Origin of the sequence: Proteus terrae, assembly GCF_003144325.1 — a bacterium.
Lineage (GTDB): Bacteria > Pseudomonadota > Gammaproteobacteria > Enterobacterales > Enterobacteriaceae > Proteus > Proteus terrae.
On record NZ_PENS01000007.1, the window covers coordinates 230,687 to 280,817 of the forward strand.

At 39.7% G+C, this 50,131-nt stretch carries 42 protein-coding genes, 6 tRNA genes and 1 rRNA gene (1 of these 49 only partly in view); 10 read left to right on the forward strand and 39 right to left on the reverse strand.

Annotated elements, in window-relative coordinates:
• From DK857_RS08750 to lptM, 7 genes are all read right to left on the reverse strand, one after another.
• Positions 1 to 121, reverse strand: the beginning of a protein-coding gene (locus DK857_RS08750; RefSeq protein WP_109401992.1) for a hypothetical protein. Its footprint begins 290 nt before the window's first position; only the first 121 of its 411 coding nucleotides appear in the window; the start codon lies at positions 119 to 121; its stop codon lies beyond the left edge, outside the window.
• A 147-nt stretch (positions 122 to 268) separates the two neighbouring features.
• Positions 269 to 2,425, reverse strand: coding sequence for a DNA helicase II (gene uvrD, locus DK857_RS08755; RefSeq protein WP_109394742.1), 2,157 nt, complete (start codon positions 2,423 to 2,425; stop codon positions 269 to 271).
• A 144-nt stretch (positions 2,426 to 2,569) separates the two neighbouring features.
• Positions 2,570 to 3,286 (reverse strand): 5-amino-6-(5-phospho-D-ribitylamino)uracil phosphatase YigB, encoded by a 717-nt coding sequence (yigB, locus tag DK857_RS08760; RefSeq protein WP_109394744.1) that lies wholly within the window; start codon positions 3,284 to 3,286, stop codon positions 2,570 to 2,572.
• Positions 3,286 to 4,209 carry a tyrosine recombinase XerC gene (gene xerC / locus DK857_RS08765; RefSeq protein WP_109401993.1) on the reverse strand — a complete coding sequence of 308 codons (924 nt, stop codon included), beginning with the start codon at positions 4,207 to 4,209 and terminating at the stop codon, positions 3,286 to 3,288. The genes yigB and xerC overlap by 1 nt, the downstream gene beginning before the upstream one ends.
• Positions 4,206 to 4,916 carry a DUF484 domain-containing protein gene (locus tag DK857_RS08770; protein ID WP_075674324.1) on the reverse strand — a complete coding sequence of 237 codons (711 nt, stop codon included), beginning with the start codon at positions 4,914 to 4,916 and terminating at the stop codon, positions 4,206 to 4,208. Before DK857_RS08770 ends, xerC begins: the two co-directional genes overlap by 4 nt.
• Positions 4,917 to 4,941: 25 nt before the next feature.
• Positions 4,942 to 5,766 (reverse strand): diaminopimelate epimerase, encoded by an 825-nt coding sequence (dapF, locus tag DK857_RS08775; protein WP_109394748.1) that lies wholly within the window; start codon positions 5,764 to 5,766, stop codon positions 4,942 to 4,944.
• Between the two features lie 41 nt (positions 5,767 to 5,807).
• Positions 5,808 to 5,975 (reverse strand): LPS translocon maturation chaperone LptM, encoded by a 168-nt coding sequence (gene lptM, locus DK857_RS08780; RefSeq protein ID WP_071788576.1) that lies wholly within the window; start codon positions 5,973 to 5,975, stop codon positions 5,808 to 5,810.
• A 79-nt stretch (positions 5,976 to 6,054) separates the two neighbouring features.
• Between lptM and cyaY the strand changes: the two genes are divergently transcribed.
• Positions 6,055 to 6,372, forward strand: a complete 318-nt coding sequence (gene cyaY / locus DK857_RS08785; protein WP_088494024.1) for an iron donor protein CyaY — start codon at positions 6,055 to 6,057, stop codon at positions 6,370 to 6,372.
• Positions 6,373 to 6,453: 81 nt separating this feature from the next.
• On the opposite strand, the gene DK857_RS08790 is transcribed toward cyaY, so the two are convergent.
• Positions 6,454 to 9,048 (reverse strand): class I adenylate cyclase, encoded by a 2,595-nt coding sequence (locus tag DK857_RS08790; protein ID WP_109401994.1) that lies wholly within the window; start codon positions 9,046 to 9,048, stop codon positions 6,454 to 6,456.
• Between the two features lie 996 nt (positions 9,049 to 10,044).
• On the opposite strand from DK857_RS08790, the gene hemC reads away from it, so the two are divergent.
• Genes hemC through hemY form a run of 4 tightly spaced genes read left to right on the forward strand, consistent with a single transcriptional unit; the run spans position 10,045 to position 14,234 of the window.
• Positions 10,045 to 10,986, forward strand: coding sequence for a hydroxymethylbilane synthase (gene hemC, locus DK857_RS08795; RefSeq protein WP_109394752.1), 942 nt, complete (start codon positions 10,045 to 10,047; stop codon positions 10,984 to 10,986).
• Positions 10,983 to 11,720: a uroporphyrinogen-III synthase gene (hemD, locus tag DK857_RS08800; protein ID WP_109394753.1), complete on the forward strand. Its 738-nt coding sequence runs from the start codon at positions 10,983 to 10,985 to the stop codon at positions 11,718 to 11,720. The genes hemC and hemD overlap by 4 nt, the downstream gene beginning before the upstream one ends.
• Positions 11,721 to 11,740: 20 nt before the next feature.
• Positions 11,741 to 13,009 carry a uroporphyrinogen-III C-methyltransferase gene (gene hemX, locus DK857_RS08805; RefSeq protein WP_109401995.1) on the forward strand — a complete coding sequence of 423 codons (1,269 nt, stop codon included), beginning with the start codon at positions 11,741 to 11,743 and terminating at the stop codon, positions 13,007 to 13,009.
• A 4-nt stretch (positions 13,010 to 13,013) separates the two neighbouring features.
• Positions 13,014 to 14,234 carry a protoheme IX biogenesis protein HemY gene (gene hemY, locus DK857_RS08810; protein WP_075674236.1) on the forward strand — a complete coding sequence of 407 codons (1,221 nt, stop codon included), beginning with the start codon at positions 13,014 to 13,016 and terminating at the stop codon, positions 14,232 to 14,234.
• A gap of 81 nt (positions 14,235 to 14,315) precedes the next feature.
• Here the strand turns inward: hemY and DK857_RS08815 are convergent, their stop codons facing one another.
• The 19 genes from DK857_RS08815 to trxA form a co-directional block, all read right to left on the reverse strand.
• Positions 14,316 to 14,633 (reverse strand): hypothetical protein, encoded by a 318-nt coding sequence (locus tag DK857_RS08815; RefSeq protein WP_109394757.1) that lies wholly within the window; start codon positions 14,631 to 14,633, stop codon positions 14,316 to 14,318.
• Positions 14,634 to 15,609: 976 nt separating this feature from the next.
• A tRNA-Pro gene (locus DK857_RS08820) sits at positions 15,610 to 15,686 on the reverse strand.
• A 28-nt stretch (positions 15,687 to 15,714) separates the two neighbouring features.
• Positions 15,715 to 15,801 (reverse strand) — tRNA-Leu (locus DK857_RS08825).
• A 22-nt stretch (positions 15,802 to 15,823) separates the two neighbouring features.
• A tRNA-His gene (locus tag DK857_RS08830) sits at positions 15,824 to 15,899 on the reverse strand.
• Between the two features lie 64 nt (positions 15,900 to 15,963).
• Positions 15,964 to 16,040 (reverse strand) — tRNA-Arg (locus DK857_RS08835).
• Between the two features lie 226 nt (positions 16,041 to 16,266).
• On the reverse strand, positions 16,267 to 17,004 hold the full coding sequence (gene wecG / locus DK857_RS08840; RefSeq protein ID WP_109401996.1) for a lipopolysaccharide N-acetylmannosaminouronosyltransferase: 738 nt from the start codon (positions 17,002 to 17,004) through the stop codon (positions 16,267 to 16,269).
• On the reverse strand, positions 17,004 to 18,371 hold the full coding sequence (gene wzyE, locus DK857_RS08845) for an ECA oligosaccharide polymerase (protein ID WP_109395458.1): 1,368 nt from the start codon (positions 18,369 to 18,371) through the stop codon (positions 17,004 to 17,006). The genes wecG and wzyE overlap by 1 nt, the downstream gene beginning before the upstream one ends.
• Complete coding sequence (locus DK857_RS08850; protein WP_109401997.1) at positions 18,368 to 19,453, reverse strand: TDP-N-acetylfucosamine:lipid II N-acetylfucosaminyltransferase; 1,086 nt, start codon at positions 19,451 to 19,453, stop codon at positions 18,368 to 18,370. The genes wzyE and DK857_RS08850 overlap by 4 nt, the downstream gene beginning before the upstream one ends.
• A complete protein-coding gene (gene wzxE / locus DK857_RS08855; RefSeq protein WP_109401998.1) occupies positions 19,450 to 20,706 on the reverse strand; it encodes a lipid III flippase WzxE in 1,257 nt (418 codons plus the stop codon). Before wzxE ends, DK857_RS08850 begins: the two co-directional genes overlap by 4 nt.
• A gap of 2 nt (positions 20,707 to 20,708) precedes the next feature.
• Positions 20,709 to 21,839 carry a dTDP-4-amino-4,6-dideoxygalactose transaminase gene (gene rffA / locus DK857_RS08860; RefSeq protein ID WP_109401999.1) on the reverse strand — a complete coding sequence of 377 codons (1,131 nt, stop codon included), beginning with the start codon at positions 21,837 to 21,839 and terminating at the stop codon, positions 20,709 to 20,711.
• Position 21,840: 1 nt separating this feature from the next.
• Positions 21,841 to 22,554: a dTDP-4-amino-4,6-dideoxy-D-galactose acyltransferase gene (gene rffC / locus DK857_RS08865; RefSeq protein ID WP_109402000.1), complete on the reverse strand. Its 714-nt coding sequence runs from the start codon at positions 22,552 to 22,554 to the stop codon at positions 21,841 to 21,843.
• Positions 22,532 to 23,413 carry a glucose-1-phosphate thymidylyltransferase RfbA gene (rfbA, locus tag DK857_RS08870; protein WP_109395463.1) on the reverse strand — a complete coding sequence of 294 codons (882 nt, stop codon included), beginning with the start codon at positions 23,411 to 23,413 and terminating at the stop codon, positions 22,532 to 22,534. The genes rffC and rfbA overlap by 23 nt, the downstream gene beginning before the upstream one ends.
• A gap of 21 nt (positions 23,414 to 23,434) precedes the next feature.
• Positions 23,435 to 24,502 (reverse strand): dTDP-glucose 4,6-dehydratase, encoded by a 1,068-nt coding sequence (gene rffG, locus DK857_RS08875; RefSeq protein WP_098944023.1) that lies wholly within the window; start codon positions 24,500 to 24,502, stop codon positions 23,435 to 23,437.
• Entirely contained in the window at positions 24,499 to 25,761 is a 1,263-nt protein-coding gene (gene wecC, locus DK857_RS08880) for a UDP-N-acetyl-D-mannosamine dehydrogenase (protein ID WP_109402001.1), read from the reverse strand. The genes rffG and wecC overlap by 4 nt, the downstream gene beginning before the upstream one ends.
• Positions 25,758 to 26,888 (reverse strand): non-hydrolyzing UDP-N-acetylglucosamine 2-epimerase, encoded by a 1,131-nt coding sequence (gene wecB / locus DK857_RS08885; RefSeq protein WP_069369918.1) that lies wholly within the window; start codon positions 26,886 to 26,888, stop codon positions 25,758 to 25,760. Before wecB ends, wecC begins: the two co-directional genes overlap by 4 nt.
• A 126-nt stretch (positions 26,889 to 27,014) precedes the next feature.
• Positions 27,015 to 28,073: an ECA polysaccharide chain length modulation protein gene (gene wzzE / locus DK857_RS08890; protein WP_109395465.1), complete on the reverse strand. Its 1,059-nt coding sequence runs from the start codon at positions 28,071 to 28,073 to the stop codon at positions 27,015 to 27,017.
• A gap of 24 nt (positions 28,074 to 28,097) precedes the next feature.
• Positions 28,098 to 29,186, reverse strand: coding sequence for a UDP-N-acetylglucosamine--undecaprenyl-phosphate N-acetylglucosaminephosphotransferase (gene wecA / locus DK857_RS08895; protein ID WP_036939595.1), 1,089 nt, complete (start codon positions 29,184 to 29,186; stop codon positions 28,098 to 28,100).
• A 409-nt stretch (positions 29,187 to 29,595) separates the two neighbouring features.
• Positions 29,596 to 30,855, reverse strand: coding sequence for a transcription termination factor Rho (rho, locus tag DK857_RS08900; protein WP_023583649.1), 1,260 nt, complete (start codon positions 30,853 to 30,855; stop codon positions 29,596 to 29,598).
• 566 nt (positions 30,856 to 31,421) lie between these two features.
• Entirely contained in the window at positions 31,422 to 31,748 is a 327-nt protein-coding gene (trxA, locus tag DK857_RS08905; RefSeq protein ID WP_006535838.1) for a thioredoxin TrxA, read from the reverse strand.
• Between the two features lie 119 nt (positions 31,749 to 31,867).
• Between trxA and rhlB the strand changes: the two genes are divergently transcribed.
• Together rhlB and gppA are read left to right on the forward strand one after the other, a co-directional pair.
• Positions 31,868 to 33,172 (forward strand): ATP-dependent RNA helicase RhlB, encoded by a 1,305-nt coding sequence (gene rhlB, locus DK857_RS08910; RefSeq protein WP_109395466.1) that lies wholly within the window; start codon positions 31,868 to 31,870, stop codon positions 33,170 to 33,172.
• Between the two features lie 3 nt (positions 33,173 to 33,175).
• The gene (gene gppA, locus DK857_RS08915; RefSeq protein ID WP_109395467.1) at positions 33,176 to 34,684 is read left to right on the forward strand and encodes a guanosine-5'-triphosphate,3'-diphosphate diphosphatase; all 1,509 of its coding nucleotides are present in this window, start codon (positions 33,176 to 33,178) and stop codon (positions 34,682 to 34,684) included.
• A gap of 77 nt (positions 34,685 to 34,761) precedes the next feature.
• On the opposite strand, the gene rep is transcribed toward gppA, so the two are convergent.
• Entirely contained in the window at positions 34,762 to 36,786 is a 2,025-nt protein-coding gene (gene rep, locus DK857_RS08920) for a DNA helicase Rep (protein WP_109395468.1), read from the reverse strand.
• A 354-nt stretch (positions 36,787 to 37,140) separates the two neighbouring features.
• Entirely contained in the window at positions 37,141 to 38,616 is a 1,476-nt protein-coding gene (gene ilvC, locus DK857_RS08925) for a ketol-acid reductoisomerase (RefSeq protein WP_109402002.1), read from the reverse strand.
• Between the two features lie 170 nt (positions 38,617 to 38,786).
• Between ilvC and ilvY the strand changes: the two genes are divergently transcribed.
• Entirely contained in the window at positions 38,787 to 39,674 is an 888-nt protein-coding gene (ilvY, locus tag DK857_RS08930) for an HTH-type transcriptional activator IlvY (protein ID WP_109395470.1), read from the forward strand.
• On the opposite strand, the gene ilvA is transcribed toward ilvY, so the two are convergent.
• From ilvA to ilvL, 6 genes are all read right to left on the reverse strand, one after another.
• Positions 39,660 to 41,234 carry a threonine ammonia-lyase, biosynthetic gene (gene ilvA, locus DK857_RS08935; protein WP_109395471.1) on the reverse strand — a complete coding sequence of 525 codons (1,575 nt, stop codon included), beginning with the start codon at positions 41,232 to 41,234 and terminating at the stop codon, positions 39,660 to 39,662. The genes ilvY and ilvA overlap by 15 nt on opposite strands.
• Before the next feature lie 2 nt (positions 41,235 to 41,236).
• The gene (gene ilvD / locus DK857_RS08940) at positions 41,237 to 43,087 is read right to left on the reverse strand and encodes a dihydroxy-acid dehydratase (RefSeq protein WP_109395472.1); all 1,851 of its coding nucleotides are present in this window, start codon (positions 43,085 to 43,087) and stop codon (positions 41,237 to 41,239) included.
• Between the two features lie 72 nt (positions 43,088 to 43,159).
• The gene (ilvE, locus tag DK857_RS08945; RefSeq protein ID WP_023583659.1) at positions 43,160 to 44,086 is read right to left on the reverse strand and encodes a branched-chain-amino-acid transaminase; all 927 of its coding nucleotides are present in this window, start codon (positions 44,084 to 44,086) and stop codon (positions 43,160 to 43,162) included.
• A 10-nt stretch (positions 44,087 to 44,096) separates the two neighbouring features.
• Positions 44,097 to 44,372, reverse strand: a complete 276-nt coding sequence (gene ilvM / locus DK857_RS08950; RefSeq protein ID WP_023583660.1) for an acetolactate synthase 2 small subunit — start codon at positions 44,370 to 44,372, stop codon at positions 44,097 to 44,099.
• Entirely contained in the window at positions 44,369 to 46,018 is a 1,650-nt protein-coding gene (gene ilvG / locus DK857_RS08955; protein ID WP_109395473.1) for an acetolactate synthase 2 catalytic subunit, read from the reverse strand. The genes ilvM and ilvG overlap by 4 nt, the downstream gene beginning before the upstream one ends.
• A gap of 130 nt (positions 46,019 to 46,148) precedes the next feature.
• Positions 46,149 to 46,250 carry an ilv operon leader peptide gene (gene ilvL / locus DK857_RS08960; protein ID WP_071788577.1) on the reverse strand — a complete coding sequence of 34 codons (102 nt, stop codon included), beginning with the start codon at positions 46,248 to 46,250 and terminating at the stop codon, positions 46,149 to 46,151.
• A gap of 451 nt (positions 46,251 to 46,701) precedes the next feature.
• Here ilvL and DK857_RS08965 point away from each other — a divergent pair, with 451 nt between their 5' ends.
• Positions 46,702 to 48,234, forward strand: coding sequence for a YifB family Mg chelatase-like AAA ATPase (locus tag DK857_RS08965; protein WP_109395474.1), 1,533 nt, complete (start codon positions 46,702 to 46,704; stop codon positions 48,232 to 48,234).
• 46 nt (positions 48,235 to 48,280) lie between these two features.
• On the opposite strand, the gene DK857_RS08970 is transcribed toward DK857_RS08965, so the two are convergent.
• Complete coding sequence (locus DK857_RS08970; protein WP_072070866.1) at positions 48,281 to 48,619, reverse strand: DUF413 domain-containing protein; 339 nt, start codon at positions 48,617 to 48,619, stop codon at positions 48,281 to 48,283.
• 115 nt (positions 48,620 to 48,734) lie between these two features.
• Here DK857_RS08970 and hdfR point away from each other — a divergent pair, with 115 nt between their 5' ends.
• Complete coding sequence (hdfR, locus tag DK857_RS08975; protein WP_109402003.1) at positions 48,735 to 49,556, forward strand: HTH-type transcriptional regulator HdfR; 822 nt, start codon at positions 48,735 to 48,737, stop codon at positions 49,554 to 49,556.
• A 248-nt stretch (positions 49,557 to 49,804) separates the two neighbouring features.
• On the opposite strand, the gene DK857_RS08980 is transcribed toward hdfR, so the two are convergent.
• The 3 genes from DK857_RS08980 to rrf all read right to left on the reverse strand — a co-directional run bounded on the left by DK857_RS08980 (position 49,805) and on the right by rrf (position 50,130).
• Positions 49,805 to 49,880: transfer RNA gene (locus DK857_RS08980), tRNA-Trp, on the reverse strand.
• A 7-nt stretch (positions 49,881 to 49,887) separates the two neighbouring features.
• Positions 49,888 to 49,964, reverse strand: a tRNA-Asp gene (locus DK857_RS08985).
• Positions 49,965 to 50,014: 50 nt separating this feature from the next.
• Positions 50,015 to 50,130, reverse strand: a 5S ribosomal RNA gene (rrf, locus tag DK857_RS08990).
• Position 50,131 lies beyond the last annotated feature (1 nt).

The window sequence follows — 50,131 nt, forward strand, 5'->3', positions numbered from 1 at the left end:
CACAAAGGACTTCCTCAGTATTTTCGATCAACAATTCATTACTAGAAAAAGAGACAGGTAAAGTTCGCGAGCAAGGTGCGACAAAAGAGTAGGTATGAAAGAAGACACTAGAGAGCTTCATCAATTAATCCCATTAAGCAAGAATAGATAATGAGATTATTAAGTAACCAACTCGAACTTCCCTTAAAAAAACACCCCAACTTATCTACCAAATAAGTAAGGGTGTTTTTTTATATTGGGATAATGCTAACTCACTTCAAATCGAAGCTTATTCCAATCGAGCAAATGCGGCCACCAGCCATTTAATCCCTTCACCATTAAAAGCGATTTGTAATCGGCAATGTTCACCGCTACCTTCAATATTGATAATGGTGCCATCACCAAATTTAGGGTGCTTCACACGTTGTCCAAGTGAATAGCCACTGTCATTGCTGATAATTGGAGTGCCTAAACGGCTATGATTAACAGGACGTGAAACTGTCGCACGTAAACGGACTTCTTCGACACACTCTTTAGGTAACTCACCAATAAAACGAGAAGGCCGATGACTGACTTCTTTTCCATATAGACGGCGATTTTCAGCGTAAGTGAGTGTTAACTTTTTCATTGCTCGCGTGACACCGACATAAGCCAAGCGACGCTCTTCTTCCAAACGCCCCCCCTCATCTAGCGACATTTGACTTGGGAACATCCCTTCTTCGACACCCACAATAAAGACTTGTGAAAATTCGAGTCCTTTAGCAGAGTGAAGTGTCATTAACTGCACGGCATCTTGATATGCATCCGCTTGGCTTTCGCCCGATTCTAATGCGGCATGCGAAAGAAACGCTTGCAGGGGCATTAAATCTTCGTCTTCATCTTGATAGCTAAATTGGCGTGTCGCGGTGACTAACTCTTCTAAGTTTTCAATACGAGCTTGTGCTTTTTCACCTTTTTCTTGCTCATACATCGCTTTTAAACCTGAATCACGAATAATTCGGTCTGTTTGCACATGTAATGGCATATCTGCTGTTTCAGAGGCGAGTGTTTCAATCAGTTCTAAGAATCGTTGAATTGCAGCGGTTGCACGTCCTGCCAACATTTTATGTTCGATAACCTGTAATGCGCTTTCCCATAAGGTAATTTGGTTATCTCTCGCAACTTGGCGAACAATATCTAATGTTCTATCACCAATACCCCGTGTTGGTGTATTCACAACACGTTCAAAAGAAGCATCATCATGGCGATTAGCTGTTAATCGCATATAAGAGAGTGCATCTTTAATTTCTTGACGCTCGAAGAAACGCTGACCACCATAGATACGATATGGCATAGCGGCTTGTAATAACGCCTCTTCCATTATACGAGATTGAGCATTGCTACGATAAAGAATGGCACAGTCTGTTAACGCACCGCCTTCTTCTTGCCAGCGCTTAATTCGGCCGACAACATAACGCGCTTCATCTAAATCATTAAAAGCGCAATACAGCGAAATAGGCTCGCCTTCTGCACCTTCAGTCCACAAGTTTTTACCTAATCTGTCACTGTTATTGGCAATTAGCGCATTCGCGGCTTTTAAAATGTTGCTTGTAGAACGATAATTTTGCTCTAACCGGATAGTCTCTGCGCCAGGAAACTCATTTAAGAAGTTTTGAATATTTTCAACTTGCGCACCACGCCAGCCATAAATAGATTGATCGTCATCGCCAACAATCATCACTTTACCCGTTTGACCTGCAAGCATTCTTATCCATGCATATTGAATACGGTTAGTATCTTGGAATTCATCAACCAAGATATTGGTAAAGCGATTTTGGTAATGCTCTAAAATTTGAGGTTTATTAAGCCAAAGTTCATGAGCGCGTAATAAAAGCTCAGCAAAGTCCACCAGCCCTGCGCGATCACAAGCTTCTTGATATGCCTGATATACTTTCAACCACGTTGTTTCAACAGGATTACCATAAGTTTGAATATGTTGTGGTCGCAAACCTTCATCTTTTTTACCGTTGATATACCACATACCTTGACGTGCAGGCCATTGTTTATCATCAAGATTCATTGATTTAACAATACGGCGAATAAGGCGATATTGATCATCACTGTCAATAATTTGGAAGTCTTGTGGCAAATTTGCATCAAGATAGTGTGCGCGTAATAAGCGATGAGCAAGGCTATGGAAAGTGCCAATCCACATACCGCCTTGACTTGTACCAATTAAGTCTTCAATACGATGGCGCATCTCTGCGGCGGCTTTATTGGTAAACGTCACAGCCATAATCGAAAAAGGAGAAGCTTGTTCAACAGATAATAACCAAGCGATACGATGTACCAATACCCGTGTTTTACCACTACCTGCACCAGCTAACACCAACATATTAATACGAGATGCGGCTACTGCTTCGCGCTGTTTATCATTAAGGCCTTCTAGCAGATATGAGACGTCCATAATTACCAATCATTTAGTGAAGAAAATACTGTGGATATATACAGAAATAGAGAGTAAGCAACAAACTAACAGGAATTCACGCGCTATGCAAAATAAAGCCTTTTTTAGCCGCATGTATCTGTACCATTCTTACCGAATATCACATTAAACGAGTTCTATCAGTTTGCTTAAATCTGTAATTTCAATATGTGGCATTACTCTGGTCTCACCTTCTTCAAACAAACTACGGTTATCAAGGTTAATCCAGCACGCTTGTAATCCACTATTAACGGCGCCCTCGACATCTGTTATAAGGTGATCACCCACATGTAGGATTTTCTCATGTGGAATATTTAACAGTGAAGCGGCTTTATCAAACATATCAGGATAAGGCTTAGAGCGACCATCAGGGCCGGCTTTTAAAATATGTAAAAAATACTGCCCTAGACCACAACTTAATGGGTTTGCATTACCATTTGTAATCGCAATTAATGGGATTCTCTGCGCCAACTCTGTAAGAACTTGGTGGGTATTTTTAGGTACATTAATACGACTACGCCAATAAGCAAAGTGCGCCATAATTTCATCAGCACCTTGTTGTGCTTTGGCTTCACTGTAGTTGTAATCTAACAGCATATTTCTCGCTGCAAGCCAACGCCACTGCGTAATATCATGAAAAATATCAGGATTGTTTTCTATAAGTGGCTTTTTATAGGCATTCACATCTTTTTCTGTGAAATGATTAAAACGCAGATCATATTGACGAATAAAATCCATCGTCTCTTTTTCAGTTCTGTCCATTACTGGCACATTGTCATACAGTGTGTCGTCTAAATCAAAAGTCATCGCAGCAATTGGCGTCAGAGTTCTGTAAAAGCGCATTATGATTTTTCTCTCTTAGCTCTCGGGTGAGCAGCATCATAGACTTTAGCTAAATGCTGAAAATCTAAGTGGGTATAGACTTGCGTGGTCGATAAATTAGCGTGCCCTAATAACTCTTGTACAGCACGTAAATCACCACTCGATTCCAATAAATGCGTAGCAAACGAGTGACGTAATTTATGAGGATTTACATGACTACTTAGTCCTTGTTTAATACCCCAAAGTTCAAACCGTTTTTGTACACTGCGCACAGATAAACGCTTACCGCTTTGGGTTGAGATAAAGACAGCTTTATCCTCAGGAGTATAGAGCTCTCGCATCGGAAACCAATTCTGTAACCACTCTATCGCTTTTCTTCCTAACGGTACTTTTCGTTCTTTACTTCCTTTACCTAAAACACGAACTTCACCTTCATTCATGTCGATATCGCTCATGTTTAAGTTAGTCAATTCTGATAGACGCAATCCTGCACCATACATCACTTCCAGCATGGTTCTATCTCTAACAGAAAGGGGATCTTTTAAGTCGATATTCATCAATTGGCTAACTTCATCGACATCCATATTTTTAGGAAGATGACGACCAGATTTAGGTGTGCGAATACCTTTTGCTGGATTAACCTCTAACATTCCCTGTGCCACTTGCCAATCAAGAAAGCTACGTAACGCCGAAAAGCGCAAAGCAAGGCTAGTCGGTTGTAACCCACTACGATGACTTTTCGCTAGTAACATTCGTACATGTTGGCTTTCAAGTGATATCCATTGTGTGATTTTCATCGCCATCATCATTTGCGCTAATGCAGTTAGTTGACGATGATAATTTTCTACGGTGACAGGACTTAATCGGCGTTCAACTTGAATATAACGCAGGAATTGTTCGATAGAGACAGAGAGTGTTTCTGGAATGTCTATTGGCTGGTTCATTGCCTTGCAACCCAACGAAGTAACAATTCCGGTAAAATATGGGCGAGCTTATCAAGCATCACTGTTCCCATCCCTTCCTGAAAGTGTTGATTATCTCGGCTATTAAAAATAATCACCCCCAAATCACCATAATGCCCTAGCAATGAGAGCGCAACAGAACCTGAGCGTCGTACATTAGGCATCAATAACATGATCTCTTGCCCGTTTAATGTACCTAAATAGTGATTATCATCGCCCATACGCTGAATGCGAAAATGTTCAAATGCTTGGCGAGATAATGGTAGATCTTGTGCATCTAAAGGTGGCTGTAATTGCCAGCGATCGGTAAATAGGCGTAATTGAACTGAATAAAGCCCTAATCCCTTAGCCCAAAGGTTTAAACGTTCTAGCATTTCGTGAAGAGAAGCACTGTTAGATAGTTCAGAAATTAATAATAAGAGTTGGCTAAACAGTGCTTCATTTTCAGAGGCTTGCTCTATCAACAAACGCATATCTTCTTCAAGATAATGGATACGGTTACGCTGGCGCGACATTATCCATTCGACTAAAGAAACGGTTCCTCTGACGGGATGAGGAACTTGCATTTGCTCAATATAACTTGCATTACGGATAAAAAAGCCAGGATGCTCCCTGAGGTAACGGATCACTTGTTGATCATTAAGTTCGTTTGTTTCAGGACAACAAAACTGCTCATTTTTATCCGTCATACAGATAGCCTCTCAAAAAATAATATTATAGCTGAATGATCCCATCATAAATATGCGTCGCAGGCCCAGTCATATAAAGAGAGTGCCCCTCTCCTTTCCATTCAATAAGCAACGATCCACCCGGTAAAGTCACTTTCACTCGTTTATCTAATAACCCTTGTGAAATACCAATTGCGACTGCTGCACAAGCCCCACTACCACAGGCTTTCGTTTCGCCAGCACCACGTTCAAACACCCGTAAATGAAGGTTACTTCTGTCTACGATTTGCATAAAACCAATATTAGCACGTTCAGGGAAACGTTCGTGTTGCTCTAACACAGGCCCTAACAACTCAACTTCTGCTGTTTTAATGTCTTCAACCTGAATAACACAATGAGGATTTCCCATTGAAACCACACCGCACAATACAGTGCGTTCCATTGCCCTGATAATATAGGTCTTTTCTGCCTTTTGTGCACGGAAAGGGACTTTTTGAGGTTCGAACTCAGGTTCGCCCATATTGACGCACACATCGTCATTGTCCATAACATTCAAAGTCATTCTGCCAGACTGTGTACTGACTTTTATCTCTCTTTTGTTTGTAAGACCTTTTAATCTCACAAATCGAGCAAAGCAACGAGCACCATTACCACACTGTGCAACCTCGCTTCCATCTGCATTAAAAATACGATAATGGAAATCGAGTTCGGGATCATAAGGTGCTTCAACCACCAACAATTGATCAAACCCAACACCAGTATGGCGATTCGCTAATCGACATATTAATTCTGGTGAAAAATAAACATTTTGAGTCACAGCATCGACCACCATAAAGTCATTGCCAAGACCATGCATTTTTGAAAATTGCATCTTGCCCCTGCCTGAAACGAAGTTACCGTTTCTAAGATTGACTAATTGGTCTGAGTTGAGGCGCTCTCAACTTGCTGGGTTGGCTGGGATGACTGTGTCATTTTTGCCTGAGTATCTTCAGGAGGGAAATAAAGAGGGCCTTTCAAGCCACAACCAGAAAGAGAAATCAGTGTTATTATAGCAAGAGTGCAACGTAAATACGTTTTCATTCGAAATCTGCCTGTCATTTATTTGGTTAATATCCTCTATAATCGCAGTTAGATCTCGAAAAGCAAATAGGAAATGAAGATGAACGACAGTGAATTTCACCAATTAGCTGACGAACTCTTGTCAGAAATAGAACAAACTATTGATAATTATGAAGGTGACGCAGATATTGATTGTGAAATCAATGGCGGTGTAATGACATTAACCTTTGAAAATAATAGCAAAATTATTATTAATCGTCAGGAAGCGTTTCATCAAGTTTGGTTGGCGACACGCTCTGGTGGCTATCACTTTGATTGGAAAGATGAACAATGGATTTGTGATAGAAGTGGCGGTGAATTTTTAACCATGCTAGCACAAGCGATAACAGAACAAAGTGGGGAAGCGTTTTCTTTCTAAAAAACGCAGTTAGCCACAACAGTTAACTACAATAATGGGAGCTATCAAGGCTCCCATTTGTATTAACTGGCTTGTACTCAATTAAGAATGTTGCACCGCTTTATAATCTGTAAATCCGTGGGGAACAACATTCATCTCAGGTTGGGCTTCTTTGCTTCCCAGATCGGATAATTTACCAAAAGATCCACCAGCAAAAGGTAACACTTGTGTTAATCCTTCCACTTTCACAATTTGATAAAACTGTGGCAAGTTAAAATTAATAAAGCTTGAGCCATATGTGAATCGGTCATGAGATGAAGAGTAGAAACGGCTAACATCTTTTACTAACTCTTCTTTACTTCCCTCACAATGGGAATAAATTTCAACGCGATTTGCTTCATCTAAGATATAGATATTAAAGACATTATTATCTTCTGTGGTTTCAAAGAAAAATTGAATAATCCCTTCGCAAGCAAAACCATCAATCACCGCAGGTAAATAGCGAGCATCTTTATCTAATTTAACCGGCAATCCATGAAGTTTGTTATATGAAATTGCACCATAAAACTCGATCGCATTTTCTAATTTTTGTACCGACACATTGAGGCGTTCAAAGAACAATCCCCACGTTTGCCCAGCAATACGTAAAGCTTTAAAACGTCCTGGCTCCAAACGATTTGTTGATAACCGCAATTCAATACATTCCGAGACTAACTGCTGAACACGAGTACGAATTAAACCCCGCAAATGTTGGCTATAACAAAATACTTCAACAGAAGCAGGTGGAGCCGCATCTTGGTGCATTTTACCTAAAATCGTTTTTAGCGATTCCAACATAGATTGTGTACCACTGAAATGAAGGGTTCTGACCTCATTCCAAGAGTTACGATACAACAAATCAATACTACCAATAAGACACTGCTCTTTTTCACCGAAACTAAAGACATCGAGTTTTCTAAAATCAAAGTGAACCACTTGATCAGAAAAACTCTCTGTTGGGTCAGTTTCCAAATTAACAATAATCGCGAGGTGTCGAATTTCACAAGGGCTATACAGTGCTTTCGGTGTTGGTGCAGGTAAACGAATTGGGAAATGGCTCGACATATCCCTAACTAATTCATGCAGTTTTATTTCATCACAAGAGGATTCCCCTTGATGAATATAAACTCGAGACTCTTTAGTTAACAACCCATTAAAGTAAGACCATGCCACTAATTTATTTAAATAGCGGTTATATTCTAATGGTTGATGTCCAACGATATTTTCAAAATCAGGGGCACGATTATATAAATACCATCCGCTACGATTTGCTCGGCCTTGTGGTACATAAATAAAGGTTAAATGTGACTCTGACAAATCAGGTGATATCTGTGGATTAACCAGTGTAACTTTACCGGGTAATGCCTCAAATGCAGCGTAAAGTTTGCGAGTTAAGACACCAATATCTTGCGGGCTTGCACTAACACTTAAATTATTACGACGCGCAAAACGAATAAGATTTCGATAGCTTTGCATCATCGTATCTAATAATTCATTGTGTGCATCGCGCACTCGCTCGATTTTCCAACTATCACGCGTATCAAGTATGGTTAAGCGTTCATTATCCCATTGCCATTGAGTGACCAATTGCGATAAGACTTGTCGTCTCCAACCTTCTGACTCATTTTGTGTTTTTTCGTTAGATAATTTTTCACACACTTTCAGGTAGAAGCAGCGACGGATAAGATCAAGGCGAGTTAAATCATTGATAGAAACCAAATAGCGAGTGACACGCTCAAGCATCATACAATAAGCATCTAAACCGTAGTTGACGATTTCGCCACGATGTAGATGTTGTTTCATTTCTAATGCCAGCAATTTCCCATTAGGATAGTCCGCTGAATAGGCTTCTAATAAAATACTTTTTAGTACCGCTTTATAAGGTGAATCGACACTTTTATAGAGTTGCCATAAACTTGCGCCAAAATACTCTTCAGCAGAAAGTTCACCTAAACCCCCTAGATCTAGCCATTCATTTGGCGTTAATACACCTTGGGCATAAAGGGAGTTAACATATTCGTCATAATGATTCTCTTCTTCAATAGGCACCATCGCCCATAGCAAGCGCTTACCTGCTAGACGTACCGCTGTACGATAAAACTCATCAAGTAAAAGAATATGTTGGGTAGAGCCACAATCTTCTCCACCTAAGCTACCGCTTGCATGATGACGAAATCTATTTTCATCAATTAAAAAAAACGTAACATCAATACCAAGTTCGCCAGCCCATTGTTCAATCAATTGGCATTTGCGTTGTAAAAGTGCACGTTCACCTTGATCCAGCCATGATTGATGGCAGACCCAAATATCAATATCGGAGCAGTGACTTTGACCAATAGAAGAAGTACTCCCCATTGAATAGATGCCAGTAATTGGCAACTCTCCATTGGCGTATCCATCCATCGGATTATCACATAATGCGTTAACCAGCTTATTCGCCCATTGACGTTGCATGTCATCAGGTTCAAAGAAACATGTACCGTGAGGAACATTTCCTTGTATGTAGCCGGGCAACTCAGGATGGTGGTAATGTAATAAAACAGGAATTAAACCATAGACCTGTTTAAAAACATCACACATCGATGCAAATGCTCGTTCCAGTCTGAGTTGATTAATCGCATCCAGCCGTTGCTTCAGTGTTTCAATATAAAGATACAAGAGTTTCGCCTGAACAATACTAAGAAGATAGTAGAATCTGAATTTATAAGTGACCAAGGTTGAGTTAGGTATATTAATAGATAAAACTTTACTAACAAAATCTCGGAAACGTGATCAATTTAACACCTTGAGCGCAAGGTGTAAAGAGGAACTCAAAATATAGCACCAAGATCTAAAAGTGATATTTAAGCGCTTAATCGTGTAAAGCCATTGAGTAAACACCTTTATAATCATAAAGATAAGCTATTTCACTTATAAAAAAAATGATAAAAAAAATCTCTCAATCCTCCCTTTACCCCACAAAAACCCCTGTTTACTTGAGGATGAAACTAAAAATAAATTTTGACAAAACATAAAAAATAGATAAAAAACAAAAAATAGAAATAACTTATTGATAGTAATGGATTATTCTTATTTTTTGATTATTTTCTATATTTCCAATTAAAATAAGAATTCTATTTTTAATATTTAGATAATAATATTTAAAATAATATTTAATTTTTATTAATTATTTATTTAATTTAAGATTAAATTCTTTCCTTTATTTTAATTATTTCTCCTTCTTTTATTTAATAATAATTTTGTTAAAATTTATCGTATTTTTATATATTAAAAAATAATAAGGAAGATAAGCGAATTTAAAATAATGGTTGTTTTATCAATATGTTCAGATTAAATATGATATTTACATCATCTTCCATTTGCTGAATGTTAAATAAATTAGCTTGATGTTTCTTTTTTGTAAATAACCACACTTTTTATATAGCTATAAGAAGAATAAATTTCTAAAAATAACTAAACTCAATAGTGTTCATTAATAATTTACTTATTTTCTATTTCCTTTTTCTTTTTTTCTTTTTCGATGATGACCTCATTTCTTTCGTTATGATCATGACACAAAGCACCTTAACTGGAAAATTGGGGCTTAAAGTGTTAAAACAATGCCTTATTTCTAAACAAAAATATCGCTAATCGCTCGGAAGAGATAATACTATTATGTCAAAAAGTACCATCCGTATTGCTACCCGCCAAAGCCCTCTTGCTATGTGGCAGGCACTTTATGTGAAAGAACAACTACAACTTACTCATCCAGGTTTAGTCGTCGAATTAGTACCGATGGTCACTAAAGGTGACATCATTCTAGATACACCTTTAGCTAAAGTAGGTGGCAAAGGGCTATTCGTAAAAGAATTAGAACTTGCTCTACTTGAATCACGGGCAGATATTGCCGTTCACTCTATGAAAGATGTTCCAATTGATTTCCCAGAAGGTTTAGGATTAGTTACTATTTGTGAACGCGAAGATCCCCGTGATGCTTTTGTCTCTAATCATTATGATTCTTTAGAAGAACTGCCAGCAGGCAGCATTGTAGGTACATCCAGTTTACGCCGCCAATGCCAATTAAAAGCACAGCGCCCGGATCTAATTATTCGTGATTTGCGGGGCAATGTAGGTACTCGCTTAGGAAAATTAGATAATGGCGATTACGATGCCATTATTCTTGCTGTTGCTGGCTTAAAGCGCCTAGATCTTAACGAACGTATTCGCACACCATTATCCGCAGAGCAATCCTTACCCGCGGTTGGACAAGGAGCTGTTGGAATTGAGTGCCGCTTAAATGACAATGAAACTCGCCAGCTATTAAGTGCTCTCAATCACACACGCACCGCTGTTTGCGTTAAAGCGGAGCGTGCAATGAATACACGTCTTGAAGGCGGTTGCCAAGTTCCCATTGGAAGCTATGCCATTTGGCAAGATGATAAAATTTGGTTACGTGCTTTAGTCGGTTCTCCTGATGGCGAAACAATTTTACGTGGCGAGCGTTTAGTTACTCCAGAAGAGGCCGAAACGGCGGGTATCTCATTGGCTGAAGAGCTTTTAGATAAAGGTGCTCGAGCTATTTTAACCGCAGTGTATCAAGGCAACACGCCTGCATGAGTATTTTAGTCACTCGCCCCAATCCAGCAGGAGAGGCATTAACTCAGCGCTTAATTGATGCGGGGAAAACAGCCTTTCAAGCGCCTTTAATCGAGATCACCGCGGGTCGTGAACTCCCTTTATTAGATGCTAAACTAAAAGGATTAAGGGCGGGTGATTGTATATTTTTACTTTCCAAAAATGCGGTGTCATACGCAAACTGGCAGCTAAATCAATTACAACAATCATGGCCAGATACGCTATCCTATTATGGAATAGGCCAAAGCACAGCGAAAGATTTCCAACATTTAAGCAGTCTTCCAATTTGCTACCCTGAGCAAGGAGAAACCAGTGAAGATCTTCTCCAACTTCCTGCACTTAATCAGGTGAAAAACAAACGAATATTACTGCTTAGAGGTAACGGTGGTCGTGACTTACTCGCAACAACATTGAGTCAACGAGGTGCGATCGTAGATGAATGTGAATGTTACCAACGCCTATTTATTAATTATTCTCCTGAAGACTTTGCGCTTCAATGGGAAAAAGCACAGGTTGATACGCTTGTTGTCACTAGCGGTGAAATGTTACAACAACTCTTTGATCTGGTCGCTGAATCTAAAAAAGCATGGCTGTTAAACTGCCATTTACTTGTGGTCAGTGAACGATTAGCAACAATAGCAAAAACATTAGGGTGGGAAACAGTCACCGTTGCTGAAAGTGCCAATAATGATGCTTTATTTCATGCATTAATATAGAACCTAAATGAGACGCCGATATGACGGAACAGAAAAATACGAATGATAATGACTTGCCAAAAGGTGCAGCTAAAGCTGATGAGAATGTCCGCTATCAGGAAGTCAAACCTGTTAATAACAAGCGCTCAGGTCTAATTGGAAGTGCTGTTGCTATCCTGGTTATTTTGGCAATCGGTGGTAGCCTTTACTATTACACCAATCAACAAGCATCAAAGCTGAGTGTAGAAAATCAATCACTCAAATCTGAGCTTGCCCAATTACAACAACTCCAAAACACTTATCAACAACGCTTTGACAATATTGATAGCATGTTTAACTCACAAAAACAGACTATCGATAAATTACAAAATGAGCGCCAAACAACAGAGCGTCAAATTCAAGATCTACAAACACGATTTGCCGCTATTTCCAGTGCGGACGTCAAAAGCTGGTTATTAGCTCAAGCCGATTTTATGGTGAAAATGGCTGGTCGTAAGTTATGGAATGATCAAGATGTCGTAACCGCTGTAAGTCTACTAAAAGGTGCCGACAGTAGCTTAGCGGAAATGAACGATCCAAGTTTACTTGAGATCCGCCGTGCTATTAATGAAGATATCAGCAGTTTAGCCGCGCTCACCAAAATAGATAATGATGGGATCATCTTACAATTAAACCAGTTAGCGAATCAGATTGATAATCTTCGTTTAGCGGGCTTGGAGCGTAACGGCTCACCAATGGATAAAAACGACGAAACCATTTCAGGTTCACTTTCTGATTGGAAACAAAATCTAAGTAAGAGCTGGAAAAGCTTTATGGATGATTTTATTACCATTCGTCGCCGTGATACCGCAGCAGTTCCTTTATTAGCACCTAATCAAGATGTCTATTTACGTGAGAATATCCGTTCACGTTTATTAATTGCTTCTCAAGCCGTGCCTCGTCACCAAACTGAAACTTATCAGCAATCTCTGGAAGCGGTATCCACTTGGGTACGAGCTTATTTTGATACCTCTGATCCAAGTACAACCTCATTTTTAGATATGGTATCTGAATTAGAGAAACAACCTATTACGCTTGCAATGCCATCAGAATTGAAAAGCCCGACACTGCTAGAGAAACGTGTAGAAAAGCAAATTCGCAATTTACTGGCACAAAATGAGTATGCAGAGCCACAAGTGGCTGAAGCGCAAGCTGTTGAAGCTCAAGATGCCCAACCCGTAGAGGCTGAGCATAATGCATCAGAGAACGAGCAAGATGCTGCGGCTGATAGCGCAACGGCTGATACGCCAGTAACACAACAAGGAGAATAAGCTTATGTTAAAAATACTGCTCCTTTTTGTGGTGCTTATTGCCGGCATCATTTTTGGCCCACTCTTGGCAGGCCACCAAGGTTATGTGCTTATACAAACTGATGATTGGGATATTGAAACCAGTGTAACCAGCCTTGTCATTATGTTTGTTTTACTGCAATTAGCACTGTTACTCATTGGTTGGAGCTATCGCCGTTTTATTGGTACAGGCTCAAAAGCATATAGTTGGTTTTCTTTCCGTAAACGTAATCGTGCACGTAAACAAACCAGCATGGCATTAATGAAATTAGCGGAAGGTGATTTTAAAGAAGTTGAAAAACTGATGAGCCGTAATGCAGATTATGCAGAACAGCCCGTTGTAAACTACCTGTTAGCCGCTGAAGCCGCACAACAACGTGGTGATGAATTCCGAGTTCAGCAACATCTTGAACGTGCTGCAGAACTTGCCGATACCAATCAGCTTCCTGTTGATATCACACGAGTGCGTATTTTATTAGCACAAAACGAAAATCATGCAGCACGTACTGGGGTTGATGAATTATTAAATCAAGCACCACGCCATCCAGAGGTGTTACGTCTTGCAGAAGTCGCTTATACACGAACAGCGGCTTGGCAAGCATTGCTTGATATCATTCCTTCTATGCAAAAAATTGCATTACATACGGATGATGAACTTGAGCAATTACGCCAAAAAGCCTATATCGGTATTATGGGACAGAAAATGTCCGAAAATGGCTGTGATGGGCTGAAGAATTGGTGGAAAGCGCAACCGCGTAAAGTACATCACGATAATGCATTACGTGTCGTTTTAGCTGAACACCTTATTGAGTGCAACGATCCAGAGACTGCTCAAACGATCATCTTAGACGGAGTTAAACGTCAGTATGATGAACGATTGATCTTACTATTACCTCGTTTAAAAAATACAGATGCCAATGTTATTTTGAAAGTACTCAATTCATTAATTAAACAACATGGGCCAACGCCATTACTCAATAGCACATTAGGTCAGATTGCAATGCAACAAGGACAATGGGCTCAAGCTGAAGAGGCCTTCCGTAATGCGTTAAAGCAACGTCCTGATGTCCATGACTTTGCGTGGCTTGCTGATGCATTAGATAAACAGAAAAAATCTGAAGAGTCGGCGAAAGTGCGTAAAGATGCTTTATTAATGACACTGAAAAAAGATTCAGTCATTTTTGAAGAGCCGAAAAAAAGTAAATAAACTCATTCGATAAGAACGTGATCATAAATTGTTTGATCGACTGATTAAAAAACCCTCTTTTTTGAGGGTTTTTTATTTGATTTAAAAGCCATGTTGAAATAGTAACACCACTTCTACACATAAAGTCAAAAATACATACACCCAAGCAATTCGATAAAAACGAGTGGGTATTCCCTTCCCATTTTCTTGCTTAAATGACAGGTAATGTTTTCTCGCATGATAAAACACAACAATATAAATCAGAGCGATCCCCTGACAAAGAAAAGCCATATATTTAGCCCATGATTTGCCACCAATAATGAGCATGATAAGAGGGATCAAAAAGAATAATAATGGGCCAAACTTCTCTATAAGAAAGAGTTTTTCTTGTGCAAGATATGCTTTTTGTTTATTTATCATAATGATGCTATCTCCAATCTACCCTTGCGCTGGATAATAGCGTGATAATGCGATGAATACAAAATGGATGTGTGATTGCTATATAAAAAAACGCCTGTATAAAACTATACAGGCGCATAAATATACAATCAGGTCTACAGACGGATGGTGCCTCACTCAACGTTTCGTCCTGTTGATGATGAATGATGTTCATCGTTAACGTGGACGTAGGCACCGAATAATCGGCTCTGCATCATTCCTAGGTTTATGAAGCCATACACTGTCATAAGGAGTGGAATGAGCATCTACAAGATAAATATTGCATTAAGCGTGCCAATTTTTCATTTTTTATTAAAAATATTCTCTCTCTAAAAAAGCATAAGGTAACTTATTGAATTTTAGTTTTCCTTTCCGGCTTCACTCATTTTCAATGATAAAAAAGCTATGTCCTGTGCTTTCATCATGCTATTGCTAAATAGAAAAGAAAATATAGGGTCTGATATACGTCTCTTTTTCACGACAAGAAAAACACACCAACTATTTAATCACATAGAATCAATAGGTTAGGTGTCTCCTATTGGAGACATTAAAAATGACAAGTGTTGGCATTTACCGACAGATAAAATAAAAGACTTATATTTCATATGATTATAACCAATTATTTTACGTATTTTACCTATCTTTTTATAAAGATTAAAATTCAGCAATAAATTAAATTCTTAATAATCCTTAAGTGACAAGGGTGGCATTTTTGTTAAAAACGTCATTTGGGCTTTCTTATCTGGAACACATAACAATAAATAAAAAAGATAAAAAGAGTAACGAATTATAGAAGTAGAAGTAGAAGTAGAAGTAGAAGTAGAAGTAGAAGTAGAAGTAGAAGTAGAAGTAGAAGTAGAAGTAGAAGTAGAAGTAGAAGTAGAAATGGTGTCACGGCTTTTAAAAAGGCAAATCGTAGATACGAAAAAGCCTCGATATAATCGAGGCTTTTTCTTATTGGTCGGCGAGAGAGGATTCGAACCTCCGACCCACTGGTCCCAAACCAGTTGCGCTACCAGGCTGCGCTACTCGCCGTCTGTATCACTGTTCTTATCTTGTTTATTGGTGCGAAGGGGGGGACTTGAACCCCCACGTCCGTTAGGACACTAACACCTGAAGCTAGCGCGTCTACCAATTCCGCCACCCTCGCATAAACAATAACTAAGATAAGATGGGGTGGCTAATGGGACTCGAACCCACGACAACTGGAATCACAATCCAGGGCTCTACCAACTGAGCTATAGCCACCATAACAGCTATCTTATTACTTCTTACAACAACGTTCTTCACCGTAACTCTTAGCACGCTTTAATGGCGCGCCCGACAGGATTCGAACCTGAGACCTCTGCCTCCGGAGGGCAGCGCTCTATCCAGCTGAGCTACGGGCGCTTCACGCCGTTGCGGGAGAGGATAGTACGGATTTACGCTCTGTCTGTCTAGTGCTTTTTGAAAAAAAAAGTTTGTTTGACGATAGTTTGTGCATTTCGTCGATAAATGGAGCGTTTTTACACACTAAACGCCCCGTTAGTATAATAATTAAACAATCAAGATGCTAGATAGAAGCGTGAATAAATCATTTACTCAGTCATACCTAACAAAAAAAACGCAATCCCTGTTACAATTTATTGAAATAGTAGTACCCAACGAATTTTAACAGCTTAAATTGACGCTTAATTCGGCTTGGTTGTGATAACAAACGATATAACCACTCTAATCCAAGGTTTTGCCATGCTTTTGGTGCTCTTTTAACATGGCCTGTAAACACGTCATAAGTTCCGCCAACACCCATGTATAAAGCATCAGGGTAAATTTCACGACATGCACGAATAAATAACTCTTGCTTAGGTGATCCCATCGCAATAGTTACTATCTTCGCACCTGAGGCCTTTATACGCTCAAATAACGCCTCTCTATCTTGTGGTGTGAAGTAACCATTCTGGCTACCCACAATATTTACGTTCCATTGCGCTTTAAGCTTATCTTCGGTTTGAGAAAGAATTTCAGGTTTACCACCAACAAGAAAAACAGGTGTTCCCTCTTTGCCTGCTCTTTCCATTAACGCTTCCCATAAATCCGCACCTGCGATACGAGAAACATTTGCATCAGGATATTTACGACGAATACCTCGCACTACACTAATACCATCCGCATAAAGATAATCAGCTTCATTGAGTAGCTCATTAAGTGCTGAGTCTGTTTCTGCTGTGAGAATTTTTTCTGCATTAATGGCAATCAGAGAGCCACTTTTTATTTGTGCTCCTTCATAGAGATAATCCAGAAAATGAGCCATATCGCGAAATCCCCAGATATTATGTCCGCGGATTGAATACTTCGGAATTGAATTGGATCCCATTACTTTTCCTTTTTCTCTAAACAACGAGGTTCACTTTGTATTTGACGAGTCACGTAATTACGCACTAACCCCGCGCTTTCAAATAACCAATAAAGCAGTTTGGCAACCACCAAACATAAACCAAAAATTAAACAGAAAAACACAACGCGAGAAACAAAAGAATCAACACCTTCTCGTGCCAAAACAATCATATTAAAAATAGCCCCAAAGCAGAAAGCTTGCAGAATAGCCGATTTATAACGGTTGCTTTCATTGAGCCCTTGCTGATATAGCCAATCAAACCACTTAATAATCAGTCCTACAACAATCGCACCCAATGGGATGAAGGCAATGCCCCCCATAACAACCAGAGAGCCAATTAAGGTCGGTGAAATAGCAAGACCCGCATGGTAATTAAGTACTTCCCATGTAAAATAGTTTGCTGAATTCAGCACTACATCTGGGCGTTCTGGCCATACCCAAGAAGGAATAAAGACATAAAAATCACGAATAATCGGTGCAAGTCCTTGGAACTCAATCTTGTCATAATTATTAAGTAATAAAGCTAGATTTTCCCAAGGAGAGAACGTATCACGAGTGAGGTATAAGAAAGTATAGAATGCCTCTGCACCACTCACATCAAGGCCATAGCGTTTTAACGCCAACCAGAACATTCCAATAATACTCATAACCCCAGCGGCAACCAGCATCCATAAGGTAATCCAGCCTCGAACAATACCGATAAACAAAAACAGCGCAAAAGCGATGATGATATTAGCGCGGGTTCCGCCCACGATAATGTAGGTTAAGATCCCAAAACCCACCGTTGCACAGAGGAAGAAAATCCACCGTTGTTGAGTGGGTTTTAAGAAATAAACCACCAGCATTGCGGGGATAAAAAAATAGAAAAAGCGCTTAAGCGCAACACCTGATACTTGACTTGAAAAAATTTGGCTATACGTTTTGAGCTTAAAGAGTAAAAAGCCATTTTGTAGAAAGAAAATTCCCACAGTTACAAACGCTATTAATGCCAATAAAATCCAAGTAAGGTTGGTTTCTACTCTATTCATCGTAAATAGCGACCTAGAAGGGCCGTCAACCGATTTTCTCAGCCTTACCTTATAGGTTACATAATAAATGGCATAGAAGCTTGTAGAGGCTAATAGCGCGTATAATAATGAATCAACGGGTACAACTGCGACATCAAATTGGAATACCAACATACAAGTCAGTGGGAAACCAAAATAAAAGGTCAGCAGATAGAGCATTGAGAAAAAAACATTAAAATTAAAGCGAACTCGACGAAACTCTTGATAAGTCAGCAATAAAATAAAACTCAAAGAGATAAAATAAACAAGTGTTAAGCCACCCAGTTCCGCCAATGTCATTGCGGCTCTCCTGTGCTCATCTCAATTAACTCTTTCCAACCATCCGTGAAATTAGGCGCAAAGAAGGCAATATTTTGGCGATCAAGCATCAGCAATTGACGTTTAGCCTCTTCAATCAGCGCAATATCTAATTTGTCCCCAGAGAAAAAAACAGGAACACTTTGCTCAGTTAAGTCCTGCCAAAATGGATTTTGACGACTAATAACAAAAGGGATCGCAAATTGAATAAGCAGACAAAGCGTGCCAATACCTTGTTGACGGTGGAAAATAAAATAGCCTAAATCGCATGTTTTTAATAACGCGAGATAATCATCAAATGCCAATTTGTCACGTAATATTTCAACCTGATTATAGGGAAGCAATTGGCTAGCTGCTTGGGCTACTTCATTAATATAAACGTGATTATTTTCAGGATATCCCATTGGAATAATCACTTTTGCTCGCGTTCCATATTGCTCGGCAATTGCCTGTAAAGCTTCAATATGGCGATTCGATCTATCCCCTGAATTACCCACAATAATGGTGAGCTGTTTCTCATCAATAGGCGCTTTTTCTGTCACCGTAAGCGCAGGATCCATTCTTGTTGGGAAATAGAGCAAACTGGCTGGAATATTAACGTTAAATTGTGCGAAGTAATTCAGATCACCTCGTGTACCAAATACTCGGCCCACACGTTTTTGGGCGAGTTTACGAAGAAGATAGAAGAGTTTAAATTTTAGCTGTTTAGAATCCTGATATAAATCAGCACCCCAAATATGCCACCAAAATTGATGACGTTTGATCTTGCCAGTTAATAATGCCAACCAAATAGGCGCATTAAACTGACCTAAAAAAAGGAATCGTTGATGGGTATCGGCTTTGGCTAATGTGACCACTCTCTGTGCAACCTGCTTTTTATCAGCTAAACACTCAATATCTAAAGCTGGGTAGCTTTCTTGCAGTGAAGTATTTTTACTGGCAACGATAAAACGAGGTTTATACGTTAACCCCGCCTCAGTCACGAGGTGGTCGTTAAAAAACCGTAACATTGTATTGTTATGATGCACAATGTCTGAACCTAGTACGTAAATCAAAGTTGTCATTTGCGCCTGCAATAAATCACGAAAACAGAACTACAGAGAAGGAAGTAAATAATATACGTTGCCATATAGGCTTGAGCGGCACCTAATGCGCCATGCTCAGGAATAAGCCAACGCGAAAATAGCGTCAATAGGGCAAACTGGCTTACTTCTGTAAGGATATAAAAACGTAGTGCCGCTTTTGCGATGACCAGATAACCAAAGACATAAGCGCCTACTTTTAAAACATCGCCAACGAGTTGCCATGCAAATAAATCACGCATAGCGACAAATTTATCTGAAAACAGTAACCAAATCGCAAAATCACGTAATAACCACACCATAAAACTCGCTGTAGCTACTGCAGGTAATACAAACTTCAGTGATTTAACGATCTCTTTAGTAATATCACTTTTTTGCGTTAATCGAGAGAGTGTTGGCAATAAATAAACAGAAAAAGATGCGGTAATAAATTGCAAATAAGCATCTGAAATACTGGTCACCCCCTGCCAAATTCCTACGTCTTCCCAGCTATAGTGTTCAGCAAGTAAGTTACGCATCATGATATAAGCAACGGGTAATGTAATCGATGTTAGTATCGCCATAATGGTAAACTTACCAAGATGACTTGCTATCGCCTTATCCCAATGAGGTTTAAGCTCGCTTAAAGCGAAGCGCTTACGCTTTACTACTAAAAATGTAGCAGGAAATAAAATAAGTGCTGGTACTAATGCAAGCCCAATTAATGCACCGTGATAACCCGCAAACAAATAGCACAAATAATAAGCAATAACACCAATAATACTACCAGCAATCACTGATAAGGCATTACCTGCCGCATCACGGTAACCTTTTAAGATGGCAAGAAAATAGTTGCTATATGCTATCCCCATTTGAATAAAAGCAACGGCTCTTACAATATCCTGATATTGATGATAATCATCACCAAATAACACTTGACTAATGGGAGCAGAAAAAAGAAGAAATAAAATAGCTAGTAGTGTGGAAAACAGCAAAATCATGGATGATGAAGTACCCAACACTTTTTTGCGTTGAATGTCATCATCCTGATATTGTGCGATTAATTTCGTCACACCATTAAAAATACCCGCACCAGATAAGACACCTAGTACGGTGATTAATTGACGAAAATTACTTGCTAACCCGACCCCTGTTGGCCCAAAAGAGACTGCAAGTAACTTGACGACAAGCAGACCAGCCCCGATTTTTATCAGGGTTGATCCAGCTGTCCAAATTGATGCTTTGGCTAACGACATAATTAAGCAAAGAAGTCGCGGATATGGCCAATAACAGTCTGCTGTTCTTCTTCTGTCATGTTGTAGAACATAGGTAAACGGACTAAACGCTCACTTTCTCGCGTTGTGAAAATATCTTCACCATCAAAGCGGCCAAACTTCATACCTGCTGGGCTGGTATGTAATGACACATAATGGAACACGGTTAAAACGCCGTGTTCTTTCATGTAGTCATTAAATGCGGTACGTTGCTCGATATCTTTCAGTTTGATATAGAACATGTGCGCATTGTGCTCTAAACCTTCAGGAACGATTGGAAGCGCTAATAGGCCTTTTTTCGCTAATGGCGTCAATGCATTATAGTAAATCTGCCAAAATGCTAAACGACGTTCATTAATTTTTTCAGCTTCTTCAAGTTGAGCCCATAAATAAGCCGCTTGTAAATCTGACATTAAGTAGCTAGAACCAATATCACGCCAAGTATATTTATCTACCTGACCACGGAAAAATTGGCTACGATTGGTACCTTTTTCACGGATAACTTCTGCGCGATTGATTAAATCAGGATCGTTAATCAGCGTTGCGCCACCCTCACCGCCTGATGAGTAGTTTTTAGTTTCATGGAAGCTATAGCAACCAATATGACCAATTGTGCCAAGAGCCTTACCCTTGTAAGTTGACATGACACCTTGTGCAGCATCTTCAATAACAAACAGATTATATTTTTTCGCAATCGCCATAATCGTATCCATTTCACACGCAACACCTGCGTAATGAACGGGAATAATAGCGCGGGTTTTCTCTGTAATTGCCGCTTCAATTTTTGTTTCATCAATATTCATAGTATCTGGACGAATATCAACGAAAACAATCGTTGCGCCACGTAATACAAACGCATTAGAGGTCGAAACAAAGGTAAAACTTGGCATAATGACTTCATCGCCAGGCTTGATATCTAATAAGATAGCAGCCATTTCAAGCGATGCTGTACAAGATGGTGTTAACAGCGTTTTATGACAATGAAATTGTTCTTCTAACCACTTTTCACATTTCTTTGTGAAATTGCCATCACCACAGAGCTTGCCACTTTCCATAGCTTGTTTCATATATTCTAATTCTGTGCCGACAACCGGTGGTTTATTAAACGGAATCATATTATCCCCTGTATAACCAATAAGTGGTGCTCTCTATTAAGCCCCCACTGTGTGTGTATAAACGCGAAGCTGCAATATTGCTGATCTGTGTTGCAACATATAAGGTCGAAACACCTTGTTGTTGACACCAAAACTTCGCGGCCGACATCAGTTGTTTACCAATGCCTTGTCCTATTCTGTTGGGCATTACCGCTAGTAATCCCACTCTTGCTTCATTTTCAGATAGACGGCGTAAAGTGACAAAACCACTTACATTATTTTCAGCATCATAAGTCAGTAAGCAGATATCATCGAATGTGCCTAACACCGCTTTTTTAACCCATAATGCATAAAAACGACTGCTATCACCTTCCTGATACCAAGGTGTTCTAAAACGACTTTGTACAAAAGCCTCTGAAGCCGTTGCCATCAATAAATAGATATCATCTTCATTGGCTTTTCTAAAACAATATTCAGTCGTTTTCTTACAAGCATTTTCTGTGCCAATTGAAAGTTTAAAATCAATTTCACCTTCCGCAAATTGAAAACCTAATTGGCTGAGTTTATCGATGAGAGAAAGCTTATGAGATGCGACTTTTGCTTGAACCACAGCAAAGGCATCAAGCTGTTCGTCTGTTAATGCGGGCGCTTGCGTATCAAACTCAAGACGCCCTGTTTTGAGGGAAAAATACTCACTTTCCCACTCAAGATAATTAATATTGGCGAGGACGGACATGTAATAAATCCAATAGATAGCGACCATAACCGGTTTTAGACAGTGATTTTGCGCTTTCTCTTACTTGATCATCACTGAGCCAACCATTACGCCAAGCAATCTCTTCAAGGCACGCCACTTTAAATCCTTGGCGTTTTTCAACAGTTTGAACAAAGGTACTGGCTTCAATTAAACTATCGTGAGTTCCGGTATCTAACCACGCAAAACCACGCCCCAGTAGTTCAACGCTAAGCTCACCACATTCAAGATACATCTGATTAATCGACGTAATTTCTAATTCACCACGAATCGAAGGTTTGACTCGTTTGGCAAAATCAACCACTCGGTTATCGTAGAAATACAGCCCCGTGACAGCCCAATTAGATTTAGGTTGTTCTGGTTTTTCTTCAATCGATAACACTTTAAAATCATCGTCAAATTCAACAACGCCAAATCGTTCGGGATCCATAACTTGATAACCAAAGACTGTTGCACCACGTTCACGTTGTGCTACTTGTTTCAGTTTTGGACTAAAACCTTGACCAAAATAGATATTATCGCCTAAAACTAAACAGCAATGATCATCACCAATAAATTCCTCACCCAAAATAAAGGCTTGGGCTAAGCCATCAGGAGATGGTTGAATTTTATATTGAAGATGAACACCAAATGCAGAACCATCACCCAATAAGCGCTGAAATGAGGTCATGTCATCTGGTGTTGTAATGATCAAAATATCTCGAATACCAGCAAGCATCAGAACTGAAAGCGGATAATAGATCATGGGTTTATCATAGATAGGCAATAATTGCTTCGATACCCCTTTGGTTATCGGATGCAGTCGTGTACCCGAGCCACCCGCTAAAATAATACCTTTCATCATTTATCCTTCTTTACTTAATCAGTTCCCAAGCCCTAGACGTTCACCTGCATAAGAGCCATCTAACACTCGTTTCCACCAAGTCTCGTTATTTAAATACCACAAAACAGTTTTACGAATGCCTGATTCAAATGTCTCTTCTGGTTTCCAGCCTAATTCAGCTTCAATTTTCGCTGCATCAATTGCATAGCGCAGGTCATGACCTGGTCTGTCTTTCACATAAGTGATGAGATCGACATACTGAGCAACACCTTCTGGTTTTGCTGGATATAACTCTTCTAACAGCGCACAAATCGTTTTAACAACATCAATATTGCGACGCTCATTGTGTCCACCAATATTGTAAGTTTTACCCGGTGTTGCTGTTGTTGCGACTAAATAGAGAGCACGAGCATGATCTTCAACATAGAGCCAATCACGGATCTGTTCACCTTTACCATAAACAGGTAATGGTTTTCCTGAAATCGCATTTAAGATAATTAATGGGATTAACTTTTCAGGAAAATGGTAAGGGCCGTAGTTATTTGAGCAGTTCGTGATCACAGTTGGTAAACCGTAAGTACGCAACCAAGCACGAACTAAATGGTCGCTTGAAGCTTTAGACGCAGAATATGGGCTACTTGGTGCATAAGGCGTAGTTTCAGTAAAGAAATCATCTGTGCCTTCTAAATCGCCATACACTTCATCTGTTGAGATATGGTGGAAACGAAATGCCGTTTTCTTCTCTTCAGGTAGCACTTGCCAAAAATGGCGAGCCGCTTCCAATAAGGTGTAAGTACCCACAATATTGGTTTCAATAAATGCAGCGGGGCCATCGATAGAACGGTCAACATGGCTTTCTGCCGCTAAATGCATAACAACATCTGGTTGATATTGAGCAAATAAGCGATCAAGCTCAGCTCTATCACAAATATCGACTTGCTCAAAGGCATAGCGTTCACTGTCAGCTACAGTTGCTAATGACTCTAAATTACCGGCATAAGTCAGTTTATCCACCACAACAACGCTGTCATTGGTGTTATCAATAATATGTCGAACAACAGCAGAGCCGATAAAACCGGCTCCACCTGTAACTAGAATGCGTTTCAACGCCATACTCCTTTAGTATCTACAATCCATTTTTGAGTGACTTTACTACCTGGGATCGCTTTAAACTGTTGATGATCAACTAACATTAAGACAATATCCGCATCTTTCAATGCTTGCTCTGTTGATACTAACTCTGTGATCCCTTTCAATTTTGTTGGTAATTCATGAATATTAGGTTCAACTGCGAATGTCGTACCACTATGCCAATCAGCGACTTGTTTAGTGATATTCATTGCTGGGCTTTCACGTAAGTCATCGATATTAGGCTTAAAGGCTAAACCAAAGCAGGCAATCTTAATTTCGTTTGCGCGTTTACCTGTTTCAGTAAGGCAATCAGCAACAGCGGCTTTAACTTGATCGATAACCCACACTGGTTTGCCATCATTGACCAAACGGGCAGTGTGAATTAAACGAGATTGTTTGGGATTTTGTGACACGATAAACCAAGGGTCAACAGCGATACAATGCCCGCCAACGCCAGGGCCTGGTTGTAAAATGTTGACGCGAGGGTGGCGGTTCGCCAAGCTAATTAGCTCCCACACATTGATATCTTGGTCAGCACAGATCAGTGATAATTCGTTAGCAAACGCAATATTAACATCACGGAAACTATTTTCAGTCAGCTTACACATTTCTGCGGTACGCGCATTAGTAATAACACATTCACCTTCAAGGAAGATTTTGTATAACTCGCTTGCACGCTCTGATGATTTACGATTCATACCACCCACAACACGGTCATTGCGGATAAGTTCAATCATCACTTGACCCGGTAATACACGCTCAGGGCAGTAAGCTACATCGATATCAGCATCTTCACCTTGTTGATGAGGGAATGTTAAGTCTGGACGAGCTTCCGCTAACCACTCAGCCATTTTTTCAGTAGAGCCAACTGGTGAGGTTGATTCTAGAATAATAAGATCACCTTTTTTCAATACAGGTGCAATAGAGCGTGCAGCTGCTTCAACATAAGCCAAATCAGGCTCATGCTCACCTTTAAATGGTGTAGGTACAGCAATAAGGTAAGCATCTGCTGGCTGTGGCGTGGTATAAGCTTTTAAATGCCCTTCTTCAACCGCTTGTTTAACTATCTTATCAAGATCAGGCTCAACAATGTGAATTTGACCTTTATTAATCGTATCAACGGCATGCTGATTAACATCAACACCGATGACGTTTTTTTTACGAGAGGCAAAAGCCGCCGCTGTAGGTAAACCAATGTAGCCGAGGCCGATAACAGAAATAGTTTCAAAACTCATAATGTCACCTGATTTTTTTTCAATGCTTCAAGAATACGTTGGCAGGCATGACCATCACCATAAGGATTTGTCGCCTTACTCATTTGGTGATACGCGTTTTCGTCTGTCAATAAAGAGGTTACTTCGCTAACAATACGTTTAGTATCTGTTCCCACTAAACGAACAGAGCCCGCTTCAACAGCTTCTGGGCGCTCCGTTGTGTCTCGCATTACAAGAACTGGCTTACCTAATGAAGGGGCTTCTTCTTGAATTCCACCAGAATCGGTCAAAATAAGGTAAGCATGATTCATTAAATAAACGAATGGGAGATAATCTTGTGGCTGTATTAATTTAATATTATCAATACCATGAAGGATACGTTGAACCGGTTCACTCACATTAGGATTTAAGTGAACAGGATAGACAACTTCTACATCTGGGTGTGCTAATGCAATTTCAGCTAAAGCTTGGCAGATACGTTCAAAACCACCACCAAAACTTTCTCGACGATGCCCTGTTACCAAAATCATTTTCTTGTCAGGCTGAATAAATGGATAATTTACAGCAAGCTCATTTAAGAGTGTTTGATTGCCCATCACTCTGTCACTTACCCAAAACAACGCATCAATTACCGTATTTCCTGTAACAAAAATATTTTTATCCGCAACCGCTTCTCGCACCAAATTTAATTTGGCAGTTTCTGTTGGTGCGAAGTGATACATTGCAAGATGCCCTGCAATAGTACGGTTTGCCTCTTCAGGCCAAGGGGAATAAAGATTGCCGGTACGTAACCCAGCTTCCACATGACCAACAGGAATTCGTTGATAAAATGCGGCTAAACTTGCTGCCATGGTCGTTGTTGTATCACCATGTACCAAAACAACATCAGGTTGAAATGACGCTAATACTGGTTTTAACCCTTCTAAAATACGACAGGTAATATCCGTTAAATCTTGTCCTGGTTTCATAATATTGAGATCATAATCTGGTTTGATCTCAAAAAGATTTAATACCTGATCAAGCATTTCTCGATGTTGGGCCGTAACACATACCTTCGCTTCAAACGAATCATCATTTGCTAAAGCGTGCACTAAAGGTGCCATTTTTATCGCTTCAGGGCGTGTGCCAAAAACAGTCAACACTTTCACAGTGGCTCTCTTTTTTTCATTGTTATATCGCTTATTTTTGGGAAAGCAATATGCCCTTATACTCAGTACATCAGGTGCCGAAACACCTGATGTCCCGTTATTGTCATCAATGACAAAATTTAATTATTATTTTTTTAATGAACTGCGTCTTACTAATGCAACACCTGCACCCGCTAAAACACCAATAGCGCCCCAAAGTACCATCATAAAGGCACGACGAGGACTATCACGTTTCACAGGATCTTCAGGGGTACGTAGAAAGCGGTAAGTTTGGAAGTTATCTTGTAATTTTGCGCCCACAGCTAGGGTCGCTAACATTGCCGTATTTTGATCATAATCACTATCAAAATCAGCACCTGTTGCCACTAAAGTTTCTAGCTGTGATTGTAACAGAGGAACACCTAACAGAAACAATTTAGAATCTGGTAACTCATCAATCGCAATCGATGTTTGTTTTTGAGAAATACCTTGTTTCTCAGCCACTTTAATTGATTGCTCTAATAAGTTAACTTGGCGTTGATACGCAGATTGAGCCGCCATTTCTTGACGTTTAACCAACGCTTTCATTGATTGAGTTCTAGTTGCCCAAGCTGTTATCACTTCATCATTAAGATGGGTAGATGCTCTCTTATTAGCAAAAGCAATATACTCATTTAATAATTGACTCGCTTCTTTTGATGTTTCCGCAATGAGTTTCAGTTGATCATTAACTAATTTTTTCTCATCAGCAGGCGTAAATTGAATATTGTTAATTAACTCATCCAATAACGCAGCATTGGCCTGTTCATCACTCTCTTTGCGCTGTTTGAAATAATCCGTTTGCAACCAAAACTCACGACGTGTATCAAACGCCGCGATTTGAGTAATAAACTCTTGATAAGCTTCATCTGAAATAGTTAAAGCTGAGGTTTGTGCTGCAGGATTAATCTGTGTATCAAGATTGCGCAAGAACTGAGATTGCGAATAATAACTGCCTAAGTTATTAATCGTTGGTTTCTCTGTCATTGCGATTGCGCTCCATTTAGGTTGCATCAAATAAGATGCACCGAGTGCAATCACTGCAAAAAGCAGAGCGAACCCTATAATCCAGCTTTTGCCTGACCAAAGTGCACAAAAAAGACCTCGAATATCGAGTTCATTATCTGGCTGTTCACCCTGTCGGGAGGCGTTATTTTCCGAGTTCATCACGTTAAAAAACCTCTGCTTATATTAATGCTGTTGTGTTGCTCTACGTAAGCGACGCTTATGTCGTTTAATAAAACGAGCGACTCGCCACGCGCGTTTAATGCAATAACCATACATAACAAATGCAAGCAAGAATAATGCCAACATAAACCATTCAGGGACAAATGATAGGTTTTGACCGATAATACCAATCGCGGCTAATAGCGCAGCAGCCACAGTAATTAAAATAAAGGCTTGGCGAGAGGTAAAACCTGCACGCATGATCAAATGGTGAATGTGTTGACGGTCTGGAGAGAAAGGACTCATCCCTTTGCGTAAACGACGGTACATAATTGCCACCATATCCATAAGTGGAATAGCAATTATCCATAATGCAGTTACAGCCTTAACAGGGCGAGGCTGAGTTTGTGTTGATGCGACCAATAACCAAATAATGGTAAATCCAATCAGTGTACTTCCCGCATCTCCCATAAAGACTTTGAATTTTTTACCGCAGACCCCTAAGTTTAGAAGGATATAAGGTAAAATTGCCGCAATAAATGAGAAGCACCAGAATGCGAGAGCTGAATTACCGCCTTGATATAATAAAATACCAAGCGCACCAAAAGAGACACAAGAAAGTCCACCTAATAACCCATCAATACCATCAACCATATTAAAGGCATTGATTGCTGCCCAAACAGCGAAAAGTGTAACAATATAGCCAAAAGGCCCTAAATGCATTTCCCAAGGACCAAAAGCATGACCCAGAGTGTCAAGTTTTAATCCTGCACCCACCATCATCACGATCCCAACAAAAGCTTGGATTGTTGCTCTAATTTTGACGCTAATATCGAAGCGATCATCTAATGCGCCGATAAAAACAAGAAGTCCCGCACATGCCAGATACAATTCCTTATGAGGAATATAAATATCTGAAATATAAAATGCGAAAACAATACCAAAATAGACTGATATTCCTCCGACTAGAGGGATCAATCCATGATGTTTCTTACGATAATTCGGTTTATCCACGAGTCCAATTTTCTTTGCAATTTTACGAGCCAAGAATAAAAATGCGAAAGAAAATAAGAACACATAAAAAACGCTTGTGCTCATTTTTAGTATATCCACAGTACGGTTCTCTATAATAAATATAGCTGGTTATTTTACGCTTCCATGTGTTTTTATTCTTTTTTCCAGCCTCACCTCGACGAGTTTATTCAAAACCCACCACCCTTCATCAATTATAAGTTTTCCTTAACTATTTTTATTGATGCCATCGCTATTTTTATCAATTACCAAAACATGCAATATATATACCAACATCCGACTAAAATATTGCAATCTAAAATTGAATTACACCCATAAAAAAAACAAAAAACGCCACAAACTATTGTGGCGTTTCATCATATCGTCATTCTTACAAAGTAAACGAGCTTAACAGCATATAAATTGAGGTGATATTACTTATTCTGTAACAGAGCACACTATTTTAATATTTTAATCCTATTCTCAGCTCATATCACTTTGTTAATACACTTTATGAACGTTTCATAAAGTCGAAGAATTCTTCATTTGTCTTAGTCATTGCTAACTTATTAATGAGGAATTCCATTGCGTCAATCTCACCCATTGGATGAATAATTTTACGCAAGATCCACATTTTTTGTAGCTCATCTTGAGACGTCAGTAACTCTTCTTTACGTGTACCAGAACGATTGTAATCAATCGCAGGGAAAACACGTTTTTCAGCAATTTTACGAGACAGGTGTAATTCCATATTACCTGTACCCTTAAATTCTTCGTAGATAACTTCGTCCATCTTAGAACCCGTATCGACTAATGCTGTTGCAATGATAGTCAAGCTACCACCTTCTTCAACATTACGAGCCGCACCGAAGAAACGTTTAGGACGATGTAATGCGTTTGCATCCACACCACCAGTTAACACTTTACCTGATGAAGGAACAACAGTGTTATAAGCACGCGCTAAACGTGTGATGGAGTCTAACAGGATGATAACGTCTTTTTTATGCTCAACTAGGCGCTTCGCTTTTTCAATCACCATTTCTGCAACTTGTACGTGACGAGAAGCTGGTTCATCAAAGGTTGAAGCAATAACTTCACCTTTTACTAAGCGTTGCATTTCTGTCACTTCTTCTGGGCGTTCATCAATCAGAAGTACCATTAATACGCAATCAGGGTAGTTATGAGCAATATTTGCTGCAATGTTTTGCAGCAACATGGTTTTACCTGCTTTTGGTGGAGCAACAATAAGACCACGTTGACCACGGCCAATTGGCGCCGCTAAGTCAAGAACACGCGCGGTTAAGTCTTCTGTTGAGCCATTACCACGTTCCATGCGTAAACGATTATTAGCATGTAAAGGTGTTAAGTTTTCAAAGAGAATTTTACTGCGGGCATTTTCTGGTTTATCAAAGTTAACTTCATTAACTTTTAGGAGGGCAAAATAACGTTCACCTTCTTTAGGAGGACGAATTTTCCCTGCGATGGTGTCACCAGTGCGGAGGTTAAAACGGCGAATTTGACTTGGAGAAACGTAGATATCATCGGGACCAGCAAGGTAGGAACTGTCTGCGGAACGTAGGAAGCCGAAGCCATCCTGCAATATTTCCAGCACACCGTCACCGAAAATATCTTCTCCACTTTTCGCGTGTTGCTTCAAGATAGAGAAAATAATGTCTTGCTTTCTCATTCGAGCCAGATTCTCTAGCCCCATATTTTCGCCAAGTGCTATCAGTTCTGATACCGGCGTATTTTTTAATTCGGTAAGATTCATAATGGTGGGTTCTTAATAACTCGGGGTAACTCTCGAACTATGAACGTGAATAGTATAACAGCGAATCGCTGTCAGTTTCGTCATGTGTAAAATTACAGATTATAACTTTCTAACATAAGGGTATAACTAAAATGATAATGTTAGAGAGTGTTAATACAATTAGACCAGTCTGCTTTATCCCAGAGAAGTGACATTCATTTTCGCGATACATGAGTGTACTTTCAACTTATGGGTTAGGAACATATTTTGGAAAAATTTATATCCCTTGAATACTATAGATTATTCTAAGGCAACTTGACTGGTTAGATGAATTCAGATTACTTATATTAAATATCATATTAGATTAAATATCATATCATGTTATTCAATTCTATTACTTTGTACGCTTGATATTCAATATCTCAGACTTATTTAATCGTATCTAATCATATTGGCAAGTAGATCCGATATATTATGTAAGTAAGTGGCGCTAACTTATCATGCTTCGAAGCGGACGTCTAGCGGTCAATAACAGAAATACTGACAAGGTCTAAACGTCCTACTTTATTTTTGATATCTAAATCAAATTAGATATTTTCGTCTAAAAACTCTTTCAGTTGAGTTTTTGACAATGCGCCTACTTTAGTCGCAGCAACTGCACCGTTTTTGAATAAAATCAGTGTAGGAATGCCACGAATACCGTATTTTGGTGCTGTCAGCGGGTTTTGATCGATGTTTAGCTTCGCAACTGTTAATTTACCAGCGTATTCTGTTGCAACTTCATCTAGAATAGGAGCAATCATTTTACATGGGCCACACCATTCAGCCCAGAAATCAACGAGCACAGGGCCGGTTGCATTTAATACATCAGCATCGAATTTGCTGTCAGATAAGTGAAGGATTTTATCGCTCATTGTTCTACTCCAAAGAATAATATTGACCGTACCAGTGTAACATTAAATAACAAAAGTCTGTCTGCATTTCAGCGGATAAACTTTTGTAATGCAACCCATAACTGATATTCTATTACATTATGAGCAAAACATATTTGACAGAAAAGAAGTTTTCCGACTTCGCCTTGCATCCAAAAGTGATAGAAGCCCTTGAGAAAAAAGGGTTCTCTAATTGTACACAAATTCAGGCATTGACGTTACCTATCACTGTGAAAGGTCAAGACATTGCCGGGCAAGCCCAAACAGGAACAGGCAAAACGTTGGCGTTTTTAACTTCAACGTTTCATTATCTTTTAACGCACCCTGCTAAAGAAGGGCATGAAACCAATCAACCTCGTGCACTTATTATGGCGCCAACACGCGAATTAGCTGTGCAGATCTATTCTGATGCTAAAGAGCTTGCGCAAAATACAGGGATTAAAATGGGTCTCGCCTACGGTGGCGATGGCTATGACGAACAACTCAAAGTATTAAATAATGGTGTCGATATTGTTATTGGCACAACAGGTCGTTTAATTGACTACGTTAAGCAAGGCCATATTAACCTTAACGCAATCCAAGTTGTGGTACTTGATGAAGCTGACAGAATGTACGATCTCGGTTTTATTAAAGATATTCGTTGGATTTTCCGTCGTATGCCAGTTGCGGCTGAGCGTATGAATATGCTGTTCTCTGCAACACTTTCTTACCGTGTAAGAGAACTAGCTTTTGAGCAGATGAATAATCCAGAGTATGTTGAAGTTGAACCTGAACAAAAAACAGGTTTTAGTATAAAAGAAGAACTCTTTTATCCTTCAAATGAAGAAAAAATGCGTCTTCTTCAAACATTGATTGAAGAAGAATGGCCAGATCGCTGTATCATTTTTGCTAATACAAAACATCGTTGTGACGACATTTGGGCGCACCTTGCTGCAGATGGGCACCGCGTTGGTTTATTAACCGGTGATGTTCCACAGAAAAAACGTCTACGCATTTTAGAAGATTTTACCCAAGGTAATATTGATATTCTGGTTGCTACTGACGTTGCCGCTAGAGGCCTTCATATTCCATCAGTAACACATGTTTTTAACTATGATTTACCTGATGACTGTGAAGACTATGTTCACCGTATTGGTAGAACAGGGCGCGCTGGAAATAGTGGTAACTCAATCAGCCTTGCATGTGAAGAATATGCGCTGAATTTACCTGCTATTGAGACCTATATTCAACATGCTATTCCCGTGAGTAAATATAATAGTGATGCGTTATTAGCTGATCTGCCTGAGCCCAAACGCCGTCACCGTCCTCGCCAAGGTCAGCCTCGTCGCAACAATGCGCCGGCGCGAAATAACAGAGGAAATAATACTCAACGTAACAACCGAAATAAACGCCCGAGTCATCCATAAATTATGCTGAAATCCTCATCACTTTATGCCGCTATTGATTTAGGTTCTAACAGTTTTCATATGTTAGTCGTTCGAGAAATCGCGGGCTCTATACAAGTCCTTTCCCGCGTGAAACGTAAAGTTCGACTCGCTGCTGGCCTAAACAGTGAAAATAAATTGTCAGAGCAGGCAATGGAACGCGGTTGGCAATGTTTACGACTTTTTTCTGAATATCTACGTGATATTCCGGCTGAACAAATCAGAGTCGTAGCAACAGCCACATTACGTATTGCTAAAAATGCAGATATTTTTGTCGCAAAAGCGTCTGAAATATTGGGCAATACTGTTCATGTTATTAGTGGTGAGGAAGAAGCACGCCTTATCTATCGTGGCGTTGCACATACTACAGGTGGTGCAGAGCAACGTTTAGTCGTCGATATTGGTGGTGGCAGCACAGAACTGGTTACAGGTACTGGTGCTAAAACAACGCAATTAATGAGCTTAAGTATGGGCTGTGTAACTTGGTTAGAGCGCTATTTTACTGACCGTTCTCTAACTCAAGAAAATTTTGCTAAAGCACAAGACGCAGCCAAAGCGATACTCGCCCCAGTGGCAGATAAATTAATTGGGCAAGGCTGGCAAGTGTGTGTAGGTGCCTCTGGTACTGTACAAGCGTTGCAAGAGATCATGATTGCTCAGGGTATGGATGAATTAATCACCTTACCTAAGCTTGAGCGACTCAAACATAAAGCCATTGAGTGTGGAAAACTAGAAGAGCTGGAAATTGAAGGGCTTACTTTTGAACGAGCCTTAGTGTTTCCAAGTGGGCTTGCTATCTTAATCGCCATATTTGAAACACTGCATATCGACAATATGATCTTAGCAGGTGGTGCATTACGAGAAGGCTTAGTCTACGGAATGTTACATCTTCCTATTGAGCAAGATATCCGCCAACGTACTCTTCGTAATGTCCAACGTCGGTTTCAGATTGATATTGAGCAAGCACACCGAGTTCAACAACTTGCAGAACACTTTTTTATCCAAGTCAGCAAGAGTTGGCAGTTAGATAATCGTTGCCGTGAGTTGCTCAACAGCGCCAGTGCATTACATGAAATTGGCCTTAGTGTTGATTTTCGCCAAGCACCTTCACATGCAAGCTATCTGATCTCTCATCTTGATTTGCCGGGATACACACCTGCACAACGACGTTTATTGGCATCTTTGCTAAAAAACCAAACAGGGATCATCGATCTTGCGCCCCTAAATCATCAAAATGCACTACCGATAACTCAAGCCAATCGACTGGTGCGTTTACTGCGATTAGCCATCATTTTTGCTAGTCGCCGCCGTGATGATACTCTCCCAGCATTACGATTACGTACTGAAGATGAGAAACTCATTATTACGCTGCCATATCAATGGCTTAATGAGCATCCATTACGGGCTGAAAACCTCCAAGAAGAGATCCAATTTCAGAGTTATGTCCATTGGTCTTTAATGATTGAAGAACAAAACAGCTCTCGTATAAGTTAATTTTTTGCTTATACAAAAATAAAAACCCCTTGAACATCAATATGCCAAGGGGTTCATTTTATCTACCAAACCTTATACTATTCGGGTTTGTGTCTTGCCAGCATAGCCCTTAATCCCGCAACACCTTTTTGCCCTTTCTCTTGTTTTTCTTCAGCACTTAACACTTTCTTTTTATTAGTATCCCAATTCAAATCATCTTGAGGTAACTCATAAAGAAAACGGCTTGGGTCGGGTTTAATTAATTCGCCATATTGACGCCTTTCTTTACATAACGTAAAAGTGAGTGTTTTTTGTGCTCGAGTAATACCCACATAAGCAAGACGCCTTTCTTCTTCTACATTATCTTCATCAATACTACTTTGGTGTGGCAATATGCCCTCTTCCATTCCTACTAAAAATACATGAGGAAACTCAAGACCTTTAGAGGCATGTAATGTCATTAATTGAACTTGATCTAACTCTTCTTCTGTTTCTCCTCGCTCCATCATATCGCGCAAGGTAAAACGGTTAACAACTTGAGAAATCGTCATAGGTTCATGTAATTCATCACCTTCTAGCATTTCGCTCATCCATAAAAACAGCTGATTAACATTTTTCATTCTCATTTCAGCCGCTTTTGCGCTACTTGAGGTTTCATATAACCAACTTTCATAATCCATTTCATGCAATAAATCACGTACAGCTAACAGCGGCTCTCGTTCTGATTTTTGCACTATACGTGACATCCATTGAGAGAATGCTTGTAATGAATTGAAGCCTCGACCTGTTAATGTTTGACCTAATCCCAAATCAAAACAGGCATTGTATAAGCTCTTATCTCGAACTTTTGCCCACTCACCTAACTTTTGGATCGTCATAGGGCCGATTTCACGACGAGGCTTATTCACAATACGTAAAAATGCCGCATCATCATCAGGATTGGTAATCACTCGCAAATAGGCCAGAATATCTTTTATCTCTTCCCTTGAGAAAAAAGAGGTTTCACCTGAAATACGATAAGGAATACGGTTTTGCATTAAGTATTTTTCAAAAATACGAGACTGATGATTGCCACGATAAAGGATCGCGTAATCCTTATAATTGGTTTTATTAATAAAGTGATGAGCAATTAATTCACCAGCCACACGTTCTGCTTCATGCTCTTCATTATTAGCTGTTAAAACCCGTAGTTCATCACCATAACCTAATTCTGAAAATAACCGTTTTTCAAAAACATGGGGATTATTTTCAATCAAGATATTCGCTGATTTTAGAATACGCCCAGAAGAACGATAATTTTGCTCAAGCTTAATCACATTAAGTTGTGGAAAATCTTTTTGTAATAGCACTAAATTTTGAGGTCGAGCACCACGCCATGAATAGATTGATTGGTCATCATCGCCTACAACCGTAAAACGAGCTCTTTCACCGACCAGCCATTTGACCAATTCATATTGGCTTGTATTTGTATCTTGATATTCATCCACCAGCAAATAACGGATACGTCTTTGCCAGCGCTCTCTGACTTCTTCATTTGTACGTAATAACAGAGTTGGTCGGCTAATTAGGTCATCAAAGTCGAGTACATTACAACTACGCAGATGTTGCTCATAACGTCGAAAACATTCGGCAAATGTATGATCTTGTTGCGATCTCGCCATTCCTATTGCTTGATCTGGCGTGAGCATGTCATTTTTCCAATTAGAAATTTGGCTCTTTAATTGAGAAAGTAAATCTTTATCTTCTTCTAATAAATCAGCAGTTAATTCTTTAAGTAATGCAGATTGGTCTTGATCATCAAACAATGAAAATTTAGCTTTAATACCTAACGCTTTATATTCGCGTTTAATAATTTCTAATCCCAATGTATGGAACGTTGAGATCATTAATCCTTTCGCTTCTTGGCGACCTAAGGTTTGAGCAACTCGCTCTTTCATTTCACGCGCAGCTTTATTGGTAAATGTAACCGCTGCAATTTGCTTTGCTGGATATTGGCATTGACGAATGAGGTGTGCAATTTTATTGGTAATAACCCGTGTTTTACCCGATCCTGCACCTGCCAAGACCAAACAAGGGCCTGACACATATTCTACTGCTTTTTGTTGACCAGGATTTAATCGCATACTTTTTCCAAACTTCATTAACCAAGAACATAACGGGGGACAATTGTAGCAGAAAGCGATCAAAGTCTTGAGTATTCCCTCTTTCAATTTTTCTCACACTATAAAAACAAAAAACCGTACTCCATTAAGAAATACGGTTTTCAATAAAATTTAATCTTCACTTTTCGCTTATTTTTCTAAGCTCTTTGCATGAGAAGATAGCAAAAACTTAACCTTCACTTTTCACTTATTTTTCTAAGCTATTTACGTGAGAAGAAGGCAGCAAAAGAGGTTATCCCAAGGAGCATACATTAGTATGTGACTTGGTTAACCGAGTGTAGCCAACGCACTTATCGCGTAAAGAGCGACGAAAAATTAGTTGGCAACAGCAATCTTCTTCATATCCGTCATATACCCACGCAACGTTTTACCTACGGCTTCAATTGGGTGCTGACGAATTGCTTCATTGATATCACGTAATTGTGCGTTATCTGTTCCATTATCTTGAACTTTCTTCGCTAAATCGCCAGATTGCAATGTTGTCATAAACTCTTTCAACATAGGAACAACCGCAAATGAGAACAGGTAATTACCATATTCAGCAGTATCAGAGATAACCACATTCATTTCATATAAACGCTTACGAGCAATGGTATTTGCAATTAATGGCAACTCATGCAGCGATTCATAATAAGCTGACTCTGCAAAGATCCCTGCTTCAATCATGGTATCAAAAGCTAATTCAACACCAGCTTTAACCATTGCAACCATTAATACACCGTGATCAAAATACTCTTGCTCACTGATTTTACCCTCATATTCAGGATAATTTTCAAATGCACTTGCTCCGGTCTCTTCACGCCATGTCAGCAAGTTTTTATCATCATTTGCCCAATCAGCCATCATAGTTTCAGAGAATTTACCTGAAATGATATCGTCCATATGTTTTGCAAACAGTGGAGCCATGATCTCTTTCAGTTGCTCTGATAATGCGTAAGCACGCATTTTTGCAGGATTAGATAATCTGTCCATCATCAAGGTGATACCACCCTGCTTCAGTGCTTCTGTAATCGTTTCCCAACCAAATTGCAGCAACTTACCTGCATATCCCGGCTCAACGCCATCAGCAACCATCTTGTCGTAACATAACAGCGAGCCAGCTTGTAACATACCGCACAGAATAGTTTGCTCACCCATTAAGTCTGATTTTACTTCTGCAACGAAAGAGGATTCTAAAACACCCGCACGATGACCACCTGTTGCAGCAGCCCATGCTTTCGCAATGGCCATACCTTCACCTTTTGCATCATTTTCAGGGTGAACTGCAATCAGTGTTGGAACACCAAAACCACGCTTATATTCTTCACGAACTTCAGTACCTGGACATTTTGGTGCAACCATAACAACGGTGATGTCATCACGGATCTTTTCGCCAACTTCAACAATATTAAAACCATGAGAGTAACCTAATGCTGCACCTGATTTCATCAACGGTTGAACAGCTTGAACAACAGCAGAGTGCTGTTTGTCTGGCGTTAAGTTAACAACTAAATCAGCTTGAGGGATCAACGTTTCATAGGTTCCAACTTCAAAACCGTTTTCGGTTGCACGACGCCATGATGCACGTTTTTCATCAATCGCCTCTTGGCGTAAGGCATACGCGATATTCAAACCTGAATCACGCATATTTAAACCTTGGTTAAGACCTTGAGCACCACAACCAACAATAACGACTTTTTTGCCTTTCAGGTAATTTGCTTCATCAGCAAATTCTTCACGTGACATAAAGCGACATTTACCTAATTGCGATAACTGCTGACGCAGATTCAATGTATTAAAATAATTTGTCATAAAAGACTCCAAAATCGTTGTGTATGTGTTTGCTATTATTATCCTCACATTCAGTGAGGTGTTGCATGACTTTACTATATGGGATGAAAGCCATTGCTTAAATTGATATATTTACAAGACAGTGTTGCAAAAAATGCAACGTTCTTTTTTATCACCTAAGGTGGCTGGCAATGGATATTCGTGATCTCAAACTCTTCCTGCATTTAGCTGAAAGTTGTCACTTCAGCAAGACAGCACAAGCGATGCACGTCAGCCCTTCTACGCTCTCTCGTCAAATTCAACGTCTTGAAGAAAGCTTAGGCCACCCTCTGTTTTTACGTGATAACCGACAGGTGACTCTCACCGATGCGGGCGAACAGCTAAAACGCTATGCTCAACAAACCTTATTGCAATATAAGCAACTTAAGCACACGCTAAATCAAAATAGCCCCAGCCTTTCTGGTGAGCTACGACTGTTTTGTTCTGTAACAGCGGCTTACAGCCATTTGCCACCTATTCTTGACCGTTTTCGTGCAGAAAATCCATTAGTTGAAATAAAGCTCACCACAGGAGATGCGGCGGATGCGGTCGATAAAGTGCAATCTGATGAAGCTGATTTAGGTATTGCAGGAAAACCTGAAAAGCTTCCTGAAAATATCTGCTTTGAAAAAATAGGTGAAATTCCATTAGTTTTGATTGCACCGGCATTACCTTGCAATGTTCGCCATCTTGCAACACAAGAAAAACCCGATTGGCTCAATATTCCATTTATCATTCCTGAGCATGGCCCGTCACGACAACGAATTGCGTTATGGTTTAAACGCCACCGTATCCATAATCCTTTAATTTATGCGACTGTTTCAGGGCATGAAGCAATTGTCTCAATGGTTGCGTTAGGTTGTGGTATTGCACTTATCCCACAAGTTGTCGTTGATAACTGCCCTGAACCCGTTCGTAATCGCATCTCTTCATTGGATAATATTTCAATGGTAGAACCTTTCGAATTAGGCGTTTGCGGATTACACAAACGCCTTCAAGAGCCTGTGATCAGTGCTTTTTGGCGATTACTCCACGACTAAACTTGTCGTTTGTGGTGACAGAAATAGCTGAAAAGAAGGATTTCCTGTCTCATCATGATATTCATAACCTAATGCATCTAAATGTCGCTCGAAACGCCCTTCTGTTTCGGGCAGTTCAAATGCCACCAGCACACGCCCATAATCAGTACCATGACTACGATAGTGGAATAACGTGATATTCCAATAAGTCCCTAATGTTTTTAAAAACTTCATTAAAGCGCCCGGTGATTCAGGAAACTCAAAACTAAATAAACGCTCTTTAAGCGGTTTATTAGGACGACCCCCGACCATATAACGCACATGAAGTTTTGCCATTTCATCATCAGACAAATCAGCCACTTGATAACCAGCAGTCGTAAGTTCACGCAAAATTTCCTTACGCTCTGCAAGTCCTTGGCTTAAACGTACACCAACAAAAATACGTGCATTTTCAGGATCAGCATCGCTATAACGATAATTAAATTCAGTGACAACACGTTGACCTAAGATCTGACAGAAACGTAAAAAACTGCCTTTTTGTTCAGGGATTGTCACAGCAAGTAATGCTTCGCGTTTTTCACCTAATTCACAGCGTTCAGAGACATAACGTAGTCCATGAAAATTCACATTTGCACCAGAAAGCACATGCGCTAGACGCTCACCTTTGATCTGGTGCTCTTTGACGTATTTTTTAAGCCCAGCCAATGCCAATGCGCCTGAAGGCTCTGCAATTGCACGTACATCTTCAAATAAATCTTTTACTGCGGCACAAATTTCATCGCTATCAACAGTTATTACATCATCAACATATTTTTGGCATAGACGAAAAGTTTCATCACCAATACGCTTAACGGCAACACCTTCTGCAAATAAGCCTACTCGAGCTAATTCGACAGGGTGTCCTGCCTCTAATGCGGCTTTTAAACATGCGGCATCTTCAGCTTCAACACCAATAACTTTAATTTCTGGCATAAGCTGTTTAATTAATACCGCCACCCCAGCAATTAAACCACCCCCACCAACTGGTACGAAAATACGATCAAGATGAACATCTTGTTGTAAGAGTTCCATTGCCAGTGTTGCCTGTCCTGCAATGACAGCAGGATGATCAAAAGGTGGAACAAAGGTGTATCCCATCTCTTCAGACAGCGCGATAGCTTTCGCTTTTGCTTCATCAAAGTTGGCTCCATAAAGCAATGCCTCTCCACCAAATTGGCGAACAGCATCAACTTTAATATCCGCCGTTGCTACTGGCATCACGATTAATGCTTTTACACCCATTCGATTCGCTGACAGCGCAACACCTTGAGCGTGGTTACCCGCAGAAGCCGTCACTACACCTTTCACTTTTTGTTCAGGAGTCAGCCCTGCAATCATGGTATAAGCACCACGTAATTTAAAGCTATGAACAGGCTGTCGGTCTTCACGTTTAACTAAAATTGTATTTTCTAAACGCTCAGAGATTTTTATCATTTCTTGGAGCGGAGTGACTATTGCGGCTTCATAAACCGGTGCGCTCAGCGCCGCTTTTAAATATTCAGCGCTACTTGGCGCTGAATTTAAAGGTCTAAAGGCAGCCATTTTTAGCCCCCTAATTTAGATTTATCACGCACCGCGCCTTTATCAGCACTAGTGGCTAAAGAAGCATAAGCTCGTAAGGCAAACGAAACTTGGCGCTGTCTATTTTGTGGTGTCCACGCTTTATCACCACGAGCATTTTGTGCATCGCGGCGAGCAGATAATGTTTTATCATCTACCTTTAATGAGATTTCACGAGTTGGAATATTGATAGAGACGATATCGCCCTCTTCCACTAAACCAATTACACCACCATTTGCAGCTTCAGGGGAAACATGTCCGATAGATAAACCTGATGTTCCACCAGAGAAACGTCCGTCAGTGATAAGTGCGCAAGCTTTACCTAATCCCATTGATTTTAAATAAGAGGTCGGATACAGCATCTCTTGCATACCCGGCCCACCTTTAGGGCCTTCGTAGCGAATAATTACCACATCGCCAGCCACTACTTTTCCACCTAAGATAGCTTCAACAGCATCATCTTGACTTTCATATACTTTTGCAGGACCACTAAAAATTAAGTTATCTTCATCAACGCCTGCTGTTTTAACAATACAGCCATCTACTGCTAAGTTACCAGATAAAACCGCTAATCCACCATCTTGGCTATAAGCATGCTCTTTACTGCGGATACACCCGTTTTCACGATCGGTATCTAAGGTTGGCCAACGACAATCTTGAGAGAATGCCTTCGTGGTACGAATACCAGCAGGGCCCGCTTGGAACATCGATTTTACTTGCTCATCTTGCGTTAACATCACGTCATATTGCGCTAACGTTTCTGGCAAAGTTAACCCTAATATATTATCTACATTACGGTTAAGTAATCCGGCTCTGTCTAATTCACCTAAAATACCCATGACCCCACCTGCGCGATGAACATCTTCCATATGATATTTTTGTGTACTTGGTGCCACTTTACATAAATGAGGGACTTGGCGAGAAAGTCTGTCGATATCTTCCATCGTGAAGTCAACCTCACCTTCTTGCGCGGCGGCCAATAAATGCAGAACCGTATTTGTTGAGCCTCCCATTGCAATGTCTAAGATCATCGCATTTTCAAAGGCTTCTTTTTTAGCGATATTGCGCGGTAATGCGGACTCATCATCTTTTTCATAATAGCGCTTGGTTAATTCAACAATGCGCTTACCTGCGTTGATAAATAGCATTTCACGATCTGCATGTGTTGCGAGTAATGAGCCATTTCCCGGTTGAGATAATCCCAGAGCTTCTGTTAAACAGTTCATTGAGTTTGCGGTAAACATGCCTGAACAAGATCCGCATGTTGGGCAGGCCGATCGTTCGATTTGCTCACTATCCGCATCGCTGACATTTGGATTTGCCCCTTGGATCATGGCATCAACCAGATCTAATTTGATCAGTTGGTCTGAAAGCTTCGTTTTACCCGCTTCCATAGGGCCACCAGAAACAAAAATAACCGGAATATTTAAACGTAAGGACGCCATTAACATTCCTGGGGTGATCTTGTCGCAGTTTGAGATACACACCATCGCATCAGCACAGTGCGCATTAACCATATATTCAACGGAGTCTGCAATAAGTTCACGGGATGGCAAAGAGTAAAGCATGCCACCATGCCCCATTGCGATACCATCATCAACCGCAATGGTATTAAATTCTTTAGCGACACCACCAGCGGCTTCAATTTGCTCAGCAACGAGTTTTCCTAAATCCCGCAGATGCACATGACCCGGTACAAATTGCGTAAATGAGTTCACAACTGCGATAATGGGTTTACCAAAATCAGCATCAGTCATTCCCGTTGCACGCCATAAGGCACGGGCTCCAGCCATATTACGACCGTGTGTCGTTGTCGCTGAACGGTATTTAGGCATTTTTCACACTCCTGCGATAAAGAAAGCGAGTAGGGAACGATCTACCCGCTAAACAAATTTATTTGATTATGTTTATGAATTGATTGGATCTAACCAGCCGTATTTGTCTTCTGTTTCACCCGTAAACAGACCAAAGAATGCTTTTTGAATTGCTTTGGTCACAGGGCCACAACGTCCGATACCTACTTGAATTCCATCAACACTACGTACTGGTGTAATCTCTGCGGCTGTACCTGACATAAAGACTTCGTCTGCAAGATAAAGTGATTCACGAGAAAGCACTTGTTCACGCACTTCATAACCTAGATCTTTTGCTAATTTGATAATGGCATCACGCGTGATCCCTGGCAGTGCTGATGAAGTAAATGGAGGTGTAAAAATAACGCCATCTTTTACTTCAAATAGGTTTTCACCAGCACCTTCGGATAAATAGCCATGAACATCTAATGCAATCCCTTCTTGGTAACCATGACGGCGAGCTTCACTTCCCACTAATAATGAAGATAAATAATTACCACCAGCTTTAGCTGCGGTTGGAATAGTATTTGGTGCAGCACGGTGCCAAGAAGAAACCATTGCATCAATACCTTTATCTAAAGCTTCTTCACCGAGATATGCTCCCCATGGGAATGCAGCAATGATCACATCTGTTTTATAGCCTGCTGGTGGGTTAACTCCCATGCCGACATCACCAATAAAAACTAATGGACGAATATAAGCACTGACTAATTTGTTTTTACGTAAGGTTTCACGACATGCTTCCATTAACTCATCAACACTTTGCTCAACAGGCATGCGATAAATTTTGGCTGAGTCATGTAAACGTTGCATATGCTCACGATGGCGAAATACCACTGGACCTTTATGAGAATTGTAACAACGCACACCTTCAAATACGGAAGTACCATAATGCAATGCGTGAGACATCACATGAACCTTTGCCTCAGCCCATGGAACCATTTCACCGTTAAACCAAATATAATCAGCTTGCTTTGTCATTCTTTTATCCTTACATGGCACTTAGTGCATTCATGAATCGTAATTTTTCTTTCTGTTGATGTGATACTTGAATACCTGCAACATCAGCTAACTTTGTTAACTGGCTGCACAGAAGTTCTAATGGCCGCTGACTACTCACCGTCAGGCTTAAATTAATATTATTGCTCTCTGTGATATTCATATTCATTGAGCATATATGAAAACCACGATGACGGATAACTCTCAGGATACGTTCTAAGATCTCTGGACAAAAACGGGCTTCAATTGTGATATTGTGTTGGTTCATTTTGATTTCTCCATCATCTCATCATTACTTGCGCCCGGCGGAACTAAAGGCCAGACATTTTCTGCGTCATCGATAGATACCTGTAATAAGTAAGGGCCATCGCTCTCTAATAAACATTTTATTGCATCAGCAACTTGTGCTTTTTCTGTGATACGTTGCCCAGGAATATCAAAAGCTTTAGCTAAGGCAACAAAGTCTGGATTGTCTGTTAAAATAGTTTCGCTATAACGTTGTTCAAAAAATAGCTCTTGCCATTGACGCACCATACCAAGACGTTGATTATCTAATAACACCAATTTGACAGGTAATTGCTTACGTTTAATTGTCCCCAATTCCTGCACATTCATCATAAAAGAACCGTCGCCTGATACACAGATAACACACGCATCAGGTCTAGCAATTTGAGCGCCCACTGCTGCAGGGATACCAAATCCCATCGTGCCCAAACCACTTGAGGTAATAAAATTTTCAGGTGCATCAAATGTCATATGTTGTGCTGACCACATTTGATGTTGGCCGACATCTGTTGTCACAACCGTATTTTCAGGTTTCGCATCTGATAATTGTTTTAATAATAACGGTGCATAAATTGCAGAGCCTGGATGGTCATAACGCCACGCGTGTTCTGCCTTTAATTCTTGAACCTCTTGTTGCCAAGTAGCGATGGATAATGGCTGAGACAAAGCCGGTAACAACACTTTTGCATCACCCAATAACGCAACATGCGCCTGTTTCAATTTATTTAATTCTGCATGGTCGATATCGATATGGATAACCTTGGCATTAGGTGCAAAAGTATTTAATCGACCCGTTACGCGATCATCAAAACGTGCACCAACAGCAATTAATAGATCACTACGCTGAACAGCATAATTTGCCGCTTTAGTACCATGCATACCTAACATACCTAAATAATTGGTATCTAATGCATCAGCGCAGCCTAATCCTTTTAAAGTGGAAACAACGGGCATTTCTGTTTGCTTCACAAATTCTCTTAACGTTTCCACCGCATTACTCATGGCAACACCACCACCTACATACAAAATAGGTTTTTGTGCCTTCGCTAACATCTGCTTAGCTTGAGCCAGCTCTTGTGTTGGGTAAGGAAACTCTTGCTCTTCTGGCAATTCATAACTTGATAAATGGGAAGCATCAGCCAATTGAACATCTTTAGGAATATCAATTAAAACAGGCCCAGGGCGACCTTGAGACGCGATAGAAAATGCCTCTGATAACACTCTTGGTAATTCATCAACGGTCGAAACTAAAAAACTATGTTTTGTACACGCTAACGAAAGTCCTAAAACGTCAATTTCTTGGAATGCATCTGTACCAATTAAATTGGAAGCAACTTGTCCTGTTATAGCAACAACAGGCACAGAATCTAACAATGCATCAGCAAGTCCAGTGATAACATTAGTAGCGCCTGGGCCTGATGTCGCGATACAAACACCCGTTGTACCTGTAGAGCGAGCAAAACCAATAGCAGCAATCGCGGCACCTTGTTCATGGCGACACAAAACATGTTCAACACCGCCATCATAAAGGGCATCGTAAACAGGCATGATCGCACCGCCAGGATAACCAAAGACTGTTTCGACTTGATGTTTTCGTAATGCCTGTACTAACCACTGTGCTCCATTCATTATTTCACCCTGCCACCTTAACTTCTTGTTTAATTTAAATTTATTTTCTATTTAATCTCTTTTTCAAACTGAGGCTCAAAAAAAACCCCCGCGCCTTTCGGTGCGGGGGTTTTTAAGAGATCCGGCTAGTTTAGTTAGCCTTTCTTCGTCCTAGTGCAGCCCCGCACGGTGGGTTAATAATCACCACCACGCTGACAATAATTAGGCTAATCACTAGGACGATAGTATTCATAATTTTATAACTTCTTTTCTTATTTAAAATGTATGTTTGTTATGTTGTGTTGTGTCTTCTTTCACTCTGTCCTTTTAGAGTTATCATGATATTTTAGAATTGACAACGATTATTTTAAAAATAATCGTAACTAAATGAATTTTATATATATTTTCCTATTCCAGATCGGTATTGGAATATTTATCTATAAAATATTTGTTTTTCAGTTATTAATACTAAGAAAGAACCCGTTATTTTGTTTTTTCTACTATTACACATCATTATTTAAAGCCAAAAAGAGAACATATTTTTTATTATATTTATATTAATTTATTAAATTATTTATTTATTAAATTAATTACTATATTTCAATATGTTATGTTATTTTCGAGATGTTTCTCATTTATTTAACTCTCCATTTAACACAAAAGAAAAAATAATTTAAAAAGAAAAAAATAATGGAGAATAAAAAATGGCATTAGCAATAATATATACACGAGCCTCTTTAGGAATATCAGCTCCGCTTATTACTATAGAGGCTCATATTAGTCAGGGATTACCCGGATTAACATTAGTTGGATTACCTGAGACTGTCGTAAAAGAAGCAAAAGACAGAGTAAGAAGTGCACTAATTAATAGCGGATATACTTATCCTGCAAAAAGAATAACAATTAATCTATCACCAGCCGATTTACCCAAAGAAGGTGCACGTTATGACTTACCTATTGCACTGGCAATACTCATTGCATCTGAACAATTAACATCAAATAAATTAGAATGTTATGAGTTTATTGGAGAGCTTGCACTTTCTGGTAAATTACAACGAGTTAATGCAGTTATTCCATCAATTCTTAGTGCTTCAAAAGATCGTCGAATATGCATTGTATCAGTAGAGCATCAAACTGAAGTTTCATTATTACCCAATAAATCAGCTTTATTAGCCTCTCATCTTTTAGAGATTTGCCACCACCTAGAAAATAATACGCCATTAATTGAAACAGAAAACTTTATTATTAATAATGAAATTGAAAATCAAGATAATAAAGATATGAGTGATATAATTGGCCAAAATAATGCAAAAAGAGCAGCAGAAATCACAGCAGCAGGAAATCACAATATTTTATTTCTTGGCCCACCAGGAACAGGCAAAACAATGTTAGCGCAAAGGATAAGTACGCTCCTCCCACCTTTAACAGCTACAGAAGCACTTGATGTATTAATCATTAGTAGTTTAAGAGGAGTGACATTTGATGAAAAAAAGTGGCCTACAAGACCATTTAGAGCCCCACATCATACTTCCTCTGCGGTTGCTTTAACAGGAGGAGGTTCTCTTCCTAAACCAGGAGAAATTACATTAGCACATCATGGTATTTTATTTTTAGATGAACTGCCTGAATTCGAACGCCGTGTACTCGATGCATTACGAGAACCTCTAGATGCTAGAGAAATAACTATTTCACGAGCAAAAGCCAAAATAAGCTACCCAGCTAACGTATTATTAGTCGGTGCATTAAATCCAAGCCCAACAGGACACTATCAAGGTAGTCACAATCGAGTACCAATAAAGCAGATCCTGCGCTATTTAAACAAGGTTTCTGGGCCATTTTTAGATAGGTTTGATTTATCTGTCGAAATGCCACTACTTCCTCAAGGCTCGCTTATTCATCCTACACTTACCACGGAAAGTAGTACTGCAATTAGAGAACGTGTTCTAAAGGCAAGAGAAAAGCAATTTACACGATGTGGGAAAGTGAATACTTATTTAACCGGAAAAGAGATTGAATGCTATTGCTCGTTGAGTACTCATGATGCAACTTTTCTTGAAGACACGCTAAATAAATTAGGATTATCAATACGAGCTTGGCATAAGATTTTAAGAGTATCGAGAACTATCGCAGACCTTGAAAATGAAGAGAAAATACAAAGAAATCATTTAATTGAAGCATTAAGCTTTCGTGCAATGGATAGATTAATGATCTATTTACAAAAGCAACTAGATGGATAAATAAAAAGGAGCGAAAATACGCTCCTTTTAACTAAAACTAATGATATTAATCATCAGAGTCGGTATAGTCATCAGATGGATCGAGCTGCGGCTTTCCACCCGATAATGTATGAAAACGTTTTGGACGACTTATACGACTAGTATATTTCTTCCAAATTTTTTCTTCGACCGTTGCTGCTTCTCGTTCGCCACGACACATGGCAACAAATAATTTTTCCGTTTCAGTTGTAGGCTCTCGTTTGCCTAAATCAAGCTCATTAAAGGCTTGACCATGACGTTCCAATATCTGGGATTCCTTGATAGTGAAATCGCCATGACGAGAAAAACCACGCGGATAATGTTTATTGTCAAAAAAACGATTAGTCGTGATAAAACTTTCTGCCATCTGACACACTCCTAATTCTCTATCGTCATACTTATGGCGCGGAGTATTAGATAGTCATGCGGTTCTGTAAAACAAAATATTTAAATCGTAACGACAAATTTTTTTGGAGATAGATGTGGATACCGAATTACTGAAAACCTTTTTGGAAGTCAGTAAGACTAGACACTTTGGACGAGCCGCTGAATCTCTTTATTTAACGCAGTCTGCGGTTAGTTTTAGAATACGACAATTGGAAACACAATTAGGCACGAATCTGTTTACACGCCATCGTAATAATATTCGTCTAACTGTCGCGGGTGAAAGGCTGATCCCTTATGCTGAATCGTTAATGAATACATGGCTTCTCGCTAAAAAAGAGATTAGCCATGCTTCACAACATTCAGAGCTATCAATTGGCGCCACAGCATCACTCTGGGAAGCATATCTAACATCTTGGTTACAGGAATCTTATCTAGAAAGAAAAGAGCTCAGAATCGAATCTAGAGTCTCTACAAGGCAATCTCTTGTAAAACAACTTCATGCAAGAGAACTCGATCTTCTTTTTACGACAGAATCACCAAAGATGGATGAATTAGAAAGTAAAATTATTGGTGACATTACTTTCCAGTTGATGAAAATAGCATCTAATAAAACAGAAGAAATAGTACAATTTATCAAAATTGAATGGAGTGCTGATTTTCAGCCTTTTCTTCCTAATGGAGTGGCGCAAAAAATTGATCCTATTTTGACCACTAACTCCGCAATGATTGCTTATCAATTAATGAAAACAACGCAAGCAATTGCGTTTCTACCTACACATTGGCTCGATCTCTATTCAGACCTTGCTCCTGCCTCAACAGAAATTATTCAAAAACCTTTATTTGCGGTTTGGCTAAATACTAGTGATCAGCAAGTATTGATACAACAACTATTAAAACAGCCGATAAATAATCAATAAAGCTTAAATCTACTCTATATAGTTATCCATGATATTAACGAATAACTTTTGGATTTAAGCTTTATCTCTAGAATTCATAATATATAACAGAGAATATTACCGATAAATATTGGTAAAAGGAGTGTATTGGTAGGTTAGTTGATGAGTGTTTAAAGTAGTAAATATTGAGAATATACAAATAACAAAAAGCCCAGTTAATTAACTGGGCTACAAAGAAGTATAAATTTTGTTATTACTTAATTGGTAACTGGCAGGGGCGGAGAGGCTCGAACTCCCAACACCCGGTTTTGGAGACCGGTGCTCTACCAATTGAACTACGCCCCTAAATAGTTGGCGGAACGGACGGGACTCGAACCCGCGACCCCCTGCGTGACAGGCAGGTATTCTAACCAACTGAACTACCGCTCCGCGTATTCTTTGCGCGATTAATGTTATTAAACACTAACGCTTTAATTGATGCCTGGCAGTTCCCTACTCTCACATGGGGAGACCCCACACTACCATCGGCGCTACAACGTTTCACTTCTGAGTTCGGCATGGATTCAGGTGGGTCCGCTGCGCTATGGCCGCCAAGC

What these genes read in the sequence shown, in the direction of transcription:
- trxA (WP_006535838.1), bottom strand. Translation starts at nt 31,748, where the DNA reads ATGAGCGATAAAATCCTTCACTTATCTGACAGCAAATTCGATGCTGAT.
- uvrD (WP_109394742.1), bottom strand. Translation starts at nt 2,425, where the DNA reads ATGGACGTCTCATATCTGCTAGAAGGCCTTAATGATAAACAGCGCGAA.
- ilvY (WP_109395470.1), top strand. Translation starts at nt 38,787, where the DNA reads ATGGATATTCGTGATCTCAAACTCTTCCTGCATTTAGCTGAAAGTTGT.
- ilvL (WP_071788577.1), bottom strand. Translation starts at nt 46,250, where the DNA reads ATGAATACTATCGTCCTAGTGATTAGCCTAATTATTGTCAGCGTGGTG.
- DK857_RS08815 (WP_109394757.1), bottom strand. Translation starts at nt 14,633, where the DNA reads ATGATAAATAAACAAAAAGCATATCTTGCACAAGAAAAACTCTTTCTT.
- wecG (WP_109401996.1), bottom strand. Translation starts at nt 17,004, where the DNA reads ATGGGATCCAATTCAATTCCGAAGTATTCAATCCGCGGACATAATATC.
- hemY (WP_075674236.1), top strand. Translation starts at nt 13,014, where the DNA reads ATGTTAAAAATACTGCTCCTTTTTGTGGTGCTTATTGCCGGCATCATT.
- ilvE (WP_023583659.1), bottom strand. Translation starts at nt 44,086, where the DNA reads ATGACAAAGCAAGCTGATTATATTTGGTTTAACGGTGAAATGGTTCCA.
- wzzE (WP_109395465.1), bottom strand. Translation starts at nt 28,073, where the DNA reads ATGAACTCGGAAAATAACGCCTCCCGACAGGGTGAACAGCCAGATAAT.
- DK857_RS08965 (WP_109395474.1), top strand. Translation starts at nt 46,702, where the DNA reads ATGGCATTAGCAATAATATATACACGAGCCTCTTTAGGAATATCAGCT.
- DK857_RS08970 (WP_072070866.1), bottom strand. Translation starts at nt 48,619, where the DNA reads ATGGCAGAAAGTTTTATCACGACTAATCGTTTTTTTGACAATAAACAT.
- hemC (WP_109394752.1), top strand. Translation starts at nt 10,045, where the DNA reads ATGTCAAAAAGTACCATCCGTATTGCTACCCGCCAAAGCCCTCTTGCT.
- cyaY (WP_088494024.1), top strand. Translation starts at nt 6,055, where the DNA reads ATGAACGACAGTGAATTTCACCAATTAGCTGACGAACTCTTGTCAGAA.
- gppA (WP_109395467.1), top strand. Translation starts at nt 33,176, where the DNA reads ATGCTGAAATCCTCATCACTTTATGCCGCTATTGATTTAGGTTCTAAC.
- rhlB (WP_109395466.1), top strand. Translation starts at nt 31,868, where the DNA reads ATGAGCAAAACATATTTGACAGAAAAGAAGTTTTCCGACTTCGCCTTG.
- rffC (WP_109402000.1), bottom strand. Translation starts at nt 22,554, where the DNA reads ATGTCCGTCCTCGCCAATATTAATTATCTTGAGTGGGAAAGTGAGTAT.
- rfbA (WP_109395463.1), bottom strand. Translation starts at nt 23,413, where the DNA reads ATGAAAGGTATTATTTTAGCGGGTGGCTCGGGTACACGACTGCATCCG.
- rffA (WP_109401999.1), bottom strand. Translation starts at nt 21,839, where the DNA reads ATGATTCCGTTTAATAAACCACCGGTTGTCGGCACAGAATTAGAATAT.
- rho (WP_023583649.1), bottom strand. Translation starts at nt 30,855, where the DNA reads ATGAATCTTACCGAATTAAAAAATACGCCGGTATCAGAACTGATAGCA.
- ilvG (WP_109395473.1), bottom strand. Translation starts at nt 46,018, where the DNA reads ATGAATGGAGCACAGTGGTTAGTACAGGCATTACGAAAACATCAAGTC.
- wecC (WP_109402001.1), bottom strand. Translation starts at nt 25,761, where the DNA reads ATGAGTTTTGAAACTATTTCTGTTATCGGCCTCGGCTACATTGGTTTA.
- ilvD (WP_109395472.1), bottom strand. Translation starts at nt 43,087, where the DNA reads ATGCCTAAATACCGTTCAGCGACAACGACACACGGTCGTAATATGGCT.
- ilvC (WP_109402002.1), bottom strand. Translation starts at nt 38,616, where the DNA reads ATGACAAATTATTTTAATACATTGAATCTGCGTCAGCAGTTATCGCAA.
- ilvA (WP_109395471.1), bottom strand. Translation starts at nt 41,234, where the DNA reads ATGGCTGCCTTTAGACCTTTAAATTCAGCGCCAAGTAGCGCTGAATAT.
- yigB (WP_109394744.1), bottom strand. Translation starts at nt 3,286, where the DNA reads ATGCGCTTTTACAGAACTCTGACGCCAATTGCTGCGATGACTTTTGAT.
- DK857_RS08770 (WP_075674324.1), bottom strand. Translation starts at nt 4,916, where the DNA reads ATGACGGATAAAAATGAGCAGTTTTGTTGTCCTGAAACAAACGAACTT.
- hemD (WP_109394753.1), top strand. Translation starts at nt 10,983, where the DNA reads ATGAGTATTTTAGTCACTCGCCCCAATCCAGCAGGAGAGGCATTAACT.
- DK857_RS08850 (WP_109401997.1), bottom strand. Translation starts at nt 19,453, where the DNA reads ATGACAACTTTGATTTACGTACTAGGTTCAGACATTGTGCATCATAAC.
- ilvM (WP_023583660.1), bottom strand. Translation starts at nt 44,372, where the DNA reads ATGAACCAACACAATATCACAATTGAAGCCCGTTTTTGTCCAGAGATC.
- lptM (WP_071788576.1), bottom strand. Translation starts at nt 5,975, where the DNA reads ATGAAAACGTATTTACGTTGCACTCTTGCTATAATAACACTGATTTCT.
- xerC (WP_109401993.1), bottom strand. Translation starts at nt 4,209, where the DNA reads ATGAACCAGCCAATAGACATTCCAGAAACACTCTCTGTCTCTATCGAA.
- wzyE (WP_109395458.1), bottom strand. Translation starts at nt 18,371, where the DNA reads ATGACATTGGCGGAACTGGGTGGCTTAACACTTGTTTATTTTATCTCT.
- rep (WP_109395468.1), bottom strand. Translation starts at nt 36,786, where the DNA reads ATGCGATTAAATCCTGGTCAACAAAAAGCAGTAGAATATGTGTCAGGC.
- hemX (WP_109401995.1), top strand. Translation starts at nt 11,741, where the DNA reads ATGACGGAACAGAAAAATACGAATGATAATGACTTGCCAAAAGGTGCA.
- dapF (WP_109394748.1), bottom strand. Translation starts at nt 5,766, where the DNA reads ATGCAATTTTCAAAAATGCATGGTCTTGGCAATGACTTTATGGTGGTC.
- wzxE (WP_109401998.1), bottom strand. Translation starts at nt 20,706, where the DNA reads ATGTCGTTAGCCAAAGCATCAATTTGGACAGCTGGATCAACCCTGATA.